At 30.9% G+C, this 57671-nt stretch carries 48 protein-coding genes and 5 tRNA genes; 10 read left to right on the forward strand and 43 right to left on the reverse strand.

Annotated elements, in window-relative coordinates:
• A partial coding sequence (locus tag KO494_RS08680) for an Ig-like domain-containing protein (protein WP_252730360.1) occupies positions 1–2748 on the reverse strand: 2748 nt, incomplete at its 3' end.
• 638 nt (positions 2749–3386) lie between these two features.
• On the opposite strand from KO494_RS08680, the gene KO494_RS08685 reads away from it, so the two are divergent.
• Together KO494_RS08685 and KO494_RS08690 are read left to right on the forward strand one after the other, a co-directional pair.
• Entirely contained in the window at positions 3387–4976 is a 1590-nt protein-coding gene (locus tag KO494_RS08685) for a peptide chain release factor 3 (RefSeq protein ID WP_215967217.1), read from the forward strand.
• Positions 4977–5244: 268 nt separating this feature from the next.
• Entirely contained in the window at positions 5245–6864 is a 1620-nt protein-coding gene (locus KO494_RS08690) for an aryl-sulfate sulfotransferase (protein ID WP_215967218.1), read from the forward strand.
• 123 nt (positions 6865–6987) lie between these two features.
• On the opposite strand, the gene KO494_RS08695 is transcribed toward KO494_RS08690, so the two are convergent.
• The 25 genes from KO494_RS08695 to KO494_RS08815 form a co-directional block, all read right to left on the reverse strand.
• Positions 6988–7302 carry a DUF3467 domain-containing protein gene (locus KO494_RS08695; protein ID WP_215967219.1) on the reverse strand — a complete coding sequence of 105 codons (315 nt, stop codon included), beginning with the start codon at positions 7300–7302 and terminating at the stop codon, positions 6988–6990.
• Positions 7303–7458: 156 nt separating this feature from the next.
• The gene (gene rpoC, locus KO494_RS08700; protein WP_215967220.1) at positions 7459–11760 is read right to left on the reverse strand and encodes a DNA-directed RNA polymerase subunit beta'; all 4302 of its coding nucleotides are present in this window, start codon (positions 11758–11760) and stop codon (positions 7459–7461) included.
• Positions 11761–11842: 82 nt separating this feature from the next.
• Complete coding sequence (rpoB, locus tag KO494_RS08705; RefSeq protein ID WP_215967221.1) at positions 11843–15655, reverse strand: DNA-directed RNA polymerase subunit beta; 3813 nt, start codon at positions 15653–15655, stop codon at positions 11843–11845.
• Between the two features lie 124 nt (positions 15656–15779).
• On the reverse strand, positions 15780–16154 hold the full coding sequence (gene rplL, locus KO494_RS08710; protein ID WP_215967222.1) for a 50S ribosomal protein L7/L12: 375 nt from the start codon (positions 16152–16154) through the stop codon (positions 15780–15782).
• A 63-nt stretch (positions 16155–16217) separates the two neighbouring features.
• Positions 16218–16739 carry a 50S ribosomal protein L10 gene (gene rplJ, locus KO494_RS08715; protein ID WP_215967223.1) on the reverse strand — a complete coding sequence of 174 codons (522 nt, stop codon included), beginning with the start codon at positions 16737–16739 and terminating at the stop codon, positions 16218–16220.
• A 19-nt stretch (positions 16740–16758) separates the two neighbouring features.
• Complete coding sequence (gene rplA / locus KO494_RS08720; RefSeq protein WP_215967224.1) at positions 16759–17448, reverse strand: 50S ribosomal protein L1; 690 nt, start codon at positions 17446–17448, stop codon at positions 16759–16761.
• A gap of 19 nt (positions 17449–17467) precedes the next feature.
• Entirely contained in the window at positions 17468–17905 is a 438-nt protein-coding gene (gene rplK / locus KO494_RS08725) for a 50S ribosomal protein L11 (protein WP_215967225.1), read from the reverse strand.
• Positions 17906–17974: 69 nt separating this feature from the next.
• Positions 17975–18529: a transcription termination/antitermination protein NusG gene (gene nusG, locus KO494_RS08730; RefSeq protein ID WP_215967226.1), complete on the reverse strand. Its 555-nt coding sequence runs from the start codon at positions 18527–18529 to the stop codon at positions 17975–17977.
• An 11-nt stretch (positions 18530–18540) separates the two neighbouring features.
• The gene (secE, locus tag KO494_RS08735; RefSeq protein WP_055443119.1) at positions 18541–18738 is read right to left on the reverse strand and encodes a preprotein translocase subunit SecE; all 198 of its coding nucleotides are present in this window, start codon (positions 18736–18738) and stop codon (positions 18541–18543) included.
• 17 nt (positions 18739–18755) lie between these two features.
• Positions 18756–18828: transfer RNA gene (locus tag KO494_RS08740), tRNA-Trp, on the reverse strand.
• A gap of 63 nt (positions 18829–18891) precedes the next feature.
• Positions 18892–20079, reverse strand: coding sequence for an elongation factor Tu (tuf, locus tag KO494_RS08745; protein ID WP_215967227.1), 1188 nt, complete (start codon positions 20077–20079; stop codon positions 18892–18894).
• A 60-nt stretch (positions 20080–20139) separates the two neighbouring features.
• A tRNA-Thr gene (locus KO494_RS08750) sits at positions 20140–20211 on the reverse strand.
• Between the two features lie 10 nt (positions 20212–20221).
• Positions 20222–20294: transfer RNA gene (locus tag KO494_RS08755), tRNA-Gly, on the reverse strand.
• A 69-nt stretch (positions 20295–20363) separates the two neighbouring features.
• Positions 20364–20445, reverse strand: a tRNA-Tyr gene (locus KO494_RS08760).
• A 33-nt stretch (positions 20446–20478) separates the two neighbouring features.
• Positions 20479–20552 (reverse strand) — tRNA-Thr (locus tag KO494_RS08765).
• 117 nt (positions 20553–20669) lie between these two features.
• Entirely contained in the window at positions 20670–20972 is a 303-nt protein-coding gene (gene hpf / locus KO494_RS08770; protein WP_215967228.1) for a ribosome hibernation-promoting factor, HPF/YfiA family, read from the reverse strand.
• Positions 20973–21007: 35 nt separating this feature from the next.
• Positions 21008–21898, reverse strand: coding sequence for a tyrosine-type recombinase/integrase (locus KO494_RS08775; protein ID WP_215967229.1), 891 nt, complete (start codon positions 21896–21898; stop codon positions 21008–21010).
• A 123-nt stretch (positions 21899–22021) separates the two neighbouring features.
• Complete coding sequence (rpsU, locus tag KO494_RS08780; RefSeq protein ID WP_215967230.1) at positions 22022–22216, reverse strand: 30S ribosomal protein S21; 195 nt, start codon at positions 22214–22216, stop codon at positions 22022–22024.
• Between the two features lie 145 nt (positions 22217–22361).
• On the reverse strand, positions 22362–23786 hold the full coding sequence (locus KO494_RS08785) for a carboxypeptidase-like regulatory domain-containing protein (RefSeq protein WP_215967231.1): 1425 nt from the start codon (positions 23784–23786) through the stop codon (positions 22362–22364).
• Positions 23787–24214: 428 nt separating this feature from the next.
• Entirely contained in the window at positions 24215–25384 is a 1170-nt protein-coding gene (locus KO494_RS08790) for an acyl-CoA dehydrogenase family protein (protein ID WP_215967232.1), read from the reverse strand.
• Between the two features lie 24 nt (positions 25385–25408).
• Positions 25409–26293 carry a ComEA family DNA-binding protein gene (locus KO494_RS08795; protein ID WP_215967233.1) on the reverse strand — a complete coding sequence of 295 codons (885 nt, stop codon included), beginning with the start codon at positions 26291–26293 and terminating at the stop codon, positions 25409–25411.
• Positions 26294–26305: 12 nt separating this feature from the next.
• Positions 26306–27922, reverse strand: a complete 1617-nt coding sequence (locus KO494_RS08800; RefSeq protein WP_215967234.1) for a sodium:alanine symporter family protein — start codon at positions 27920–27922, stop codon at positions 26306–26308.
• 90 nt (positions 27923–28012) lie between these two features.
• Positions 28013–29038, reverse strand: a complete 1026-nt coding sequence (locus KO494_RS08805) for a TrkA family potassium uptake protein (protein WP_215967235.1) — start codon at positions 29036–29038, stop codon at positions 28013–28015.
• 3 nt (positions 29039–29041) lie between these two features.
• Positions 29042–29269, reverse strand: a complete 228-nt coding sequence (locus KO494_RS08810) for a PspC domain-containing protein (protein ID WP_215967236.1) — start codon at positions 29267–29269, stop codon at positions 29042–29044.
• 90 nt (positions 29270–29359) lie between these two features.
• Positions 29360–30637: a DUF2851 family protein gene (locus tag KO494_RS08815; protein ID WP_215967237.1), complete on the reverse strand. Its 1278-nt coding sequence runs from the start codon at positions 30635–30637 to the stop codon at positions 29360–29362.
• Positions 30638–30909: 272 nt separating this feature from the next.
• On the opposite strand from KO494_RS08815, the gene KO494_RS08820 reads away from it, so the two are divergent.
• Together KO494_RS08820 and KO494_RS08825 are read left to right on the forward strand one after the other, a co-directional pair.
• Positions 30910–31629, forward strand: coding sequence for a 3-ketoacyl-ACP reductase (locus tag KO494_RS08820; RefSeq protein ID WP_215967238.1), 720 nt, complete (start codon positions 30910–30912; stop codon positions 31627–31629).
• A 57-nt stretch (positions 31630–31686) separates the two neighbouring features.
• Positions 31687–32364, forward strand: coding sequence for a T9SS type A sorting domain-containing protein (locus tag KO494_RS08825; protein ID WP_215967239.1), 678 nt, complete (start codon positions 31687–31689; stop codon positions 32362–32364).
• A 120-nt stretch (positions 32365–32484) separates the two neighbouring features.
• Here KO494_RS08825 and KO494_RS08830 read toward each other — a convergent pair whose 3' ends face one another.
• Together KO494_RS08830 and KO494_RS08835 are read right to left on the reverse strand one after the other, a co-directional pair.
• Entirely contained in the window at positions 32485–33465 is a 981-nt protein-coding gene (locus tag KO494_RS08830) for a PLP-dependent cysteine synthase family protein (protein WP_215967240.1), read from the reverse strand.
• Positions 33466–33631: 166 nt separating this feature from the next.
• Entirely contained in the window at positions 33632–34867 is a 1236-nt protein-coding gene (locus KO494_RS08835) for an ABC transporter permease (protein WP_215967241.1), read from the reverse strand.
• A gap of 8 nt (positions 34868–34875) precedes the next feature.
• On the opposite strand from KO494_RS08835, the gene KO494_RS08840 reads away from it, so the two are divergent.
• Positions 34876–36156, forward strand: a complete 1281-nt coding sequence (locus KO494_RS08840; RefSeq protein ID WP_215967242.1) for an exo-beta-N-acetylmuramidase NamZ domain-containing protein — start codon at positions 34876–34878, stop codon at positions 36154–36156.
• 67 nt (positions 36157–36223) lie between these two features.
• On the opposite strand, the gene KO494_RS08845 is transcribed toward KO494_RS08840, so the two are convergent.
• The 3 genes from KO494_RS08845 to KO494_RS08855 all read right to left on the reverse strand — a co-directional run bounded on the left by KO494_RS08845 (position 36224) and on the right by KO494_RS08855 (position 38792).
• Entirely contained in the window at positions 36224–37114 is an 891-nt protein-coding gene (locus tag KO494_RS08845; RefSeq protein WP_215967243.1) for a hypothetical protein, read from the reverse strand.
• A gap of 259 nt (positions 37115–37373) precedes the next feature.
• Positions 37374–38207 (reverse strand): glycerophosphodiester phosphodiesterase family protein, encoded by an 834-nt coding sequence (locus KO494_RS08850; RefSeq protein ID WP_215967244.1) that lies wholly within the window; start codon positions 38205–38207, stop codon positions 37374–37376.
• Between the two features lie 90 nt (positions 38208–38297).
• Entirely contained in the window at positions 38298–38792 is a 495-nt protein-coding gene (locus KO494_RS08855) for a YkgJ family cysteine cluster protein (RefSeq protein WP_215967245.1), read from the reverse strand.
• Positions 38793–38916: 124 nt separating this feature from the next.
• Here KO494_RS08855 and KO494_RS08860 point away from each other — a divergent pair, with 124 nt between their 5' ends.
• Positions 38917–39618: a bifunctional 2-polyprenyl-6-hydroxyphenol methylase/3-demethylubiquinol 3-O-methyltransferase UbiG gene (locus KO494_RS08860; protein WP_215967246.1), complete on the forward strand. Its 702-nt coding sequence runs from the start codon at positions 38917–38919 to the stop codon at positions 39616–39618.
• Here the strand turns inward: KO494_RS08860 and KO494_RS08865 are convergent.
• From KO494_RS08865 to KO494_RS08885, 5 genes are all read right to left on the reverse strand, one after another.
• Positions 39608–40330, reverse strand: a complete 723-nt coding sequence (locus KO494_RS08865; RefSeq protein WP_215967247.1) for a hypothetical protein — start codon at positions 40328–40330, stop codon at positions 39608–39610. The genes KO494_RS08860 and KO494_RS08865 overlap by 11 nt on opposite strands.
• Positions 40331–40335: 5 nt before the next feature.
• Positions 40336–40866: a DUF2059 domain-containing protein gene (locus KO494_RS08870; protein ID WP_215967248.1), complete on the reverse strand. Its 531-nt coding sequence runs from the start codon at positions 40864–40866 to the stop codon at positions 40336–40338.
• Positions 40867–40906: 40 nt separating this feature from the next.
• Positions 40907–41341 carry a hypothetical protein gene (locus tag KO494_RS08875; RefSeq protein WP_215967249.1) on the reverse strand — a complete coding sequence of 145 codons (435 nt, stop codon included), beginning with the start codon at positions 41339–41341 and terminating at the stop codon, positions 40907–40909.
• Between the two features lie 166 nt (positions 41342–41507).
• A complete protein-coding gene (locus KO494_RS08880; RefSeq protein WP_215967250.1) occupies positions 41508–43235 on the reverse strand; it encodes a TonB-dependent receptor in 1728 nt (575 codons plus the stop codon).
• Between the two features lie 58 nt (positions 43236–43293).
• Positions 43294–46314 carry a tetratricopeptide repeat protein gene (locus KO494_RS08885; protein WP_215967251.1) on the reverse strand — a complete coding sequence of 1007 codons (3021 nt, stop codon included), beginning with the start codon at positions 46312–46314 and terminating at the stop codon, positions 43294–43296.
• 231 nt (positions 46315–46545) lie between these two features.
• Here KO494_RS08885 and KO494_RS08890 point away from each other — a divergent pair, with 231 nt between their 5' ends.
• Positions 46546–47229 carry a cell division ATP-binding protein FtsE gene (locus KO494_RS08890; RefSeq protein WP_215967252.1) on the forward strand — a complete coding sequence of 228 codons (684 nt, stop codon included), beginning with the start codon at positions 46546–46548 and terminating at the stop codon, positions 47227–47229.
• Here the strand turns inward: KO494_RS08890 and KO494_RS08895 are convergent.
• Entirely contained in the window at positions 47226–48860 is a 1635-nt protein-coding gene (locus tag KO494_RS08895; protein ID WP_215967253.1) for a right-handed parallel beta-helix repeat-containing protein, read from the reverse strand. The two genes, KO494_RS08890 and KO494_RS08895, sit on opposite strands and share 4 nt — an antisense overlap.
• An 83-nt stretch (positions 48861–48943) precedes the next feature.
• On the opposite strand from KO494_RS08895, the gene KO494_RS08900 reads away from it, so the two are divergent.
• Positions 48944–49834: a glycosyltransferase family 2 protein gene (locus KO494_RS08900; RefSeq protein WP_215967254.1), complete on the forward strand. Its 891-nt coding sequence runs from the start codon at positions 48944–48946 to the stop codon at positions 49832–49834.
• Positions 49835–49837: 3 nt separating this feature from the next.
• A complete protein-coding gene (locus KO494_RS08905) occupies positions 49838–50776 on the forward strand; it encodes a glycosyltransferase family 2 protein (RefSeq protein ID WP_215967255.1) in 939 nt (312 codons plus the stop codon).
• Here the strand turns inward: KO494_RS08905 and KO494_RS08910 are convergent.
• The gene (locus KO494_RS08910; RefSeq protein WP_215967256.1) at positions 50759–51169 is read right to left on the reverse strand and encodes an FdtA/QdtA family cupin domain-containing protein; all 411 of its coding nucleotides are present in this window, start codon (positions 51167–51169) and stop codon (positions 50759–50761) included. The genes KO494_RS08905 and KO494_RS08910 overlap by 18 nt on opposite strands.
• Positions 51159–52274 (reverse strand): glycosyltransferase, encoded by a 1116-nt coding sequence (locus KO494_RS08915; protein ID WP_215967257.1) that lies wholly within the window; start codon positions 52272–52274, stop codon positions 51159–51161. The genes KO494_RS08910 and KO494_RS08915 overlap by 11 nt, the downstream gene beginning before the upstream one ends.
• Positions 52275–52305: 31 nt before the next feature.
• On the opposite strand from KO494_RS08915, the gene KO494_RS08920 reads away from it, so the two are divergent.
• Positions 52306–53448, forward strand: a complete 1143-nt coding sequence (locus KO494_RS08920; RefSeq protein WP_215967258.1) for a glycosyltransferase — start codon at positions 52306–52308, stop codon at positions 53446–53448.
• On the opposite strand, the gene KO494_RS08925 is transcribed toward KO494_RS08920, so the two are convergent.
• From KO494_RS08925 to KO494_RS08940, 4 genes are all read right to left on the reverse strand, one after another.
• A complete protein-coding gene (locus tag KO494_RS08925; RefSeq protein ID WP_215967259.1) occupies positions 53438–54268 on the reverse strand; it encodes a phytanoyl-CoA dioxygenase family protein in 831 nt (276 codons plus the stop codon). The genes KO494_RS08920 and KO494_RS08925 overlap by 11 nt on opposite strands.
• Positions 54269–54274: 6 nt before the next feature.
• Complete coding sequence (locus KO494_RS08930; protein WP_215967260.1) at positions 54275–55591, reverse strand: O-antigen translocase; 1317 nt, start codon at positions 55589–55591, stop codon at positions 54275–54277.
• An 82-nt stretch (positions 55592–55673) separates the two neighbouring features.
• Complete coding sequence (locus KO494_RS08935; protein ID WP_215967261.1) at positions 55674–56774, reverse strand: DegT/DnrJ/EryC1/StrS aminotransferase family protein; 1101 nt, start codon at positions 56772–56774, stop codon at positions 55674–55676.
• On the reverse strand, positions 56771–57637 hold the full coding sequence (locus KO494_RS08940) for a GNAT family N-acetyltransferase (protein WP_215967262.1): 867 nt from the start codon (positions 57635–57637) through the stop codon (positions 56771–56773). The genes KO494_RS08935 and KO494_RS08940 overlap by 4 nt, the downstream gene beginning before the upstream one ends.
• Positions 57638–57671 lie beyond the last annotated feature (34 nt).

Genomic DNA, 57671 nt, shown 5'->3' on the forward strand with positions numbered 1-57671 from the left:
TAAACCTGTGATATCACCTACACACGAATTAACTGTTGCATCTACAGAACTACCTACAGATTGACCATTAGTTGTATCTACATTATTAGGTACTCCAGTTGACGGATCTATGGCTCCATCTAGTGTACCATCGGCATTTACATTTGCTATTACAATATTATCACCTCCTTCTACGGCATCAAAACAACCATCATTATCGGAGTCTACATCTAAAGAGTCTGGAATACCATCTCCATCTGTGTCTGTACAAACAGGTATAAAATTAATATTATTTTCATTATTCATTGAAAATTTACCATCATCAGCAGAAGAAAAACCAAAAGCACCATTAGCGTTATGTCCTACAAAACCATAATTTTGTTGGTAAGAATCAAAATAAATGGATTGATGCCCCCCAACCCCTACTCTAATAGGGTTTCTGTCATTAGCATCTATTCCTCCTGAAGCATTAATATCTGTATACGCCCCATTCCCTGTTCCTGTGTAATATGAAGCAATTTGGGCAAAATCTTGTGGATTGTCACTAGCATCAGAAAGCTCTTCATTGTCATTTGTTCCCCACATATAAATTTCTTGCAAACCGGCATTTTTAACTATTGCTGCAGCTCCTGGGTAATATGCACTATATGAATTACCTGCAATAAATATTACATTGGTTAAATTACCTCCTCCATTTACTTCTACATTTACCCAATTTTTTCTTTCTGAAGTACTATTATCACCTAATTGTCCATCAGAATTCTCTCCTAAAGAATATACTAATCCGTCTGAACCTAACACAAAATAACTGGAGTCCTCATAAGCAGTCATTTCAATTTGTACCACACTAACAGAACCAGAAAAAGCTGCTGGTTTAGTCATTACAGTTGCAAAATCTATATCATCTTCATTACTCCCATCCCCTAAATAACAATTAGGTCCCCATGTATACCAATCACCACTAGAAGTTATTGCAAAAGCACCTTCATGCGATATTTCTAAATCTGTTACTCCAGATAAAATACCGGAAGAAGTTCTAACTCTATACCAACCATTGGCATCGGCACTAAAACCATCATTTCCTCTTATGCTGCTCCCTTGAGGTACAGAACCTTTAGTATAAATTTCACCTGCCGCATTAATTAAAGCTAGTATTCCTACACCAGAAGTCATTTCTACAAAATCAGAACCTGTTGTTCCCACTGGAAGTGGTGTATCTTGCCAACCATTACTTGAAGTAGACAACACATCGTTTGTATCTCCCCAAACATATAAATTTGTTGTTGTCAATAGTACAAACTGTGAATTACTTCCGTTGGAACCACCAGTAAGTTTAATATTAGTACCACTATATGTAGGCCAATTGGAATTTCCACTAATAGCACCTGATATTGGTCCTCCCGAAACTAATTCTGAAAATTCATTAATATCAGAAGAAGAACTATTTGAAGGATTTGCATCTTCCCCTGTTAACCAAATTCTATTAAATGGAGCATTTATAATATTTGAATGATATAAAGGCACAAAAAAATCTTCTCGAATTGTATAATCGGGACAACCTTCATCCGCATCTAATATACCATCATTATCATCATCTAAATCGCAACTATCTGAAACTCCATCATTATCATTATCTGGATTTCCTGAAGCATAAGCATCACAAGGGTCCACTACTACCACTACTGCTACAGTTACAGTTACAGTTAAAGTTCCTACATTAGATGTTGTTCCTGTATCATCTTCTACAGTAAAATCGACAATTGCATTACCTGAAAAGCCGGCAACTGGTGTAAAAATTACATTTCCAGTATTATCAATCACATAAGTTCCTTCACCAGGTATCGTTAAATCTCTACCAGGTTCCCCAAAATTTGTAGCATCATTTGGATCTACAAGGAAAATTGTTGTTGCATCTATGTTATTTTCAGGATCAGAAGCTCCTGACAATAAATCTATGGAAGAAGTAGGTGTATTATGGGCAGTACTTCCTGTTTGATCTTGAACTACTGGTGGCCCATTCACCTCCACAACATAAGGGTTCAAGAAAACTACTTCTCCTAAAAAGCTTATTGAAATATTTCTTGTATTTAAAGGATCATCATTATCTCTACCTAATGTAAAATCTACTACATTAACATTAGTATAATTAACTTTTACAATAGATCTAGTATTTAATGTACTAACTCCAGCGTCCGTTATATTAGCACTTGTAAAACGAATTGAATTAGGTATTACTCCTGCTGAAGCCGTAATTATTGTTTGTGGCTGTGATGTTCCTGCTAATTCATAACTATCTGGAACTATAACTTCTGCCCATTCTTCAGCATCTAAATCTATAATTTCTAAAGTATATGAATCTAAAGAATAAGCTACAGCATCATCTATGTTAGTATCTGCTGAACCTGCAATAATAAACTCTATTCTCCAACGCACAGCTTCACCAGGAGTATCATAAGTTATGACAGGTTCAAATCTGTTTTGCACAAACTGAGTATCATCTACCCCTTCAACAACAGGTGTTCCTGTAAAAGAAACAATTCTTAAAACTGCATCTACATCAAAATCAGCTCCATTACCTGCAGTAACTACGTCTTCAATTAAATATACAGCACCTGGTTGGTTAGCTGTACCATCAATTAAAAACTGAGAATTAGGAAAAATTGGATAAGATTGTGCACTTACATTTATAATGCTAAAAAGCAATAAAAAGAAAAATAAAAAATCCTTGAATTTAATTAAGCAAATCGAGAATCGAGTAACGTTTTTCATATTATTGATGGTAAAGTTATTTTATACTAAAAGTATTATATATAAATATTTTGCAATGCAAGGCATTACAAGTCATAGTTAAATTTATTTTAAAAAAAAATAACACAAAATGCATTGTATGCACTGTATGTATTATGATTTAATACTATTCATTCTCTTAGAGAGAAAAAAAAATCTTATTTACAGTTTTCTCCTAATTTTTTATTAAAAACAAAAGTATCATAACAATCTATTAAACAAAGAAAAACAGTTAAATAATTCATTTTATTCGATTAATTGAAAAAATAAACGGTTAAAAACATATTGTACAATTTTTCCTATTATTTTTTAAAAATTCATGAATTTAAAAAGTCTAATTCATAAATAAAAAAAAATTAATTGTTTATATACATTAATTTACTTATAAAACATGCCTTTTCAACAACTAAACGTTAAACACATTATAATCAATAATTTAAAACAACTACCAAATGTAACAAAAAAAAAAAAAACAATTAAAACAAACTTTTTAGTATCATAGACTAAATAAGTAACCTCTTAATGTTTTAAAAATTATAATGATATAATTTTACACGATATAATCTTTAGGATTTTTAACATACAAATGCAAAAGCTATATTTGCTAAAATTAATTTTTAATGAAATTTATAGACGAAATAAATCGCAGGAGAACTTTTGGTATTATATCACATCCAGATGCTGGAAAGACAACACTTACAGAAAAACTATTACTATTTGGTGGTGCAATACAAGAAGCTGGAGCAGTAAAGAGTAATAAAATAAAAAAAGGAGCTACAAGTGATTTCATGGAGATTGAAAGACAACGTGGAATATCTGTAGCTACGTCTGTTTTAGCTTTTGAATATAACGGAACTAAAATTAATATTTTAGATACTCCTGGACATAAAGATTTTGCCGAAGATACTTTTAGAACTTTAACTGCTGTAGATAGTGTTATTGTTGTTATTGATGTAGCTAAAGGTGTTGAGGAACAAACCGAAAAATTGGTAGAAGTATGCCGTATGCGTGACATACCAATGATTGTTTTTATTAACAAAATGGATCGTGAAGGTAAAGACGCCTTTGAATTATTAGATGAAATAGAACAAAAATTAGGACTACATGTAACCCCTTTAAGTTTTCCTATAGGAATGGGCTATGACTTTAAAGGAATATATAACATTTGGGAAAAAAACATTAATCTATTTAGTGGTGATAGCAGAAAAAATATAGAAGAAACTATAGAAATTTCTGATTTAAACTCTAATGAATTAAACAAATTAGTAGGAGATAAAGCTGCTGAAACCCTAAGAGAAGAAATAGAATTAGTAGAAGGTATTTACCCTACATTTGATAACAAAAAATATTTAGAAGGAAAGTTACAGCCTGTATTTTTTGGTTCTGCATTAAATAGTTTTGGAGTAAGAGAATTACTAGATTGTTTTGTTGAAATTGCTCCTAAACCTAGACCTAAACAAAGCGAAGAACGTTTAGTTAGATCTGATGAAGAAAACTTTACAGGTTTTGTCTTTAAAATACATGCTAATATGGATCCTAACCACAGAAACAGGTTAGCTTTTATAAAAATAGTATCTGGTTCTTTTAAAAGAAACACTCCTTATTTACATGTTAGGCACAATAAAAAAGTTAAATTTTCAAGTCCAAATGCTTTTTTTGCTGAAAAAAAGGAAATTGTAGATGTTTCTTACCCTGGAGATATTGTTGGTTTACAAGACACTGGGACTTTTAAAATTGGAGATACTTTAACCGAAGGAGAAATACTAAATTATAAAGGAGTTCCTAGTTTTTCACCAGAACACTTTAGATACATTAATAATGCAGATCCTTTAAAATCTAAACAATTAAACAAAGGTATTGACCAATTAATGGATGAAGGTGTTGCTCAATTATTTACTTTAGAACTTAACGGAAGAAAGGTAATTGGTACTGTAGGAGCATTACAATATGAAGTAATACAATACCGATTAGAACACGAATATGGAGCAAAATGTACCTATGAAAACTTAAATGTTTTTAAAGCTTGCTGGATAGAAACCGATGACACAAAAAGTGAAGAATACAAAGATTTTTTAAGAGTAAAACAACGCTTTTTAGCCAAAGACAAAACAAATCAACTAGTATTTTTAGCAGATTCATCGTTTTCTTTACAAATGACGCAACAAAAGTATCCAAGTATAAAATTTCACTTTATTAGTGAATTTAAATAACTTTTTTTTATTTTAAAGCTTTTTAACAACATATCTAAACCTTGAAAAGGTTTAGATATGCATTTTAACAATAAAGCCTTTATGCCTTTTTAAAATAAGCCGTTTTTTAAATACGAATAAATTGCTTTTATATAAAAACATATTGCTATAAATTATACTTATACTTAATGTGACTTTAAAAAAAATTGATGGTTTCCTATTTATTTTTATTTTTTAAAATATATCCATCTGCTTTTTGGAGCTATATACATTTTAACTTTAAAAAATTATGAAAATCAAATTATCCTTTTTTATTTTAATATTTATTTTTAATAATAATCTTTTTAGTCAAAACACAATAGGATTATTAGAAAACACAAACCAAGCATATGATGGTTACACGCTTTTCACACCAGAAGAAAGCAATTCGGTTTTTCTTGTAGATAATTGTGGTAGAAGTATAAAAACATGGACATTTAGTGATACTCCAAAATTTACCTGTTATTTACTAGAAAATGGGAATCTTTTAAGAGTTGGTGCATCAAGAGTAGAAATACGAGATTGGGATGATAACCTAGTATGGAGTTACAACTTACTTGTTAGCAATGGCTTAACTCAGCATCATGATATTGAACCACTTCCAAACGGAAACATTTTATATTTAGTAAAAGAAACCCTAACCGAAGCAGAACAAATAGCACTAGGAAAAAACCCTGCTCTTTTAAATGGTCCTTTAAGTTCTGAAAAAATTATTGAAATAGAACCTGTTGGCACTGATGCTATAAATATTGTTTGGGAGTGGAGATTTGCAGATCATTTAATTCAAGACTTTGATGCTTCAAAAAGTAATTATGGTACAGTAAGTACCAATCCGCAATTAGTAGATTTTAACTATACAGATGCTAATATTGACCATTCTAATTGGTTGCATTTAAACAGTATTGATTATAACCCACAATTAGATCATATCCTTTTTTCTTCACGTACGCTTAGTGAAATATATATTATTGACCATAGTACTACAACAGCAGAAGCTGCAAGCCATAGTGGAGGAAACCAAAATAAAGGAGGTGATTTTTTATGGAGATGGGGAAACCCACAAGTATACAGGCAAGGTACAGCTGATCACCAAAAGTTACATGCACAACACGATGCAAAATGGATAAGCCAAAATTATGTAAATGAAAATAAAATAACAGTATTTAACAACAATAGTGATGGCACAAATACCTTTAGTTCTATACATATTGTATCACCTTCTCTTGATATAAATAATAACTATGAAATAGAAAACAACACATTTTTACCTGAAAATTACTATTGGTCCTGGAGTGGTGAAATACTAGAAGAAACCGTCTTTCAAGAAAAGAAAAGCGGAGTACATGCTTTAGAAAACGGAAATCTACTTTTATGTGAAACTAAAAAAGGGAGACTTTCTGAAATAACACTTACTGGAGATATTGTATGGATATACAGAAATCCTGTAGGAGAAACAACTTTTAATCAATTTGCTACAAATGTTGAAATATTTGAAGGAAACAGTATTTTTAGAGGTGAAAAATACCATAAATCGTATGCCGCTTTTACAGGAAGAGATTTAACTCCTGGTAACATTCTTGAAAACATTAATAGTATTTCTGAAACTTGCGCTACACTTTCTGTTACTAATGCAGAAGCAATAGATAATACAATAATTTTTAACAATCCTGTTGTAGACCAAACACTATACTTTTATAAGCCTCTAGAAACTACTAAGGTTAAGGTTTATAATAATTTAGGGCAATCTGTTTACACGAAGGCTTCATTTAGCGGAAACGAGCTAAAATTACCCTATTTAAAACAAGGGCTTTATTTTATTGAATTTATAAAACAAGGCACGAAACAAATAGAAAAAATAATTATAAAATAACAAAAAGCGCAAAACTTAAGTTTTGCGCTTTTTTATTCTTTATAACTCCTAATTAATGTTGTGTACTATGATATGTTTAAAGCTACTTAAAGAACTCAACACTAACTATTATTACAGAATCAATTATGCTTCACCTGTTGGCCCGAAATTAAGAGGTATTGGAGGTTGTTCATAATCTTTAATTTCACCATGCATACTTTCAAATTTAGCAACATTATCATGTAAAGCCTTCATTAATCGTTTTGCATGTTGCGGTGTTAATATAATTCTAGATTTCACCTTGCTTTTAGGTGTTCCAGGCATTATACTAACAAAATCTACAACAAATTCAGATACAGAATGATTAATAATTGCTAGGTTAGAATAGGTTCCTTCTGCAATTTTTTCGTCTAATTCTATATTAATCTGCCCTGGTTTTTTATTTTTCTCTCCTGCCATTGTTACCTTGTTTACGCTTCCGTAAAAAACGGAAAACTTATTATTAATTATAATTTTAAATAAAAAGTCCTGTTTAAAAAACAGGACTTTTTGTTATTATATTAAAACTTTCGTTTCAAATTAAGTGATTACTGCCTGCGCAGAAAGGAAAACTATTTAATTATAGTTAACCTCCTGTTTTGCTTTCATCATTTGGTCAAATTCTTCTTTAGAACCTACAATAATGTTGTCATAGTTACGCATTCCTGTTCCTGCCGGAATTCTGTGTCCTACAATTACATTTTCTTTAAGTCCTTCTAAAGTATCTACTTTACCAGCTACAGCAGCCTCATTTAATACCTTAGTAGTTTCCTGGAAAGAAGCTGCAGATATAAATGATTTTGTTTGTAATGATGCTCTTGTAATACCTTGTAAGATTGGAGTAGCAGTTGCTGGTTTTGCATCTCTAGCTTCTACTAATGCCTTATCTTCTCTTCTTAAGATAGAATTTTCATCTCTTAATTGACGAGGTGAAACAATCTGTCCTTCTTTTAAAGTAGCAGAATCTCCAGCATTTTCAACAACTTTCATTCCAAAAATTTCATCATTTTCTTCAATAAAATCTGCTTTATGAACTAGTTGATCTTCTAAGAAGATGGTATCCCCAGAATCTATAATTTTAACTTTACGCATCATTTGTCTTACAACAACCTCAAAGTGCTTATCGTTAATTTTTACACCTTGTAAACGGTATACTTCTTGAACTTCATTAACTAAGTATTGTTGTACAGCAGAAGGTCCTTTAATATTAAGAATATCATTAGGAGTAATAGAACCATCAGATAAAGGCATACCAGCTTTTACAAAATCATTTTCTTGAACAAGAATTTGATTAGATAATTTAACTAGATATTTTTTAATATCTCCTAATTTAGATTCTACAATAATCTCACGATTACCTCTTTTAATTTTTCCAAAAGAAACAACACCATCAATAGCACTTACAACAGCTGGATTAGAAGGGTTACGTGCTTCAAACAATTCTGTTACACGAGGTAAACCTCCAGTAATATCCCCTGCTTTTGCAGATTTACGTGGTATTTTAACTAATACCTTACCAACTTTAATTTTCTCTCCATCATCAATCATAATGTGAGCTCCAACTGGTAAGTTATATGAACGTATTACTTCTCCTTTACTATCTTCTACAAGAAGTGTAGGAATAAGCTTTTTATTTCTAGATTCTGAAATTACTTTTTCTTGGAAACCTGTTTGCTCATCTATTTCTACTTGGTATGTAACACCTTGTTCAATATTTTCATATCGTACTTTTCCAGAAAATTCTGAAATAATTACACCATTATATGGATCCCATTGACAAACAACATCTCCTTTAGTTAATTTATCTCCGTTTTTAACGTAAACAAAAGAACCATAAGGTATATTATTAGTACTTAAAGTAATTCCTGTTTTCTTATCAACTAGTTTAAGTTCTGATGTACGAGAGATTACAACATCTACCGAGTTACCTTCGCTATCTTCTCCTTTTACTGTTTTAAGATCTTCAATTTCTGCAACACCATCAAACTTAACAATAAGTTTATTTTCTTCAGAAATGTTACCTGCAATACCTCCTACGTGGAAAGTACGTAATGTTAACTGTGTTCCAGGTTCTCCAATAGATTGTGCTGCCACAACTCCTACTGCTTCACCACGTTGCACCATTTTACCTGTTGCAAGGTTTCTACCATAACATTTAGCGCAAATACCTTTTTTAGCTTCACAACTTAATGGTGAACGAGCATCTACTTTATCAATTGGAGAGTTACCTATTGCTTTTGCAATTTCATCAGTAATTAACTCATTAGCACCAACTAATAATTCATCTGTTAATGGGTTGTAAATATCGTTTAATGAAATACGACCTACAATTCTTTCTTCTAAAGTTTCAACTATTTCATCGTTTTTCTTTAAAGGCTCAATTTCTACACCTCTTAAAGTACCACAATCAACAGTGTTAACAATTACATCTTGAGACACATCTACCAGACGACGAGTTAAGTAACCTGCATCGGCAGTTTTAAGTGCTGTATCGGCAAGACCTTTACGCGCTCCGTGTGTTGATATAAAGTATTCTAAAATGGAAAGACCTTCTTTAAAGTTAGAAAGAATCGGGTTTTCAATAATTTCCCCTCCTCCTGCATTCGATTTTTTAGGTTTTGCCATTAATCCACGCATACCTGTAAGCTGACGAATCTGTTCTTTAGATCCACGAGCTCCAGAATCAAGCATCATATATACCGAGTTAAATCCTTGTTGATCTTCACGAATACGTTTCATTGACAATTCTGTCAATTCTGCATTGGTAGACGTCCAGATATCAATAACTTGGTTATAACGTTCGTTGTTGGTAATAAGTCCCATGTTATAGTTACCCATAATACCATCAACTTTTAGGTTAGCCGAATCAATCATTCCTTGTTTTTCTGGCGGAATAATAATATCTCCTAAACTAAAAGATAACCCTCCTTTAAATGCGTAATTATATCCTAAACTTTTTATTTCATCTAAGAATGCTGCTGTTTCAGGAACAGAAGTTACTTTTAAAATATCACCAATAATATTTCTTAATGATTTTTTAGTAAGTACTTCATTAATATAACCTGCTGCTGCTGGCACTTTTTTATTAAAGATTACACGACCAACGGTAGTTTCTATAATTTGTGGTACAAGTTTACCTTCTTCATTAAAATCTAATGTTCTTACTTTAATAGAAGCATTTAAGTCTATACGTTTTTCATTGTATGCTATAGTAACTTCTTCATCAGAATAGAATGTTAAACCTTCACCTTTTACTTTAACGTCTTTAGTAGAAGTTCTTAACTTGGTCATGTAGTAAAGACCAAGTACCATATCTTGTGATGGTACAGTAACTGGCGAACCATTTGCAGGATTTAAGATATTATGAGATGCCAACATTAATAATTGACATTCTAAAATAGCTTCTGGTCCTAAAGGTAAGTGAACAGCCATCTGGTCACCATCAAAATCGGCATTAAATGCAGTAGTTACTAAAGGGTGTAATTGAATTGCTTTTCCTTCAATTAATTTTGGTTGAAAAGCTTGAATACCTAGTCTGTGAAGCGTAGGAGCACGATTTAAAAGTACTGGATGTCCTTTTAAAACGTTTTCTAAAATATCCCAAACTACAGGTTCTCTTTTGTCTATAATTTTCTTTGCAGATTTTACTGTTTTTACAATACCTCTTTCAATTAATTTTCTAATTACAAAAGGTTTGTAAAGCTCAGCTGCCATATTTTTTGGCAATCCACATTCAAATAATTTTAATTCTGGTCCTACAACAATTACAGAACGAGCAGAATAATCAACACGTTTACCAAGTAAGTTTTGACGAAAACGTCCTTGCTTACCTTTAAGGGAATCTGATAAAGATTTTAAAGGTCTGTTAGAATCTGTTTTTACTGCAGATGATTTACGTGTGTTATCAAATAATGAATCTACAGATTCTTGTAACATACGTTTTTCATTACGTAAGATAACTTCTGGTGCTTTTATTTCAACTAATCTTTTAAGACGATTGTTTCTAATAATTACACGACGATATAAATCATTTAAATCTGAAGTTGCAAAACGTCCACCATCTAAAGGCACTAAAGGTCTTAATTCTGGCGGAATAATTGGCACAACTTTCATAATCATCCATTCTGGACGATTTTCTCTATTTTCGTTAGATTCACGTAAAGCTTCAACTACTTGTAAACGTTTTAAAGCTTCTGTTTTACGTTGTTTAGACGTTTCAGTATTTGCTTTATGACGTAACTCATAAGAAAGTGTTTCTAAATCTATTCTAGCTAATAATTCGATTAAACATTCAGCTCCCATTTTAGCTAGGAACTTGTTTGGATCTGTATCTTCTAGGTATTGGTTATCTTGTGGAAGTGTTTCTAGAATGTTTAAATATTCTTCTTCTGTTAAGAAATCCATTTTTTGTAATGGTTCACCTTCGGCATTTTTAGCAATACCTGGTTGAATTACTACGTAACGTTCGTAGTAAATAATCATATCTAATTTCTTAGATGGTAAACCTAAAAGGTAACCTATTTTGTTTGGTAAAGAACGGAAATACCAAATATGTGCAACAGGCACCACTAAATTAATGTGTCCTACTCTATCACGACGTACTTTCTTTTCTGTTACTTCTACACCACAACGATCACATACAATACCTTTGTATCTGATACGTTTATATTTACCACAAGCACATTCGTAATCCTTTACAGGACCAAAAATTCGCTCACAGAATAAACCGTCACGTTCTGGTTTATGTGTACGATAATTTATAGTTTCTGGCTTTAATACTTCACCTCTAGATTCTGCTAAAATAGATTCTGGTGATGCTAAACCAATGGAGATTTTATTAAATCTCTTTACTGTGTTCTTATCTTGTTTTCTTGCCATTTCTTTTAGTATTCAGTCTCAGTCTCAGTATTTAGTTTGTTATATAATACAAACTAAATACTGCGACTGCATACTATTTTTATTATTCCTCTAATCTAATGTCTAATCCTAAACCTTTTAATTCATGCATTAATACATTGAATGACTCAGGTAGTCCTGGATCTGGCATTGGTTCACCTTTTACGATTGCTTCGTAAGTTTTAGCTCTACCAATTACATCATCAGATTTAACTGTCAATATTTCTCGTAATGTAGCTGATGCTCCATATGCTTCAAGAGCCCAAACTTCCATTTCTCCAAAACGTTGACCACCAAATTGAGCTTTACCACCAAGAGGTTGTTGTGTAATAAGAGAGTATGGTCCTATAGAACGAGCGTGCATTTTATCATCAACCATATGTCCTAATTTCAACATATAAATTACTCCTACTGTTGCTGGTTGATCAAAACGATCTCCTGTACCACCATCATATAAATATGTATGTCCAAATCTTGGAATTCCTGCTTCATCAGTAAATCCGTTAATTTGCTCTAGGGTAGCACCATCAAAAATAGGCGTAGCATATGTACGATCTAATTTTTGTCCAGCCCAACCTAATACAGTTTCATAAATCTGACCAATGTTCATACGAGAAGGTACACCAAGTGGATTTAATACAATATCAACTGGAGTTCCATCTTCAAGAAATGGCATATCTTCTTGACGTACAATACGAGCAACAATACCTTTGTTACCATGTCGTCCTGCCATTTTATCACCAACTTTAAGTTTACGTTTTTTAGCAATATAAACTTTAGCTAATTTAATAATTCCTGCTGGTAATTCATCTCCTACAGAGATAGTAAACTTTTCACGTCTTAAAGAACCTTGTAAATCGTTTTCTTTAATTTTATAGTTATGAATTAAGTCTGCTATTAAACTATTTGTCTTTTCATCTGTAGTCCAAGTACCTGAAGTTAAGTGCGTATAATCATCTACAGCATTTAACATTTTAAGTGTAAATTTCTTTCCTTTAGGAAGTACTTCTTCACCTAAATCATTAAAGATACCTTGTGCTGTTTTACCATTTACAAGTGTAAATAACTTATCTACTAATACACTTTGTAAATCGCTAAACTTAGTATGATATAATGCTTCTAATTGCGCGATATCTTCTTTATCTTGAGCACGTTTACGTTTATCTTTTATAGCTCTTGAAAATAACTTCTTATTAATTACAACACCATGTAATGAAGGTGAAGCTTTTAAAGAAGCATCTTTTACATCTCCTGCTTTATCACCAAAGATTGCACGTAATAATTTTTCTTCTGGAGTTGGATCAGATTCCCCTTTTGGTGTAATTTTACCAATAAGGATATCACCAGGTTTTACTTCTGCACCAACACGAATCATTCCGTTTTCATCAAGATCTTTAGTTGCTTCTTCAGATACGTTAGGGATATCATTAGTTAACTCTTCATTACCTAATTTTGTATCTCTAACTTCTAAAGAATATTCATCTATATGTATAGATGTAAAGATGTCTTCACGTACTACTTTTTCTGAGATTACAATAGCATCCTCAAAGTTATACCCTTTCCAAGGCATAAAGGCTACTTTCATATTTCTACCTAAAGCAAGCTCTCCTTTTTGTGTAGCATATCCTTCACTTAAAACTTGTCCTTTTACAACTTTGTCTCCTTTTTTAACAATAGGTTTCAAGTTTATAGAAGTACCTTGATTCGTTTTTCTAAACTTAGTTAATGGATATCTTTTTGTATCTGAATCAAAACTTACTTTTGCTTCATCATCAGTACGATCGTATTTTATTACAATTTCTAAAGAATCTACATATTGTACAACTCCACTTCCTTCTGCATTAATAAGTACACGAGAATCTGAAGCCACTTGACGTTCTAGACCAGTTCCTACAATAGGAGCTTGCGGACGTAATAATGGTACAGCTTGACGCATCATGTTAGATCCCATCAAGGCTCTATTTGCATCATCATGCTCTAAGAATGGAATTAATGAAGCTGAAATGGAAGATATTTGATTAGGAGCTACATCTGTATAGTGTAACTCTTTAGGATCAATTACAGGGAAGTCACCTTCCATTCTTGCAATTACCTTATCATGTAAAATCTTTCCTGCATCATCAACTTTTACTGTTGCTTGTGCTATTAACTTATCTTCTTCTTCTTCTGCGCTTAAATAAGTTGGTTTACTATTTATGTCTACAACACCATCTGTTACTTTTCTATATGGTGTTTCAATGAATCCCATAGAATTCACTTTAGCAAATACTGAAAGAGAAGATATTAAACCAATATTTGGTCCCTCTGGTGTTTCAATAGGACAAAGTCTTCCGTAGTGCGTATAGTGAACATCACGTACTTCAAACCCTGCTCTTTCACGAGATAAACCTCCTGGTCCTAATGCTGAAAGACGACGTTTGTGCGTAATCTCTGCAAGAGGATTGGTTTGGTCCATAAATTGTGATAACTGGTTGGTACCAAAGAAAGAATTAATTACAGACGATAAAGTCTTTGCATTAATTAAATCTATAGGTGTAAATACTTCGTTATCACGAACGTTCATACGCTCACGTATTGTACGTGCCATACGTGCTAAACCAACACCAAATTGTTGTGATAATTGCTCACCAACTGTACGTACACGACGGTTTGATAAGTGATCAATATCATCAATCTCTGCTTTAGAGTTGATAAGCTCTATTAAATATTTTATAATAGTTATAATATCTTCTTTGGTAAGCACTTGCTTATCCATACCAATATCTAACTGTAATTTTTTGTTCATTCTATAACGACCTACTTCTCCTAAAGAGTAACGTTGGTCACTAAAGAATAATTTATCTATAATACCACGTGCAGTTTCTTCATCTGGCGGTTCTGCATTACGTAGTTGTCTATAAATATGTTCAACAGCTTCTTTTTCTGAATTTGTTGGATCTTTTTGAAGTGTATTATGAATGATAGCATAATCTCCTTGTTCTGCACTTTCTTTATGTAAAAGAATAGTTTTAACATTGGCCTCAAGAATTTCTTCAATATTATCTTTATCTAGAATAGTATCACGATCTAATACTATTTCATTACGCTCAATAGATACTACTTCTCCTGTATCTTCATCTACGAAATCTTCATGCCATGTATTAAGTACACGTGCAGCAAGTTTTCTTCCAAGAATTTTTTTAAGACCAGATTTTGATACTTTAACTTCTTCTGCTAAATCAAAAATTTCTAGAATATCTTTATCACGCTCAAACCCTATTGCTCTAAATAAAGTAGTTACAGGTAATTTTTTCTTTCTATCAATGTAAGCATACATTACCTGATTAATATCTGTTGCGAACTCAATCCAAGAACCTTTAAATGGTATTACTCTTGCTGAGTATAATTTAGTACCATTTGCATGGAACGATTGCCCAAAAAACACACCTGGTGAACGGTGTAATTGAGAAACTACAACACGTTCTGCACCGTTAATACAGAAAGTACCAGAAGGTGTCATGTAAGGTATAGTACCTAAGTACACATCTTGAACAATGGTCTCGAAATCCTCATGTTCAGGGTCTGTACAATATAACTTTAACCTTGCTTTTAATGGTACACTATATGTAAGTCCTCTTTCGATACATTCTTCAATAGAGTATCTAGGCGGATCTATGAAGTAATCTAAAAATTCTAATACAAATTGATTACGTGTGTCTGTTATTGGGAAGTTTTCTAGAAAGGTATTATATAGACCTTCGTCTCCTCTTTCTTCAGATTTTGTTTCTAACTGGAAAAAATCCTGAAAGGATTTTATTTGAATATCCATAAAATCTGGATACTCCGTTCTATTTACAATAGATGAGAAATTTAATCTTTCAGCTTTATTTGCTAACATCAATGGACGGAATTTTGATTAAAAAAAATATATAACGTATACGTCATGTTTATATACGCAAAATGGTCTAGGTCTTAGAACGTGTGTTCTAGACCTAAACCTTTATGTTGTTTGCTTGTTAAGCTTACTTAAGCTCAACCTCTGCTCCAGCTTCTTCTAATGAAGATTTTAAGCCTTCAGCTTCGTCTTTAGAAACTCCTTCTTTGATTGCACTTGGTGCATCATCAACTAATCCTTTAGCTTCTTTTAAACCTAAACCAGTTAATTCTTTAACTAATTTTACAACTGCTAATTTAGAACCACCAGCAGCTTTTAATATTACGTCGAATTCAGTTTGCTCTTCAGCAGCGTCTCCACCAGCTGCAGGACCAGCAGCAACTGCTACAGCTGCAGCAGCAGGCTCAATACCATACTCGTCTTTTAATATAGTTGCTAATTCATTAACTTCTTTCACTGTTAAGTTAACTAATTGTTCTGCGAAATCTTTTAATTCTGCCATTTTTCTATCGTTTTAATAATTTTGTAATTTAATATATAATTGTAAAAGTGCGTACTTTTTGAATTATCCCTCTTTTTGAGATAATGTTTTTAAGATACCTGAAAGTTTTCCTCCACTCGATTGAAGCGCTGAAACAACGTTTTTAGCTGGAGATTGTAATAATCCAATGATATCTCCAATTAATTCTTCTTTCGACTTGATGTCTACTAACATATCTAATTGCTCGTCACCAATGTAAATAGCTTCTTCAATAAAAGCACCTTTTAATAAAGGCTTTTCTGATTTTTTTCTAAAAGCTTTAATTACTTTAGCAGGAGCGTTTCCTGTTTCAGAATACATCACTGATGTATTTCCTTTTAAAACTGTTGGAAGGTCACCAAATTCTCTATCTGATGCTTCCATTGCTTTTTCAAGTAATGTGTTCTTAACAACTGCCAACTGTACGTTTGCTTTAAAACAAGCACGACGTAAATTTGATGTTGCATCTGCATTTAATCCAGAAATATCTGCTAAATAGATATTTGCATTATCAGCTAATTGCGCAGTTAATTCTTTAATTACTTGTGATTTTTCTTCTCTTGTCATAATAAAAGTTTTTAACTAATTAACCAATTTTAGGATCTATAGCAATACTAGGGCTCATTGTAGAAGACATAAATATGCTTTTTACATAAACACCTTTAGCTGCTGTTGGTTTAAGTTTCATTAAAGTTGTTAATAATTCATTTGCATTACCTTCAATTTTATCAGCACTAAAAGATGCTTTTCCAATTGCAGCATGTACAATTCCAGTTTTATCTACTTTAAAGTCGATTTTACCAGCTTTAACTTCTGTCACGGCTTTTGCAATGTCCATTGTTACTGTACCTGTTTTTGGGTTAGGCATTAAACCACGAGGACCTAATACACGTCCTAAAGGACCTAATTTACCCATAACACTAGGCATAGTAATAATTACGTCAACGTCAGTCCAACCACTCTTGATTTTATCAAGGTATTCATCTAATCCAACGTAATCTGCTCCAGCTTCTTTAGCTTCTGCTTCTTTATCTGGAGTTACTAATGCTAAAACTTTTACGTCTTTACCTGTACCATGAGGAAGAGATACAACACCTCTTACCATTTGGTTAGCTTTTCTTGGATCTACTCCTAAGCGAACAGCTAAATCTACAGATGCGTCAAATTTTGCATTAGATATTTCTTTTATTAATGCAGATGCTTCAGTAATAGAATAAATTTTTCCTTTTTCTATTTTTGCTAAAGCCTCTTTTTTCTTTTTTGTTAATCTTGCCATTTTAAATTTCTTTTATAGATTAATTTGGCGCGTTTCCAGTCACGGTTATACCCATTGACCTTGCGGTTCCAGCTACCATCTTCATTGCAGATTCAATTGTAAATGCATTTAAATCTACCATTTTGTCTTCTGCGATAGTTTTCACTTGATCCCAAGAAACTTTAGCTACTTTTTTTCGGTTTGGTTCTCCTGAACCCTTCTTGATTTTTGCCGCTTCTAATAATTGTACTGCAGCTGGTGGTGTTTTGATTACAAATTCAAATGATTTGTCTTTGTAAACAGAAATTGCCACAGGTAAAACTTTACCTGGTTTATCTTGTGTTCTTGCATTAAACTGCTTACAGAACTCCATGATATTAACTCCAGCAGCACCTAGAGCGGGTCCAACCGGTGGCGACGGATTCGCTGCACCTCCCCTTACTTGTAACTTAACTACTTTGTCTAACTCTTTTGCCATTTTAAATAATTTAGTCGATGTTTACTTTTATTGGAAGCAAAAGAAACATCTATCTTTATGTAACAATTATTATACTTTTTCTACTTGCATATAACTTAATTCTAATGGTGTTTTTCTTCCAAAAATCTTAACCATTACTTCAAGTTTACGTTTTTCTTCATTTATTTTTTCGATACTACCATCAAAACCATTAAATGGTCCGTCTATAACTTTAACCGTTTCACCAACTGTATAAGGTATAGCAACATTAACATCTGTATCTACTTCTAATTCATCAACCTTACCTAACATTCTATTAACTTCAGATTGTCTTAAAGGCACAGGTTCTCCTCCTTTTGTTTCTCCTAAAAAACCTATAACATTGGTTACAGATTTTATAATATGAGGAATTTCACCACTTAAATTAGCCTGAACCATAATGTATCCTGGAAAGTAAACTTTTTCTTTACTTATCTTTTTACCATTACGTATTTGAATCACTTTTTCTGTAGGAACTAGTACTTGATCTACATAATCTTGTAAACCTAAACGAGCTATTTCATTCTCGATATAGGCTTTGATTTTGTTTTCTTGACCACTTACAGCTCTAACAACATACCACTTTTTCTCAATTCCTTCAGACATAAATCTTAAAATTATCCGTTTATTAAATTAAAATAATACCCAATAACTTTACTAAAAACTGTATCTATTCCCCAAATTGCTAATGAGAAAATAATAGAAAACACAGCTACAAGAATAGTTAAACTTTGTGTTTCTGCCCATGTAGGCCAGCTCACATTGTTTTTCAATTCTTCAAATGATTCTTTTATATAATTTACAATTCCTGCCATTATAATTTTTGTATTTGCACGGGTTGAGAGACTCGAACTCCCGACACCTGGTTTTGGAGACCAGTGCTCTACCAACTGAGCTAAACCCGTAAATATAAGTCAAGGCGTTCCGCCAAAACGGAACACCTTAACTTTTTATTTATAAACTATTAATTAGTCTAAAATCTCAGTTACTTGACCTGCTCCAACTGTTCTTCCTCCTTCACGAATAGCGAAACGAAGACCAACATTCATTGCAATTGGTTGAATTAACTCAACAGTAATAGTTAAGTTATCACCAGGCATAACCATTTCAACTCCATCAGGAAGCGCAATGTTTCCAGTTACATCTGTTGTACGTACGTAGAACTGTGGACGGTAGTTGTTATGAAATGGAGTGTGACGTCCACCTTCTTCTTTTTTAAGGATATAAACCTCTGCTTTAAATTTAGAGTGTGGTGTTACAGAACCTGGTTTTGTAATTACCATACCTCTAGATATTTGAGATTTCTCAATACCTCTTAATAAGATACCAGCGTTATCTCCAGCTTCACCTCTATCTAATATTTGACGGAACATTTCGATACCTGTAATAGTAGATGTTAATTTCTCAGCACCCATACCAATGATTTCAACAGGATCTCCTGTATTAGCGATACCAGTCTCAATACGACCAGTTGCTACAGTACCACGACCTGTAATTGAAAATACATCTTCAATTGGCATTAAGAAGTCTTTATCTACCTCACGAGTAGGCTCTTGAATCCAAGCATCAACTTGCGCCATTAATTCTAACACAGTATCTACCCATTTTTGCTCACCATTAAGTGCTCCTAAAGCAGATCCAGATACAACAGGTCCATTATCACCATCATATTCGTAGAAGTTTAATAAATCTCTAACTTCCATGTCTACTAATTCTAAAAGCTCTTCATCGTCAACCATATCTACTTTGTTTAAGAAAACAACGATACGAGGAATTCCTACTTGACGTCCTAATAAGATGTGCTCACGAGTTTGTGGCATAGGTCCATCTGTAGCAGCTACAACTAAAATTGCACCATCCATTTGAGCAGCACCAGTAACCATGTTCTTTACATAATCGGCGTGACCTGGACAATCTACGTGTGCATAGTGACGATTTTCAGTTTGATATTCTACGTGAGAAGTATTAATTGTTATACCTCTTTCTTTTTCTTCAGGTGCGTTATCAATTTGATCAAATGATCTTGCTTCTGAAAAACCTGCATCAGCTAATACTTTAGTAATAGCAGCAGTTAAAGTTGTTTTACCGTGATCTACGTGTCCAATAGTACCAATATTTAAGTGTGGTTTTGAACGATCGAAAGTTGCCTTTGCCATGTTTAATTTATTTTAATCTTATTTATATTATTGTTCAATTATTCTTTGATTGCTTTAAAGAGCCAATGACGGGAATTGAACCCGTGACCTCTTCCTTACCAAGGAAACGCTCTACCCCTGAGCTACACCGGCTAAATATTAGAGCGAGAGACCGGGTTCGAACCGGCGACATTCAGCTTGGAAGGCTGACGCTCTACCAACTGAGCTACTCTCGCAATTATTTAAAATTCTAAACATTTACAATTACACTTCTTAAAACCACATACTGGCTTAGTAATAAAAAGTGGGGAGAGCAGGATTCGAACCTGCGAAGTTAAAAACAACAGAGTTACAGTCTGTCCTCGTTGGCCGCTTGAGTATCTCCCCAATTATAAATATTTCACTCTATTAAAGAACTTGAGCCGATGGAGGGACTCGAACCCACGACCTGCTGATTACAAATCAGCTGCTCTAGCCAGCTGAGCTACATCGGCTTTTTTTTCATGCCACAATGGCTATAAAAAAAGCCCGCTATTTCTAACGGACTGCAAATGTATATATTTATTTAATTATTCAAAACATTTTTTAAATATTTTTTTTAATTATTTTTATCAAGAGTAAGATCTTAACTTTTCTTTTCGCTTTTTTAACTGTCTTTCTAAGGAAGCAATTGCTATATCTGCTCCTTCTTCAAAAGACTTACATTGTTTTTTTACAACAAAACTATCTCCAGGAACACTTACTCGTGCTTCAAATATTTTATTTTCTTTATCGCTTGTATTTTCAACTTTTAAATAAACATCTGATTTTATTATTTTATCATAAAAGGTATCTAACTTATCCATTCGTTTCTGAATAAAGTCTAATAATTTTTGATCTGCATTGAAGTTGACGGATTGCGTGTTTACTTTCATACTTCTAATTTATTATTGGTTAAACAATTATGCCGTTATTTTTTACTTCTTGGATGTGTGTTTAAATACACTTTTTTTAATTCTGCTATACTATTATGCGTATAAACTTGTGTTGCAGCTAAACTAGTATGGCCAAGTAATTCTTTAACGGCATTTAGGTCTGCACCTTGATTTAGTAAATGAGTTGCAAATGAGTGTCTTAGTATATGCGGACTCTTTTTTACCTTAGTAGATGCTAAACTAAAATACTCATTTATTATTCGGTAAACAAGTGTTTCATAAATTTTAACTCCTTTTTGTGTTAAAAACAAATAGTCTTTATCGGTTATTTCTTCTAGTTGATTTCTTACTGCTTTATATTTTTTTATAGTACCTAATACAGATTGTAATAATGGTACATATCTTTCTTTATTACGTTTACCTAATACTTTTAATGTATTATTTGAAACATCTATATCTTTTAGTTTTAACTCTACTAATTCTATTCTTCTTATTCCTGTAGAATAAAACAGCTCTATTATTAACTTATTTCTAATACCATTAAAGTCTTCTTGAAAATTAAGTTCATCTAAAACGATAGCTATTTCTGTTTCTGAAAATGGTACTTGTATTTTTTTACTTGTTTTTAACGCTCTGTGTTTTGCTAACGGATTACTTTCTATTTCCTTTATTTTAAGCAAAAACCTATAATAAGTATTTAACGCTGAAACTTTTCGATTTATACTTCTATTTGAAATTTTATTTTCAACCATAGAAACTATCCAACTTCTTATTTGCGAGTAGTTAGCAGCCTCTATACCTTCTTGTTTAAATTGCGCTGCATTGAATATTAAGAAGTCTGACAAGTCTTTTTTATAAGCCCTTATAGTTAGCTTAGAATAGTTTTTTTCTAACAGAAGATAGTCTAGAAAGGATGTAAATGGCATTGATTTATTTATTGTTTGTTGCTAGCTAAATGTACTAAAGTTTTATTGGATTTAATTTTAAAGCCAAAAAAAATCCTATTAACTAGTAGCTAATAGGATTTTATATGGTGTATTTATAAAATATTAAATATTTTCTAAATCTCTTAAACCTTGTACATATTGTGCTTTTTGCACTTGTGCTCTACGTGCTATAGAAGGTTTTGTAAATTGCTTACGTTCTTGCAGTTGATTTTTAACTGTAGTCTTAATAAACTTTCGCTTATAACGTTTTAACGCTCTTTCTATATTTTCTCCTTCGTTTACTGGAATTCTTAACATAGTTCTTAACCTCCTCTCTTTTAGATTTTTTAAGGCTGCAAATATAGTCAGGAATTTAAGATTTAAAAACAAAAATTAATATTTTTACTTTTCTTTTTATTTTGCGATCTAAATTAGTGTTATCATTAATTAAAAGTAGTTTGTATTATTGCTCAAACAAAGATGCTTTTCTACTAAGATCTAGAATAAGTTGCTCATCTTCTTCACTTTCTAATAAGACATTGTAACTTTTCCAAAACTCATTATTATAAGGCTTTGGTGCAAAGATATCTGGATCCCATTTTTGGTTTTGCATTGTTGCAATTTCATCTTTATTTAAAATAATTTCTGAGAATAAAATTTCTTGTACTGTATAGTAATAACGTTCTTCTTTATTGTAGCGCGCTTCTTCTTCTTTTGATATTTTTGAAGTTGGTTTTAATCCTACATTTACCAATTTAGGTGTTTCATAATAGATATAGTTTGGGTACATTTTATCTTGATACTCGATATAGGTTATCACTAATTTATGATTGGTTTGTGTATCAAAAAGTCTTTTGCTTCTAACCTTTTGAGCATCTGAAGCAGCAACTAAATTATACTCTACTTTTTTAATAGCATAGTTATCATAGTAAATATACAACCAGCCCTCTGCCTTATAACCCTCATTAAATATACCTTTAGTATCTAGGCCTACAAACTCTTTTGCTCCTTCAATTTTAATTTTATACAGTTTACGTTCATTATCGACAAGAATAGTATCTAATTTAAATTGATGTGTATTTAAAATATCATCACCAAACAAAGCTTTTGAATTATTTGCATTGCGAAGTAAATTTAGTTTTCCTTGAAAAAGATTTTCTAATCCGTTTACTCTAGTATCATTCCATTTAATAGCTTTTACTAATTGATCTTTAGTTACAGACCTTCTACTAATGTCTTTAGGTTTTAATTTTTTATTTGAGTTTTGATTTTTATAAGCAGCATAAGAAAATATGCTATCTACATCACGAAGGTCATAACTCTTTCTTACTTGGTCTACATTAATTTTTAAATGCTCTGTACTACTAGATACAAAGCCAGAATCATAAACAGTTATAGCACTTTCAATTAGCCATTTAAACTCATTTTTATTTCGCTCTTTATGTCTTAAAAACCCTTTTTGAATGTACGAGGAGTCTGGCAGATTACGTTCTAATTTTTCAATGGCTTTTACTACAATTTCATTACCTGTTTTTGGTCTTGCTTCTGCTATTAAAACTACTTCATCTAGTGATGCTTGCTCTTCGGATAAAAAGATTGCTACTTCAGCATTAAAATCTTGTATAGGTGTTTTAAAGGTAGAATACCCAATAGAAGAAATGACTAGCGTATCATTTTCATGTTTTTTAGGTACTTGCAATACAAAATTACCATCTATATTAGTCACTGTACCAATGGTTGTATTTTTAATATACACACTAGCACTAGCAATAGGAAAAGAGTCTAATGTATCTAGAACGGTATTTTTAAGTTCGGTTTGTGCATAACTTGTAAATCCTAAAAAAAGTAATATTACAACAGCTAGTTGTTTTTTGTTTTTTAATTGCATAGTATAAGTTTAATAAATCTAGAACTGTTTTGATAGATTAACGATTTTGAATAGAAATTAGTATTTAATTTATAAGCATCAACCTGCTAAGATTTGGATTAAAGAAAAAACATTTTAATATTAAACCCTAAATTTTTATACCATTTTCGTTAAAATGCGAATCAATTAATTTACCAATAATTGTATTTCTTTTTAAAAAATGATTTTGGCGATCCTCTTTTTAATGATTATCGCCAAAATTTGAATTATTTTATTTGGCAGCTAGTTAATACTCTTTCTTATCGATTACCATTTTGGCGATAATTTAATTTTATCATTTTCGCCAAAATAGTAATTAAATTATTTTGCAGCTGGTTTATACTCTTTCTTATCAATTACCATTTTGGCGATAATTTAATTTTATCATTTTCGCCAAAATAGCAATTAAATTATTTTGCAGCTGGTTTATACTCTTTCTTATCAATTACCATTTTGGCGATAATTTCTCTAAGAATTTCACTTGTGCCACCACCAATTGGTCCTAGTCTGCTATCACGCAAAAGTCGTGCCATTGGATATTCTTCCATATAACCATAACCTCCTAAAAATTGCACACATTGGTAAGCAACTTCATCTGCCATTTTTGTAGATTTTAATTTAGAGATAGTTGCTTCTTTTACCACATATTCTCCATTATTTAATCTAGATGCTACCATATAGTTATATTCTCTACACATTTCCATATCTGCATAAAGGTCTACAAAGCTATGACGCAATGCTTGAAACTTATTAATTGTTTTACCAAAAGCCATACGTTCACTCATATACTGTCTTGCATACTCTAAAGCATATTCTGCACGAGCATGTGCATTAATACCCATGATTAATCGCTCTAAAGCAAAATGTTGCATAATATAAGGGAAACCTTTTCCTTCTTCTCCCATTAAATTACTTGCTGGAATAGTTACATTATCAAAAGCTATTTCTGCTGTATCACTTGCTCTCCAACCTAATTTATCTAGTTTGGTAGCAGATATTCCTGGCGTATCTCTATCCATAATAAAAATACTCATACCGTTATGTCCTGCATCTACATCTGTTTTAGCAGCTACTACTAAGTAGTCACTATACACACCGTTTGTAATAAATGTTTTAGAACCGTTTATTACATAAGAGTCTCCTTTTTTAACAGCTGTAGTACGCATTGCTGCAACATCAGACCCTCCAAAAGGCTCGGTTATACAAAGACAACCTATTTTTTCACCAGTAATACTTGCTGTTAAATATTTTTCTTTTATTTCATGGCTTCCTTCTTTATTAACATGTGTCATCGCTAAATAAGTATGTGCCCAAATATTTGCTGCAAAACCACCAGAGTTTATTTTTTGTAATTCTTCTAATAAAATTACGGTATAAAATAAATCTAAGTTTAATCCTCCATATTCTTCAGGGTATGCTAAACCAAAGAAGCCCATTTCTCCAAATTTTTTCCAAATAAAGCGTTCTACAGTTCCTGTTTTTTCCCATTTATCTATATGTGGTACAACTTCTTTTTTTAAGAAATCTTGTAAACTTTGTCTAAATAATTGATGCTCTTCTGTGAAGTACATATTGCTCATAATTCTTAAGGAATTTATTATATTCTAGTTAATAGCCAAATATAATTTAATTATATCAATTTTATAAACAGGAAAGCCTTTTACTTTTGTTAATTCATCAACAGAATTAAAACCTTCACGTAAAGTTCTTTGTTCTAAAATTTCATGTGCAACCTCATAATCTATGTAAGGCACTGTTACTAATTCCTCTCTTGTTGCTGTATTTAAATATATTTTAGTTACTGCTTTAGGTGTTTTTACAGTAAACGTATTTGTGAGCCGTTTAATAACTTCTGGTTTTAAACCATATACTTCCTGTAACTCTGCATCTGCAATAAAACCTTGTTGTTTGTTTCTATAGGTTATTATTCTTTCAGAAAGAGTTTTACCTATACCATTCACTTTTTGCAATTGACTAGCCGAAGCAATGTTTAAATCTATTTTTTGTGAAAAGGTTTTGGTTGTATTCGAGTAGTTTTGGGTGCTATAGTTTACCTTAGGTTTAGTAACCCATTCTGGGAATTTAAAAAAAGGAGAAATTGTATTTAAAAGCGAATCGGAAACCTTTGTAACTTGCTGAAACTGTTTGGTAGAATTAACCCATTGATTTTGTTTTCTGAATTCTAACAATCTATCAATTTCTTGACTAGACATACCTAAAGAGAAGCCTTTATAATCTGAAATATAGTTTGGATTAAAAGGATATATTTTTGGCTTACGTTTTTCTATTGCTACTTTACGAAGCGAATCTACTTCTTTTTTAAACGCTTTTAACAAGTTTTGATCAACGATATCTTCTTGATATGAGTTTGTAAATACTTTGGGTATAACAAAAGCATATACACATTGTAGTGTAACAATTATGGTTAATAACAGAAAAATCCCATTTCTCTGTTTGTTTGTAAACTGGAAATGGGATTTTAAATTCATAGTATATGTTTTTTACATTTTTTCAACGAGATCATCTGCTCCCTCTTCTATAGCTTCTTCTTTTTTATTAATGGCATTCATGTATTTTTTCAATTCTTTTCTAATTACTGGTGATAACATTATTACACCAATAATATTTGGCACAACCATGGCAAAAATCATAGCATCAGAAAAATCGATAACAGCACCTAAACTAATAGAAGCACCTACCACTACAAATATTAAAAATAAGAATTTATATACTAAATCTGTAATTTTTCCTTTACCAAATAAAAACACCCATCCTTGCATACCGTAATAAGACCAAGAAATCATAGTACTAAAAGCAAATAAAATAACAGCAATAGTTAATACTATTGAAAAATGAGGAATAACAGTATCAAAGGCCGTTGCAGTGAGCTCTACACCTTCAGTAGCTTTTACACCATACTCCATAAACCCTCCGTCAAAATTAGTAATCACAATTACTAAAGCAGTCATAGTACAAATTACTACAGTATCTACAAAAGGTTCTAGTAAAGCAACAATACCTTCTGAAGCTGGATACTTAGTACGTACTGCAGCATGTGCAATTGCAGCAGAACCCACACCTGCTTCATTAGAGAATGCTCCACGACGTATACCTTGAATCATAACACCAATTACACCTCCTAAACCAGCTAAAGGTGTAAATGCGCCACTAACAATAGCAGCAAAGGCATCATCAATAAGTGTAAAGTTTGCAAATAATATAATAAGTGCAGCTAACACATAAATACCAGCCATGAAAGGCACTATTTTTTCGGTAACAGAGGCAATTCTTTTAATACCACCAATAATAACAATAGCAACTAAAACAGCCATTCCTAAACCAAAATACAATCCTGCATTTTCTCCTGTTAAACCAAATAGTTTAGTAAACTGTGCTGCTGCCTGGTTGGCTTGAAACATGTTTCCACCACCAAAAGAACCTCCAATAACAAAGATAGCAAATAAGACCGCTAATACTTTACCTAAGCCTCCTGCTCCTTTTTCTTTTAATCCTTTAGTTAAGTAATACATTGGTCCACCATAAACGGTACCATCTTCACCTACATCTCTATATTTTACACCTAAAGTACATTCTGCAAATTTAGAAGCCATTCCTAAAAGACCTGCAATAATCATCCAGAATGTAGCTCCTGGACCACCAATAGACAATGCTACAGCAACACCTGCAATATTACCCAATCCTACGGTTGCAGATAAGGCCGCTGTTAAAGCTTGAAAGTGCGAAACTTCGCCATCTGCGCCTTCATTTTTAATGGTTTCAAAAACATCACCACCTGGTGTTTGATCTCCATAAAGTGTATCTACTCCATGTTTTTCAATATCTTCATACTTCCCCTTAACTACCTGTAAAGCAGTTGTAAACCCTGTAAAATTGATGAATTTAAAATAGATAGTAAAAAATAATGCTCCTCCAATTAAAACTATTAACACCCAAGGAATTTGAAAATTTTCTGAGAAAGGTATTTCATAAAAAATAGCATTTACAAACCAACCTGTATAATCTTTGAAAATGGCATCTATTTTTTCTGAAGTACTCTCTTGAGCAAAGTTTATAAATGGTAAAATGAATGTAAAAATAGAAAGAAGATATTTCTTCATAATATGTATTAGTTAGTTAAATTTTGAATTAAGTTAGCAATATGCTAAAAATAAATGGTTTTTTAAAGCTTATGTTGTTAAAATAGGTGACTAATGTAAGTTGTAAATAGTATTTAATTCTTTAATTTGTTCTGGTCTACCAAGTACAATCACCTTAGCATTAGCCTCTAATTTGCGTTCTGCTTCAGGATTTACAATATATTCTCCTGCACTATTTTTGTACCCAATTACATTACAACCCGTTTTTTTTCTTAGGTCTAGGTCTTTTATGGTTTTTATACTTGTATTGGTATCGTATAATTTTTCAACAGCAATTTCTTCAATATTAATATTAGAGCTACCTACAATATTTAAGTTATCTATAAATTCTATTAAATCTGGCACAACTACTAAAGATGCCATGTGATCACCACCAATTCTGTCTGGAAGAATTACGTTATTAGCACCTGCAAATTTTAGTTTTTTATAGGATGTTTCTTCTGATGCTCTACTAATTATACGTAGTGTTGTGTTAATTTGTCTAGCAGAAAGCACAACAAATAAATTATCGGCATCATTAGGTAAGGCAGAAATTAGTGTTTCGGCTCTATCTATACCTGCTTCTAATAAAATTTCATCTTCATTTGCATTTCCTAAAACAAAAGGGACTTGATCGGTTTCAAATTTATCTATAACCTCTTTATCTTTTTCAATTACAACAAATGGTTTATTATAAGCAAGCAATTTTTTAGCAGCTTGTTTTCCGTTTCTTCCATAACCACAAATAATTATATGATTTGTAAGTGCATCTATGGTTTTTTGCATCTTTTTTTGTTTTAATTCTTCTAAATTATTTCTGCTTAAAATATATTCTGTAATTACAGTTAAAGCGTAACCAACAATTATTATACTGGTTAAAATTAATAACATTGTAAATATCTTGGAGGCAGGATCTAACGGATACACTTCACCAAAACCAACAGTTGTAATGGTAATAACTGTCATATACAAGGCATCAATCCAGGAATATTGTGATACATATTTAAATCCTAATACACCTATAAATAGCAACAATACTAATAGCGTTACTGCTGTGTAAATTCTAGACCTAAAAAATTTTACAAAATTATTAATCATACATTATAGGTCAAAAACCGAAGTTCGTTTTGTATATACTATATCTTTTATTTTCATCCAGAAAGCTAAGAATAAATATAAAGCAAAACCAAAACCTAAAGTTACAAATGTTAAATATATAAATGAAGTTCTTACCACTTTTGCACGCATACCCAATCTATCAGCAATACGCTGGCATACATAGTAACCGTGTTTTTGAAAATATAAAAGAATGCGATAGAAAATGTTCATGACTGCAATTTACTTAATTACTACCAATTTTATTAATAAAAAAATTAAATTCGAAAAAACGAAACCTAAAACCTAATATTTTAAATTTCTTTACACAACGCTAGTTAATAATACATTACCAATAGCACATTGCAAACATTTATTTTTTTCACAATATTGGGTTTTTAGTTGCAGTAATGCTTGACTCTGCATGGCAGATGTTGCTACAGGATGAAGTTCTTGAAACTTAGTAACAATACTATTTTTTTCGGAAGAAATTTGATTAATAATACGAATAATAACATCATCTATATCTTTGCCTTGCTGTTTGGCATAGCTAAATTTTATAGGCACTATGGTATTAATAATAAGCAAATCTATAAAAGCTTTAGTTATTCTTTTTTTAGATTCTTTACTGGTTTTACCAAAAGTAAAATGAGTTTGCCAATAGGCTGAAGTACCAACAGCAAACAAAGCATAAATTTCTTCTATATTTTTTGCGTTTATTATTTTTGAAAACAAATTGGTTTGTGCACTATATAAATTTGCTAATTGCGAAATACGTATGGTAGGAAAATTAGGAGGTCGTAATCTAAAAAACTGTAAAGGAGTTACTGCTTGATTAGATAAACCAAACTTTTGTTTTAAAAACAAGTATTCTTTTTTAAGCGCTAAGTAATATAAGTCTTGCTTATCTAGGTTTAACAAATCTGCCTGACCAAAAAACAAGGCTTCTAAACTACGCTGTTTACTTTGTAGTTTTTGAACCACAGTAAAATCTATAGAACTAGCAAAACTTAAAAAAGCATCTCCATTTACTTTTAGCCCAAAGCTTTTAGCTAGCATCTTAAAAAGAACTGCTTCCCAATTGTTTTTGCTAGTTTGTAATAATTGTGCAATGTCTGCAGATTTTCGTTCTAAGCGCTCAAAATACAAACGCTCTAACCAATTATTTACAACAAAATCATCTACTGTTGCAAAATCATTTTCACAGTTAATCCATTTTTGTTTTTTACGAAATAGTTTTTGGTAGTTTTGCAGAGCAGTTTTATCTACAATATCTTTAAGTACTAAGGTAGCAATTACAGTATTGTCTTTTCTATGTATTTCTGTATCATGCTCCCAAACCACGTGTAGTATCACATTATCATAATTTGCGTCTTGTTCATGACCATGTAAAAACCAATCGCTAGATTTTATATGTATTTCTACATTACCAGCCCAAAGCTGGTCTGTTATTTTAATTTGTGCATTAAAAAAGTCTGGTCCTGTATTATGGTTATGCATACCAACTTGCAAAACAAAAACAGGTTCTTGAGCTGTTGTTTTTAAATTGCTTAGCGCAAACTTTTTGTATTTCCAGATATAATGTAAAAAGTCTTCTTGCATGTAACTAATTTACATAATGCTATTTACATAACAAAAAAAACAAGGTTAAGTACAAACAATTTGTTGTATTGCTATTTTATAAAAACCAATAGAACCGAAAAAACAAATGTTATTTAGGTTAACTCTATAAGATTGCTATTTTGTTTTACTCCGTTTAAGTATAGTTGAACATATTAATTTGCTGTTAAGAATTACATTTTATCTAGTTTATCAACCCATACATCGTTATTTTTGCAAAATAATCACAACATTTTTAACACAAAATTCAACCTATGAAAAACCTAAAAAACAAAAAAGCAATAATTACAGGAGGAGGAAGAGGACTTGGAAGAGCAACTGCAATAGCTTTTGCTAAAGAAGGAATTGACATTGCCATAACAGGAAGAACAGAAGCTGCTTTAATAGAAACTGTTGCAGAATTAAAAACGTTAGGTGTTGATGCCACTTACGCTGTTTTTGATGTTAGCAATTATGACGAAGTTAAAAAAGGAATTAAAACCATTATTGAAAAATTAAGTACTGTAGATATTTTAGTAAACAATGCAGGAATTGCTGCATTTGGTACTTTAAATGATATGGACGTACAACAATGGAGTCAAATTATACAAACCAACGTAATGGGTATGTACTATGTAACCAAAGAGGTTTTACCATACTTAATAGAAAAAAACAAAGGAGATATTTTTAATGTTTCTTCTACTGCTGGTTTATCAGGTAACGCTACTACCTCTGCGTATTCGGCTTCAAAATTTGCAGTTATTGGCATGTCTGAATCTTTAATGAAAGAAGTACGTAAAAACAACATTCGTGTTTGTACATTAACACCTAGTACTATTGCTTCAGATATGTCTATAGAGCTTGGTATTGCTAATAAAGATTCTGAAGATAGCGTATTACAGCCAGAAGATTTTGCAGAACTTATTGTTGCTGGATTAAAATTACCAAGAAGAGCTATGTTAAAAGGAGCGTCTTTATGGTCTACAAACCCTTAATTTATTTATTTAACATCGTTATTTTCTACAAATATTACTAATTAAAACTATATTTTTATGACAAAAAGTTACATTACATTTTTATTTTTTTTAGCAGCCATTTTTAATTTAAATGCGCAAATTACACTACATGGCTGTGAAACTGTTTTGTCTAATCAAGATTTTGTACTAAACAATACAGGAACTATTGATGACGGAGCAACTATACGTAACACTTTTGAAAGCACACCTAGTGATTTTTCACAAAGCTGTTCTGCTGGAGTTTGTGAACTTCGAATTATATGGAATACCTCAGCTTTTAGATGGGAAATTCAATTAGATAATGATGGCCCTTTAGGCACACCTGATTATGATACCGCTGTATTATATTACAATACAACTGCTTCTACACCAAACCCTCCTGACTTAACCTTAGGAACATGGGTTGACGCTAATAGCTTTTGCGGAGGCAATGGATCTCTTACTCTAACAGGAGATGTACAAAGTTCAACTTTAAGTATTAACACCTTTGATTTACAAAGTAAAATAAAATTATACCCAAACCCATCTATTAATTATTTACAAGTATCTGGTTTAACAAAAACAGAGTACTATAGATTATTTAATGTTTTAGGTGCTGAAGTAAATAATGGCAGAGTTTCTAATAATGGTAAAATAGATACAAGCAACCTAACAAATGGATTATACTTTTTAAAATTTGAAAACGGAAACACCTTTAAATTTATAAAAGAATAGCATTTACTTAAAACTTATTTTCTTAAAAAAAACCTCCTAAAATTTAGGAGGTTTTTTATTTCTTTTGATACAGCTATGTCTTTGCGTTATGTACAATAGGCATTTTATTTCTTGTAATTACTATTCTATATAACCCATTTTTTTCATCCAATCGTTGTTGTACATTTTACCAACATAACGACTACCATGATCGTGAAAAAGAACCACAACAACATCGTCTTTTTTAAACTTGTCTTTTAATTGTAATAATCCTTTTATTGCTGCTCCTGCGCTATTACCTAAAAACATACCTTCTTCTAAAGCTAGTTTTTGCGTGTACACTGCTGCATCTTTATCGGTTACTTTAGTAAAACCATCAATAAGAGAGAAGTCTACATTTTTTGGTAAGATATCTTCGCCAATACCTTCGGTTACGTAAGGGTAGATTTCATTCTCGTCAAAAATTCCTGTTTCATGGTATTTTTTAAACACAGAACCATAAGTATCAATTCCCCATACTTTAACATTAGGGTTTTGCTCTTTAAGGTATTTACTTATTCCAGAAATAGTTCCTCCTGTTCCTACACCAACAACAAAGTGTGTTACCTTACCATCTGTTTGTTTCCAGATTTCTGGACCTGTACTTTGGTAATGCGCTTTTGCGTTACTTGGGTTATCATATTGGTTTACATACCAGGAGTTTGGTGTTTCTTCTCCTAAACGTTTAGAAACTGAATAATACGATCTTGGGTCTGTTGGCTCTACATCTGTAGGGCAAACAATTACCTCTGCACCATGTGCTCTTAATACATCACATTTTTCTTTAGATTGTTTATCGCTAATTACAAAAATACATTTGTATCCTTTTACAATTGCGGCAAGCGCTAATCCTAAGCCTGTATTTCCTGATGTACCTTCAATAATAGTTCCTCCTGGTTTTAATCTTCCGTCTGCTTCTGCATCTTCAATCATGGTTAAAGCCATTCTATCTTTTGCAGAGTTTCCTGGGTTAAAGGTTTCGTATTTTGCAAGTACCAAACAAGGTAAATCTTCTGTAATTTTATTTAGTTTTACTAGTGGTGTGTTACCAATAGTTTCTAATATATTTTTTGCGTATTCCATTTCTTATTTTTCTGATGCAAAAATAGTAAAAGGGAATAGTTTTATGTTAAATGTTAGCTTTTATTTTGCGTTAGGGATTGAGCAATTGTTGGAGCTCCTTGAAAAGAGCGACTTGTGAAAGCGCGGTACTGCGAAGCTTAAGCGTAGCAGTAAACGCCATAATTAGTTACTCAAAACGAATTGCTTTTACTGGCGAAATTTTGGTTATAATGTAAGATGGTATTAGTAGCATGAGTAAACAGAGAATGAATGTGCCAATGTTTAGCGCTAAAATATAGCCTAAATTAATATAAACTGGTACTTCGCTTACATGATATACATTTGGGTCTAGCGGAAAAAGTTTACCGTATTTTTGTGCTAATAATAAGGTTAAACCTATGAGATTTCCCCAGAACAAGCCTTTTAAAATAATATAGCCTGCATTGTATAAAAACATTTTTCTAATGCTCCAGTTATTGCTTCCTAATGCTTTAAAAATACCAATCATTTTGGTGCGTTCTAGAATTAAAACTAGTAATGCAGTTATCATATTTATTCCTGCTACAAGAATCATAATACCTATAATACCATAGGTGTTTTTATCGAAAATGCCAATCCACTCAAAAATAGAAGCGTGTTTTTGTTCTACAGTTACTGCATTTAATAAGGAAGGTGTGTTTTGAAATACTGCAACATATTTTTCTTGCAATTGGTTGTAGTCTTCTAATAAAACCTCAAAACTTCCTACCTGATCTGGCTCCCACTTATTAAGTCTTTGAATGTGGCGAATATCTCCAAGCACATAGGTTTCATCAAATTCTTTAAGTCCAGAATTATAAATACCTACAATAGAATAGCGTATTTGTGTTGGTAAGGCGTTTGGGTCTTCCTTTTTAAAGAAAGTTGCAAATTTATCGCCTAACTTAAACTGCATACGTTTTGCTAAATCTTCAGAAATTAGCACGTCTTGGTTTCGTTCTTTAGTGTAATCTGGTAATCTACCTTCTATTAAAAACTCTTTAAAATAATCCCAATTATAATCTGCTCCTACTCCTTTTACAATAATAGCCTCAAAATCGGTTTCCGTTCTTATAATTCCGAATTTTGACGCTACAGCTTGTATGTTTTTTATACCATCTACATTTTTAAAAACGGGATAAAAATCTTGTTTGGTAGAAATTGGTTTATCACTTTCTTGTGAGTTATTAGTACCAAAACTAGAAATAATGATATGCCCATTAAATGCAGAAACTTTATCTCTAATTTTTTGTTGCAAACCAATACCTGTAGCAACAGCAATCATCATTACTATTATACCAATAGCAATTGCAGCGATTCCAATTTTTATTATTGGTGCCGAAACGCTACTTTTATACGCTTTACTACTAATAATGCGTTTAGCTATAAAAAACTCGAAATTCAAACTAGATTATGCGATTTAATGTTTTCAAAAATACAGTTTTATTATTTGTTTTTGTATTAATTTCTTGCGGAAGTAAGGCAAAATCTGAAGCAGCAACTTCTAATACAGGTGTTATCTCTAAAAACGAGATGCTTCAACCAGCGCAGCATGACAGCATACAACAAAATGATAAAGAATTAATTATTGGTGCAAACCAAACAGAAGCCTATTTACCTTTATTAAACGGAAAGCGTGTTGGTATTGTTGCCAATCAGACTTCTGTTATTTTTAAAGCTACAAAAAACAACAGTTACACCCATCTTGTAGATTCTTTAGTAAGATTAAAAGTAGATGTTAAAAAGGTTTTTGCTCCAGAACATGGTTTTAGAGGAACTGCTGACGCAGGAGAATTGGTTAAAGATGGTGTAGATACCAAAACCGGTTTACCTATAGTTTCGCTTTATGGTAAAAACAAAAAACCTTCTGCTACACAATTACAAGGTCTAGATATTGTAATTTTTGACATTCAAGATGTTGGTGCTCGTTTTTACACTTATATTTCTTCTTTACATTATGTTATGGAAGCCTGTGCTGAAGCGAATATTCCTGTGCTAATTTTAGATAGACCAAATCCTAATGGTCATTATATTGATGGACCTATTTTAGAAATGGAACACAAAAGTTTTGTTGGTATGCATCCTGTTCCTGTGGTTCACGGAATGACTATTGGTGAATATGCTAAAATGATTAATGGTGAAAAATGGTTAGAAAACGGTGTACAATGCAATATTACAGTTATTACTATGCAAAACTACACACACAAAACTAGTTATAATTTACCTATAAAACCTTCGCCAAACTTGCCAAATGCAAAATCCATAAACTTATACCCTAGTTTATGTTTTTTTGAAGGTACGAATGTAAGTGCTGGAAGAGGAACAGATAAACAGTTTCAAATTTTTGGAAGTCCTTTTTTAGACACCAAAATGTTTCATTTTAATTATACTTTTATTCCTAAGCCTAATGCAGGTTCTAAATACCCAAAGCACGAAAACAAAGTTTGTTATGGTATGGATTTAAGCATGAGTAAAAATTTAAGTAGATTAGACTTAAATTATATTATTGAAGCATACCAAGCTACAGCAAATAAAGATGCCTTTTTTAATACCTTTTTCACCAAACTTGCAGGAACAAAAGCACTACAAAAGCAAATAGAAACAAGGCACACTGCTTATGAGATTAAAAAAACATGGGTTAGAGGTTTAGCGGCTTATGATACTATGCGACAAGCCTATTTATTATATAAATAAAAAACCTTCAGAAGCTTTCTAAAGGTTTTAAATATTGCAAATTAAATTTGCTTATTGACTAATTTTACTAGTTATACGGTTCTCCGTTTGGTCTTAAGTTTTGAGCTCTATACTCTGCACGAGATTGCACTACATAACGCCCTCCTCTTCCATTTGTAAGGTTATAGCTTTTATATACCGTAGAGTCTAAGCTAGGTTTTTTAGTTTCAGTAACTCTAGTATCTCTTGCTGGTTTAGTTTTTACTACCTTTTCTTCTTTTACTATTTTTTCTGGTTTTATATATTCTTTTTTTGGTTTAGGAGTACTCGTTGCAACTCTTGTTTTTGCTTTAGGTGCAACTTCTTTTTTAACTTTTGCCTTCTTAACTTTTTCCTTTTTTACTTTAACAGGCTTTTCTTTTTTTTCTTTCACTATAGGTTCTTTTTTAGCAACCTCAGCAACTAAAGCCTCTTCTTTTTTAATTATTGGTTCTTCCTCTTTTATTACAGGTTTTTCTTCAATAACTTCTGGTTCTGGAGTAACCTCTGCAATTAATTCTTCTTCTAATATAGTATCTTCAATTGGTAAAAGTCTAGAAATTCTAAAAACTATCGTTTTTTGGTATTGGTATATATCATCACTCTTTTCAATTTGAAAAGCAGCAATTGTATATTCACCTACAGGAACAGAAGCTAACGGTATACTCGTTTTTTTCTTTCCTCTTTCTACTTCAAAAACTTTAGATTCATATGTACCTATAAACTCTACTTTATACAAGTTAAAGTCACTACTTAAATGTAATGTGTCTCCTGCTTTGTTTAAATTATGCTGTAAACTGTTAGCTTCAGAATTTATATTTTTTGCAATTGTAGAATATACTGTGTTTTGACCAAATGATACACTTGTTACCATCAAGATCATACAAAAACATAGTATCGTAACTTTCCCCTCTTTCATTACGTTGTTAATTTTAATCATTTTATTGAATTTTGATAATAGCTATTAATCAAATTTCTATTCAAAGATTACATTAATTTACAAAAAAAAGGTGCTTTATTTGGTGTTTATCAAGAATATTCGTTGAATACCAAAAATCACAGATAAAATGTTATTCCACTGAAACAAAAGATTTTAATTTCCTGAAAATGAATAAAAACGTACAAACCTACTTGGTATTGAAAACCTAATTTTAAATTTGTTACACTTTAATTTATAGAACTAAATTTTGTTTAATGTATTACTGATTTTGCTGTAAAATCTGCAATAATACATCTGGAAAATCAGTAATAATTCCGTCAACAGAACACTGTATCATTTCTTGCATATTAGCAGCTGAATTTACGGTCCAAGGAATTACTTTAAATCCTTGTTTTTGATATTTTTGCGTGGTTTTTTTATCTAATAATTTAAAATACGGACTTATAATCTCTGGCTTGTAGCTTAACTTGTGTAACTTTTTAGAAATACGTTGGTCTTTGTCTACCAAAATAGCAACTTTCATTTCTGGAGCTTGTTTTTTTATTTCTTCTAAAACGCGCAAATCAAATGATTGTAAATTACACCTTTCAAATACTTGGTTTTCTTTTATGGCTTTTAATACTAAAGCCACAAACTCTTTAGGTTTAGGTGTAAAAACAGCATCATATTTACGCTTTGCTTTTATTTCAATATTATACTTTATAATATTACTTAAAGCATTAGCTGCTACAAAAACTTCTTTTAAAGAAGGCTTATACGTTTTTATTTTTTCTTGGTTTGGGTATCTTTTATGCAACTTGGTTCCACAATCAAAAGCTTTAATTTCTTCATGGCTTAGCGTATAAAGATTGTACTTTTTATCGTCTTCTTTAGGAATTTCATTACCATTTCTGTCTAAACAATAAGTTCTACTCATAAAAGGTTCATGAGAAACGATGACTTTGTTATCTTTAGAAATAACCACATCTAACTCTAAAGTATGCACACCTAAAGCAATTGCTTTTTTAAAAGCTGGCAGTGTATTTTCAGGCATTAGGCCTCTACAACCTCTGTGTCCTTGAATACCTATATTTTGATTTGTATTACAGTTCATAATAAAATATTTACCAAAATTTGATTCCTTTTTTCTTAATTTATTTAGAATCTAGCTTGCTTTATTAAATACAAAACCAACATAGTTACTTTACAATTTTATTCTACGTTTCATTTCTTCTACAATATTAAAAGCAGCAGGACAGATAGCAACATTTTTAATTGTAAGATTAGAAATCTGTTGAAACTTTTTTCTATCAGTATGTGGAAACTCTCTACATGCTTTGGGCCTCACATCATAAATAGAGCAATAGTTATCTGCACCTAAAAAAGTACAAGGTACCGATTGTAAAACGTAATCATTATCTTCATCTACACGCAAGTAGTTTGCAATAAACTGCTGTGGTTTTTGCTTAAAATGCTTAGCAATTCTATCTACATCTTTATCTGTAAATAAAGGGCCTGTAGTTTTACAACAATTAGCACAAGTTAAACAGTCTGTACGCTCAAATTCTTCTGCATGCAAATCTTGCATGATATAATCTAAATTTTTTGGAGCCTTCTTTTTTAGCTTTGTAAAAAAGGTTTTATTCTCCTTATGCTTATCTTTGGCCAACTTTGGGAGTTGTTTTAAAAATTCTTCCATCAAACAAAAGTACTATTTTTTGAAACACTTTGTCTGCGCTTAGTGTATCAATAATAACAAATAACAACAGATTACTACGACAACATTTAAGATGTTTGGCGTAATATCTAGCAATGACAATTTTATGGAAAAAGATTTATTTGGGAAAGCTTTATTAGACTACCAAAACGGAAATTATACAGAAGACATTAGTACTGCAACTAATATTAGTGATGAAGATGCATTACCTATTCCGTATCTTTTTAGAGGCTATACTGAAATGCCTAAACTAGAACAAAAAGCACTACAAGTTTCTAGCGGAAAAATTTTAGATGTTGGCGCTGGAGCAGGAAGCCATAGTTTGTATTTGCAGGAAAAAGGTTTTGAGGTGAAAGCAATTGATATATCTGAAGGAGCTATAGAAGTTTGTAAAAAAAGAGGTATTAAAAAAGCAGAAGTAAAAGATGTTTTAAACGAAACAGACACCTTTGATACTATTTTATTACTTATGAATGGTACCGGAATTTTTCAAGAACTACAACAGGTAGCAACCTATTTAAAGCATTTAAAAAGCATCTTAAATACAGGAGGGCAAATTTTAATAGATTCTAGTGACATTAAATATATGTACGAAGATGAAGATGGTGGATTTTGGATGGATACTACAGCAAATTACTATGGCGAATTAGATTATTTTTTAAGCTATAAAGGAGAAAATGAAAAACCAATGAAATGGTTGTATTTAGATTTTAATACATTACTTACTGCATGCACCTCTGTTGGTTTACAATGCAAATTAGTGCAAGAAGGTGAACATTTTGATTATTTAGCAAAGCTTACGCTTTAGTTTTCCATACTACAATGGTGAGTTTAAAATCTGCGCTTTTTAATTTAGATTTTAATCTACCATAATTTTGTATTTTAAACTGGTTATTATAATAACTTAAAACTTTTTCATCTAAAGTTGCCTCTAAACTCTTTACTGTCTTTACAGCTTTTAAAATTACAGTATTCTCTTGATAATTTAATACGTACAAACCGTAATCATTATCAAACGCATATCTTTTAGAACGAGTGTAATCAGACGTGAAAAAGGCAGAATTAATTTCTAAAACATTATTAAAATTTAATATTTCTTTATGTGTTTGCATTAGCCCTTTAACAATTCTTATTTTATCTAGTTCCTCATTATATCTTTCTTTTTTAAAGGATACAGAAGGATTACAAGCAGAAATAGATAGTTTTCCATCTTGTGCATCTGTAATATAAAAAAGCCATTCTGAATTCTTTTTTGGATTAGGAACAGGGCAACCGTTAAGCGATTTAGAGAACCATATAACATTTGTATTTATATGGTTATTAAAATTTTCTATAACCGTCACCTTTACTTTTTTTGCTCTTGAAGTATTTTCATGATACTCTAAAACCTGAACAATTTTTGCTTTAAAAACATAATCAAAACCATTTAGCCTACTAGAAACCGTACCATAACTACAAGAACAAGCATAAGTTGCAAAAGAAAATAAAACTGTAAATAAAGAAATTAATTTTAATTTCATTACCTCTAAAGGTTAAAGCCTTTTTCACTTAATTTATCTACAATATCTCTGTAAAAACCACTACTCCACATTTCCGATATTTTGCTCATAGCGTCGTTCATAGAATCTTGAGACCCTGTAATTTTTTGCCCTGTATCACTGCGGTAAAATTCCGTTAAAGCTACCTTATCTCCTTCTGTTAGTTCACTAGCATCTTTAAACATATTTTGCCCTGCTTTAGTAGCATATAAAGCGTTCATATTTTTTACATCTTCATGCGTAAAATGCCCACGATATGCAGAAACTACCATTTGACTTAACTCTTCTAGAGATTCTGTTTTAAGACCTTTTAATTCTACCCAAACAGATTCGGGAACATTTTGTGATGCATACTGCTCTTGTAACATGGTAAACATTTGGTCTACTACGTTTTCATAATACGCATAAGTACCATTACTTTTAATACATTGTTTTACGTCTTCACTATAAGCATCTACTTGAGCAAAAGTGGTTACAGATACAATTAAGGCTAATACTAGTGTATATATTTTTTTCATATTTTAAGAATAGTTCGTTTTATTTATACTAACAGCGCAATTATTGTGCCACGCCATTAATAAAGGTTTGTTGTACTTTAATATTAGGAATTTCTTTTTCTTTCCAATCTTTTTGGTCGCAACCACGACCAATAATAAAAGACATGTTTCTTTTATCTTGAAAATCTTTAACGCGTTTTACAACTTCTTCAAAACTAGTTGTACCAACCAAGTTTACAAGTTGCTTAGATAAATCCTGGAACAATAGTTTGCCTTTAGCATCTATATTTTTTTTTGCTTCAAACTTGGTATTGATATCAGTTGCGCTTCCTACTGCTACAAATTTTCCTTCTTTTATGGCAAAAGCTTCTGCGTTTTCAAAGTTAGCATTAACAGTGTACACTTTTGCGTTAGTCATAATAGTGTCTACTTGTTGTTTTTCATAATTACCAAAGAAAATTAGTGATACAATTAAAAAAGAGAATATACTTTTCATGACTATAGTGTTTATTCTCAATACAATTCAACTTAAAAAAAGAAGGAATCTAAGTGACAATATTATGTAAAAATAATAAAAGCGTTCTAAACAGAACGCTTTTATTTTAAAACCCTTTTGAGTTTGGCTTTTAGATCTTGCATCTAGTGTAGTAGGACACTTTGGGTTAAAAATCAAATTTATAGGTTGCTCCTGCTAAAAATTGAAAGCCTTGAACAGGATAGTTTTGCCATCTTTTATATTCTTGATTAGCAATATTATTTGCTTTTGCAAATACCGAAAGCCTATCATTAATATGATAACCAGCATGCGCATTTGCATCAAAATAACTTTTTAAAGTAGCTGTTTGATATGCTAACAAAGGAAACGTAGTTACAATCTCTTGGTCTTTTCTTTCGCCTACAAAAAACAGATTTGCTCCTGCAAACCATTGTTTGTTTATTTGATAGTCTAAAAACAGATTTGCTTTCAAATTTGGAAGATTCCATGCTTCTGCTTCATCATCAACATTGTAAGCAAAGTATTCTGCTTTTATACCTAAGGTAAAATTTCTGTTTATATCAGCGTTTATTTCTCCTGAAACTGTAAAGGTAGAAACATCATCATATACTAAGCCAAAGGAGTTTCCGTTCATATAGTTTTCATCTCCTGATGCATCTAGATTGTTTTTAAACATTGCTTTATCACTTTCTGCAATATATTTTCCTTTAATATTATAACTAATGCCATTAGACACCATTCCTTTTAAACCTACAAAAACATTGTATTTCTGGTCTGTTGGTGTAATAAATAAAGTTGGCGATACAAAAGGGTTTTCTTGCGTAAAATCATAATACGTATTTTGTATTAAATCGCCTTGAATACCTCCATAAGCAATTAAAATTTCGTCTACCATTCTATACGATGCTTTAATGTTTGGATAGATAAAAAACTTGCTATCCCCATATTCTGTATCGTTTAAATAAAATAAAGAAACTCCCAAATCTAGGGTTAAATCGTCTTGTACTAATTGGTAAGTAGGCGACAGTCCTACATTAAAATTACCATAATTTAATGTTTCGTCTGTAAAATAATTTCTTTCAAACTTTCCGCCTAAATAGTCTACTCTAAGTCCTATATTAAAGTCTAAATCCTGAATGGTCAAATCGCCATTAGTTTGCAATAAAAACCTGTTTTCACCAGAGCTATTATTATCACTAAACCTTCTAAACAAAACGTTTGCATCCTTGATATAAGAATCTGTAAAAGTAATATCTCCACCAAGGTTAAAACCATAAAATGTATGATCTACATCTCCTATATCATCTGCATCTTCTTGATTAAATAAATGTTGTGGTAAACCATACCAATTGTATTTTTGATGCAAAAAACCACCTTCAATATTCCAGGAAAGATCACGTTCATTTCTAGCATAATTAGCACTTACTTTAGTATCTGAAAAATTATCATCTAAAAGCACATCACTAATTCCGCCTTGTGATGAGTGGTGACTAATATAACCACCAACACTTTCGGTTCTACTAATAGCTTGATTTAAATACACTTCACCTAAAATAGTGGTATACATTCCTGCTGCTAATGTGGCATAATTATCATATAGTTTTGCAGGTTCTTCTTTGTCTATAACTGCAGCTTTACCTTTTGCTGGTGTAAATGTAGAAGCTACAGGAAAAGAGAAAATATTGTATTTTATTTCCTTTTTGGCAGCAGTAGTTTCATCATTTAAAGAAGGAATTTCTTTTACCTTAAAAGCATCAGAAACTGTAGGTGTATATGGCTTTACTACTTGAATAACCTCTGTGCTTAAGGTATCTTGATCTCTTTCTTGAGAAAACCCTAAAGTAGATACAATTGTTAAAAAGAATACTAAAATTTTATTTTTTTGCTTTCGCATATTAGATTATTTACGATTGTTGATTAACGTTTTTTTATTACTCACAGATTACTACTTTTTAATCTTCTGGAACAATAGACGCATTGGTTTTTGCCTGCTCTGCTTTTATTTTACTTAGTTCGGTTTGCGCTTCTGCAACTACATCTTCAAATGTTGCAAAATTTTTGATAACACTTTCTAAAATATAAGTTGCTTGAAAAGCATCTTCTAAAGCGTAATAGTTTTTTGCCATAAGCACCAAACCTTTTGCGCTATAGTATTTATACCCAGAATAATCTTTTGCTAAATGTTGAATAGTAGTATTTGAAGCAGCATAACTAGCTTCTTTATTTTTAAAATATGCATTGTAAAACAAAGCTTCTGCTGCTGTTTCTCCTGTTGCTGTAAGCGCTACTTCTGCATAGGCGGATTTTGCTTTAGCTTCGTCTCCTGTTTGCATTGCTGAACGTGCTATAATTACATGAGCATCGCTTTTAATTTTATTATCTAAACTATTTTGCAACAGCACTTTTTCGGCATAAGCAACAGCTTGGTTATAGTTTTCTAATTCATAATTGGCTTTCATTAAATTAGATTGTGCAAATACTGCATTTTGCGGAAAACTAGCCACTGTTTCTAATGTAGTTAGCACAGGAATGGCATCTTGCCAGCTTTTACTTTCTGTATAAATTTGAGCTAAACGCAACAATGCTTCTTCTGTAAATTCACTTTGTGAAGCTTGCGTAACATATTTAAAATGTGGCATTGCTGTTTCTTTTAAATCTTTCTTAAAATACAATTGTGCCAAGTAAAAATGCGATTGTAAAGCATGTAACCCATTAGGAAACTCATTTAAATAACTATTAAACTGTTTGATGGCATTATCTGTATCATTATCTAAGTATTTTTTTTCTGCTGCTTCATAGGATGTATTATCTAAATCTGCATTAGTAACCTCTATATAGTCTAATGTTTGCACCCAAGAAGCATACTCATCTACTCTTCCTAAATCAATATAAATTAAACGTGCCGTTGCAACTGCCTGGTTTGCCTCTGCAGTATTAGGGAAATCTGCTGCAACTTTTTTAAACTTACTTAAAGCAGGATTATTTTCGCTGGCATTATAATACACTAATCCTTGACGAAGCAATGTTTTTGGCACAAATAAACTGTTTTTATACTCGTTATTTAACCGATCATAGGTTTGCATTGCTTGGTTTGTATTTCCTGCTTTTACATACGAATTACCTAGAGCGTACATGGCATCGTCTCTTAATTTTGATGTTTGGTATTGGTTAATAAAGTCTTCTAACTCTGAAATTTTTGTAGCATCATTTCCAGCATAACCAGCACTTAAAGCTTTTTGAAAAAAAGCATAATCGGTTTCTATTTCGCCAATTTGAATAGCTTTATCATAGGCTTGAATAGCTTCATTGTATTGACTAGAAACAAAATAACTATCTGCTAAACGTAAGTACGCATCATTTAATCTTATTTTATCATTGTTAGTTTTTGCTATAAATTGATTAAAATACAGTATTGCTTGCGAGTAGTTTTTCTGTTTAAAATACGTGTATGCAATATTGTAATCTAAGTTGGTGATTTCTGGCGTTTCTAATGTGGAGGTTTGCTGCTCAAATTGTTTAAAACCAACTAAAGCATCTTCAAAATTAGAAAGATTAAAATCGGTTTCTGCTTTCCAAAAAGTTGCTCTTGCTGTGTACTTGGCATCCTGTGGTTCTTTTAAAGATTTATCAAAAAGAGATTCTGCATCTTGAAACTTATTATCATTGTATAATTCAATTCCTCTATAAAAAGTTACTTTTTGGTATGCTACTTTATTTTCAAAGCTCTTTTTTCCTTCTAAAAGTTTTAAAGCTTCTTTGTAGTTTTTTGAGGTAATATAAGAGTCTATTAACAAGGTTTCAATTTCTTCTTGATAGGCTGTATCTGGATACGTATCTAGATACTTAGCAAGCACTTGCGGAACCGATTGATACGCATTACCAATTTCATAACTAATTTTTGCATAATTTAACCAAGCATCTTCTTGAATTTTTAAATCGTAATCCATTTCTGAAGCATTTTTAAATGCATTTAAAGCTTCTTGTTTTTTATCAACATTCACATAACTTTCTCCTAAGTGATAGTATGCATTTTGTGCTACGCTATTATTACCACCAATAATTTTATTGAACTCGTTTATTGCTTTTTCGTAGTCTTTTTGTTTGTAGTACGCATAACCCAACTGGTAATAATCGGTGTTATTCCATTTTCCTTTGGTTCCTTGATATTGGGTTAAAAACGGAATTGCTTCGGCATATTTTTCTAAATTAAAATAGCTTTCGCCAATAATTTTATTTAGCTGAGACACTTCTGTTTTGTCACTATTTGGCAATTGCTCTTTGGCTAATTCTATAGCTTCTTGAAACTTACCAAGCTTAAAATGCAAATCTGCTTGATAGTAGGAAAGCTTCTCTTTGTATTTTTCTTCTTCTCCTACTTGATCAAAATATTGGTTTGCTTTATCATAATCATCACTTTCATAAGCCATAAAACCAATATAATACTTTGCCTGAGAGCCATATTCTTGTGTGTTTTCTACACGATTTAAATATGTTTTTGCAGTTTTATAGTCTTTGGTTACAAAAGCTACATACCCATTATTAAAGTTAAATCTTTCTTGTTCGGTTCTTGCCAAACCACTTTCATCAACCTTATCATACCATTTTTTAGCATACGCATATTTTTGATTCCTAAAATAATAATCGGCTACATCTACATAGGCGGTATTGCGTTTGGTGCTTGTAGGATAATTTGCAACAAAATCTCCCATTAACTCATCTGCATTTTGCTGATTTAAACGCACTGCACAATTGGCTATATAAAAAGCACAATCGCTCTGTAAAACATCTGTTTTTGCAGTTTTTTTTATTTGATTAAATAAAGACTGTGCTGCTAAATATTGCTGATTATTATATAGCGACAAGGCTCTTTGGTACTCTACAAGATCACTTGTATATACAGCAGTTTCTTGCGCCAAAAGCTGAAAACTACAAATAATAGCTAAAAGGAATAAATGAAGATTTTTTCTAGTCATGGACTATTTTTTTTATTAAAGAATCAAAGATAAATCAATATGTAAATGATAACGTTAGAATTTTGTTATAATTATTCACTGAGTTATTAAAAAAATGAAGTAAAAATTAGAAAACGTTTGATGAAGACTAAATGAGTACTTACAAGTAGCTTTAAGAAAAATTTTTAATCATACCTTTTAACTTATAACTTTTTAATAATACATTTACAACTCTTAAAACTATGTAATTTTATGCCAAACCCTGTTTTACAATTAAAAGATGTTTCTATTTTTCAAGGAAACAACTTAGTACTTTCTGATGTTAATGTAGAAATCAATAAAGGAGACTTTGTATATTTAATAGGAAAAACGGGATCTGGAAAAAGTAGTTTTATGAAAACGCTTTATGGCGATTTAGCCTTAACAGAAGGAGAAGGGAATATTGTAGATTATGATTTACGAAAATTAAAAGAAAAAGACATCCCTTTTTTAAGAAGAAAACTAGGTGTTGTCTTTCAAGATTTTAAACTACTTACCGACAGAACTATTAACGATAATTTATTATTTGTTTTAAAAGCTACAGGCTGGAAAGACAAATCTAAAATGAAAACTAGAATAGAAGAAGTTCTTGACAAGGTTGCTATGAAAACTAAAGGTTTTAAATTTCCGCATGAACTTTCAGGAGGAGAGCAACAACGTGTTGCTATTGCTAGGGCTTTACTTAATAATCCGGAATTAATTCTTGCCGATGAGCCTACAGGAAATCTAGACCCTCAAACCAGCATTGAGGTTATGGAAGTTTTACAAGAAATAAACAAAAATGGCAATACTATTTTAATGGCTACACATGATTATGCTTTGCTACTAAAATACCCAAGCAAAACCTTAAAGTGTGATGAAAATCAAATTTTTGAAGTAGTACAACGCAAAGGCTAAAACAACCATGTAAAAAAACGCTTAAAAGCGCTTTCTTTTTTTTCTTCTTTTGCATCCTTAACATCTTTGGTACTATTTGAAGCTGTTTTTTTATTGGTATTAAATTCTACAATAAACACCCCAAAATTATTTAATGTTTTATTTTCTGAAGGGTTTACAGCTTGCATTGGCACTGTAATTTTAGCGTCTTCAGCTAGGCTTCCTGATTTTAAAACTGTGCTTAAATTTTCAACATCTGTAATGGTGTAAGTGCTTCCTTTTTCAATATGGTATTTTGAAAAATCGACAATAACATCTTGTGCTTCTTTATTAAAAAGCACTACTCTATAACTATTGGTTTTATATTCGCTTTTTGTTATATCTAACACGTTGTCTAGGTTAAATGCGCTAATATGCTTTTTTTGGCTATCTATATCGATGTTAAACTTTAATTTCCATTCCTTAAATGGATAGTTTGTTTTATGAATTCGGAAACCAGCAGTGTTTTTAGAGTAGTATGTATTATTAGAAAACTTCCAGTTTTTATTTTTCGCTAGATCTAAAACCGAGTTTGTAAAATTCATATAACCAGTATAAACAGTATTGTTTTTAAAAGTTATTGTTTTGGCATAAAGTATTCTTAATGCATTATTTCTTCCTAAAATAATATTGTTATCTACCAACACATTTTCTACGGGAGCTTTATGATAAAAGCCTATAGTTAGTGATGGTGCATCGCCATTTACTTCATTTTTTAAATAGTTTGTATTGTGGTATAAAATGTTATTGGTAACCTTAATGTTTTTTGCAATGTTGATGGCATTTCTATCATCTGAGGCTACAATAATATTATCTACAGTATAATTATTTGCAGGCAAACCACTATTAAAAATCACATTATTATCTAAGGTAATATTTTTAACATACTCAAAATTAGCATCTCTACCAGCAGACCAAACCTCAATACCTTTATAATAGTTATTAAAAATGATATTGTTTTTTATTACACGTTCTTCTTCGCTTTTATTCTGTACATAAAACCCCTCTCCTGCTCCTCTTCCTTTTTCGTTTATTACACCATTATTAAAGACAAAACATTCTGTTATCAAGCTTCCTCCTGCACTTTTCCAGGACCCAAAACCTAAACCAGGATTATTATAAATTTTAAGATTTATAAATTTACAATTCCTTCCGTCTAAATGATTAATACCTGCTATTCCTTTAAATTTATTTACTCTAAAATCTCTATTAAAATCACCTAACCAAGTAATTTCAAAATTTTTATAGATTACCTGTCCTCCTCTAATACCAAGTGTATGTTGCTCTTGAGAGTCAACATTTCCGTTTAAAATCACCCTATCGTTTAGATATGCGCTTACCGTAATATACTTATTAGGAGTTGTGCAGTTAAGCGAACTATTATATCTGCCATTATAAACACCTTCATGCAACCAAATGGTATCACCTCCTGAAACCACTTTGCTAGACTGCTTTAAAGCTGTTTGTAAATTCCACGGGGTTTGTAGAGAACCATTTCCTGAAGCTGTACCTGGAGTGTTTTTATGGTTTTCAGGAAACACATGAAACTCTTGTTGCGCAATGCTTAGCGTTACAAATAAAGCAGACAAAATAATAAGGAAAATTTTCTTCATAATAACAAAATTACAATTACTATACCAATAGCAAACAGAATAGATAATTTATTGTTAGTTTTGAATAAATCTAAAAAGCATTCATGCTCTCTATTTTAATACCAACATACAATTACAACATAAGCGCACTTGTAAATGAAGTGTACTGTCAAATAAAAAAACTTGATGTTTCTTTTGAAATTTTATGTTATGACGATGGCTCTACAGATATAAACATTATCAATGCCAATAAAGAAATAAATAAACTTGAAAACACAAAATACGTTTTACTTGAAAAAAATATTGGTAGAAGTGCTATACGAAACCGTTTAGCTAAAGACGCAAAGTCTGAATGGTTACTGTTTTTAGATGCAGATGTACTACCTAAAGACAATAATTTTATATCTACCTATTTTAAGTCTATTACCAAAACATCGCAAGTAATTTATGGAGGTATTTTATATGATGAAAACAAACCAGGAAACAACCACTTGTTACGTTGGGTATATGGTAGACAACGTGAAGCATTGCCAACAGCAGAAAGAAAAAAAAATATTTATTTAAGCTTTTTAACGCTTAATTTTTTAATAAAAAAAGAGGTTTTTAATCTGGTTACTTTTGATGAAAAAATACCTAATTTAAGGCATGAAGACACCTTATTTTCTTACCATTTAAAATTAAAAAAAATTAAAGTAGAACATATTAAAAATCCTACATATCACTTAGGCTTAGAGAAAAGTAGTATGTTTTTAAAAAAATCAATAGAATCTGTTGATGCTTTACATTTATTTTTAGAACAAAACCTAATACCAAAAAACTATACGCTAATTACAAGAGTTTTCTTTAAACTAAAAGGCTTAAAGCTGCATTATCTATTTGCTTTTATCTATAAAAACTTTAAAAGTAGTTTTGAAAAAAACTTACTTTCAAAAAAACCTTCGTTATACATTTTTGATTTATATAGATTAAGCTACCTTTGTTTTTTATACACCTAGTACATGCCATTTTTTTCTATTATAACTCCATTATACAATAAAGAAAATTTCATTGTTAAAACAGTACAAAGCGCTCTTAAACAAAACTTTAAAGACTTTGAACTTATTATAATTAATGATGGTTCTACAGACGCTAGTTTAGACCGTTTAAACACATTAACAGATTCTAGAATAAAGGTGTTTACCATTAAAAACCAAGGTGTTTCGTATGCAAGAAACTACGGAATTAAAAAAGCGAATGCAGACTATGTGGTTTTTTTAGATGCCGATGATTTATGGTTACCTAATCATTTAGAACAATTAAAAAAACTAGCAGAAGATTTTCCTGATTGTGGCTTATATGCAAATGCTTATGTAAAAAAAATGGGAGAAATTACTTTAGAATCGCATTATATAGATATTCCTAAAGCTTTTAATGGTATTGTTACCGATTATTTTAAATCTAGCTTATATAGCTGTATTGCATGGACTTCTGCAGTAATGGTACCTAAAAACATTTTACAAGATTGTAATGGTTTTGATGAAAACATTACGCTAGGAGCTGGTGAAGACACTAATTTATGGATTAAAATAGCATTGCATTACCCTGTAGCTTTTAATAGTAATGTAACAGCCATTTACAATTTACATGCAGAGAACAGAATATCTAATACCAATACCAATTTAAGAAATTTTATAAATCTTGATGTATATGAAGCAGCTGCAAAAAACAATGCTTCATTAAAAAAATATATAGATTTAAATAGGTTTTCTATTGCTTTACAATACAAACTTGCTGGTAATAAAAAGCAAATGCATTTTTTCTTAAAACATTTAAATAAAAATAATTTAAATGCAAAGCAGCGTTTTTTATTAGTCTGTAATAAAAGTGTTCTACTTTTTTTAATACAAATGCGAAATGTATTAAGAAAATTTCATATTAATTTAAGTCCTTTTAAATAACTCGAAATCTTTGTAATCACGTATATAATCGCTTTCGTCGTATTCTTTAGAAGCTAATACCAAGCATACAGATCCTGAAGAAAAATTATCTATTTCTCGCCAAATACCTGGAACAATTAACAAGCCTTTATTAGGTTTATTTAGCACAATTACTCGTTCGTTTTCACCATCTTTTAAATGCACCTCAAAGCTACCACTTAACGGAATTAAAAACTGGTATAAGTTTTTATGTGCATGACCTCCTCTGTAAGAATCACTTGGTACATCATATAAATAGTACACACGCTTAACAGCAAATGGTATGCAGTCTTTTTCTACTACAGCCAATTTACCACGTGTATCACTTACCGTTGGTACTTCTATAATTTTAACATCGTTTATGCTAGTTTTCATTTAAACTCTCTATTAATTTCTTCCAGTCTTTACTTATATTTTCTACAGAAAATTTTTCTACACTTTTTTGGGCATTTCCTTTACAACGTAGGTAAAGTGCTTTGTCAAATATAAAACTATTCATTGCTTTCGCTAATGCTTTGGTGTCATAATTTTTTACTAACAACCCATTTTCATTATTTACAATTACTTCTTTAGGTCCAGAGGTACAATCTACAGAAATCACAGGAGTTGCTAATGCTAAAGATTCTGGTATTACCATAGGAAACCCTTCATGTCTGCTAGTAAGCATAGTAAACATTGCTTTTTTAACGTAAGGATAAGGGTTTGTGGTAAAACCTTTAAAAATAACATCTTGCTCTAAGCCTAAGGTTTTTGTGTATTGCACTATTGTTGCATAATCTTCACCATTACCTAAAATTAACAATTTAATATTTTGTTTTGGTAATTCAGATTCTTTATACGAGTTTAATAGCAAAGTTAAATTTTTATGCTGATCATCTATTCTTCCGTAGAAAATAATATATTTTTCAAATTCATTTTCAAAACCACTAGTCGCTAAAGCCTTATTTTTTATCTCTTTAAAATCAAATGCATTGTAAATAGTATGCATTTTCTTTATTTGAAATTCCTTTTTAAACCGTTGACTTATCTCTTTTGAAACAGCTGTAAAAGTTTCATTTTTATACAAGAAAATATTTAGCCATTTGTAAGGTGTAAATGTTTTTTCCTGTACATAATTATGAAGCACATAAATAACAGGAATACTGTTGTACAAATATTTACTAAATACAAATTCTCTGTATGCTAAAACGCGATATCTATTATCGATAACACATTCAAAGTCATGTGCTTTTAGGTATTTTTTTAAGTTTTTAAACTTTTGAAGTTTAACCAAAAAAGAATTGCTTTTGCTTGTAAGCTCTCCTAAGTTATATAATGTTCCAGAATATTGGTATTCTACTTCAGGTAATATAGTTACCACATGCACCTCGTAACCTAAATCATACAAAATATTAGTAAGTGTTGCCGAAGATTTTTCTGCTCCACCTTTATCTAATGAAGAAGTAACTACACAAATCTTTTTTTTATTGTTATTTTGCAAGAGATTATATATTAGAAACCAAATATAGTAAATGAAAATCTTATTATTAGGAGAATACAATTCTTCACACTATACTTTAAAAGAAGGTTTACAAAAACTTGGGCACGAAGTACTGGTTGTAGGCCATGGAGATGGTTTTAAAAAAAGAAAAGTTGATATAGCTTACAAATTAAAATATACCGATGGTTTATTTGGCAAATTAAGAACCGTTTTATACAATATTTTTGGCTTTGATATTACTTCTTTTAGTGTGAGGAGACAATTTAACAGTTTTAAATCTCAATTAACAGGGTTTGATATTGTGCAATTAATTAATGAATCTTCTTTTGGCACTATACCTAAAATAGAAAAAGAACTTTTAGATTATATTTTTAAAAATAATAAAAGCGTTTTTTTACTTTCCTGTGGTACAGATTATGTTAGTGTAAAATATGCGCATGATAAAAAGTTTAGATATGATATACTTACACCATATTTTAATCATAAAGGCAACACAAAAGACTTTTGGCATGCTTTAATGTACTTAACTCCTCCTTTTAAAGAACTACATGAATATGTGTATAAAAACATAAAAGGTGTTCTTGCCAGCGATTTAGATTACCATATTCCTTTATTAGAAAATAAAAAATATTTAGGAATGATGCCAAACCCTATAAATTTAGATAAGCTAGATTATATAGATTTAAACGTAACTGAAAAAATTATAATTTTTCATGGCATTAATGAAAACAACTACTATAAAAAAGGAAATGATATTTTTGAAGATGCTCTAGCAATTGTAAAAGAAAAGCATGCCGATAAAATAGAAATTATTACAGTAAGAAGTTTGCCTTACGCAGAATACATAAAAGCTTTTGATAAAGCCCACATTTTACTAGATCAAGTATTTGCATATGATCAAGGTTTTAATGCATTGGAAGCTATGGCAAAAGGAAAAGTAGTATTTACTGGAGCTGAGCAAGAATGGTTAGATTATTACCAAATTGAAGAAGACACTATTGCTATTAACGCTTTACCTGATGCTAAAAAAATTGCTAAAAAACTAGAATGGCTCATCTTGCATCCTGAAAAAATCAAAGAAATATCAAGAAATGCTAGAGCTTTTATTGAAAAAGAACACCACTACATAGATGTAGCTAAAATGTATTTAGAAAAATGGCAATCTAAACTCTAGGAAAACGTAACTCTAAAGATACTCTTGTAATATCTTTATTATTATTCACTGCTGCTCCATGTATTAAAAAAGGTGTAAAAATTAAAGCTTCTCCTTGTTTAGGATTAGGTCTTATCATTTTAATACTGCCTTTATTGGTTTCTAGAATACAAGGCACATAATAAATGTTTCCGTTGATTTCTGCGCCTTTACTTTCTGTTCTTAATATTTCATTTTCTGGTATTAAATGACTTCCTGGAAAAACAGGTAATGATGCGTTTTCATTACAACCTACAATTGGCACCCAAACATTAATAATGTCTTCCCAATAGCTTAAATAACCATCTCTGTGTGGCGGATTAATATCTAATGAATTTGGCCTACTTATTCGTATTTGTATATGCGATTTTTGTAACTCTTCTACCCAAGATGTTAAAGTATATCCTAAAATATTTCCAAAACGCTCTGCCAATGCATCTATATTAAAATCAAAATCTTTGTTTTCTAGATTTCTGGTAATATCAATAACTTGATTATGTAGTTGGTCTGTATTAACAACTTGGTGGTATTTTTCTAAGGTAAAATCCTTTTCGTTAAAAGGAATATTATTGGCTTTAATAGCATTAACAATTTTTTGGGTTAATGATTTTTTTAAACGCTCAAATTCATCATTTATAAAAGCACTAACAACTTTATAACCTTGTTTTTCCCATGGCATTTTAGACAAAACACTATTTGTTTTATTATAAAGCAATTCTTCTTTTCCCCAGAAAAAATCTCCTTTAACCTTAAACGCATAAGGTGTGTTATCTAAATATATATTACACGTTTTTGTTTTCATTTTTTTTTATTCGTTAAATTCTTTATCACTATCGTCTGGTAAAACACCAAATAACGAAGAGCTAAAGATTAATAAAATTACAGCATAATAAATTACATAGTTTACAAAATGTGCAATTACGGCTCCTTTAACACCAAATAAATCTATAAAATAAATACTAGCTAAGTACATTAAAAGTACCGAGAAAGCTTCAGTAATAATATAATGCCAAAACATATTTTTTGCTAAAAACTGGTAAGAAATCACTATAGATAATACTTTTACAAAATCGCCTAATAATTGCCAAAAAAACAAATCTTCAACAGGTTTAAATTCTGCTGTAAAAACAATGGTAACAATATAAGATCTTAACAAATAGATAACGATTAAGCCAGTTGCAAAAACAGGAATTATCGTTTTATAAAACCCAAAAACTTCTTTTCTAAATTCTTTAACATTATCTATTTCAGACAAACGAGGCAAAATATATAAGGTTAACAAAGAACTTACAAACATTAAATAATATTTTGAAATTCTATTCATAGCTTCCCAAAAACCTGCTGCTTGGTGACTAACATTATCTATAATATAAGTACGAATTACAATTGCTACTATAGGCAAAACAATTGCCGAAAACAATGCCATTATAGAATAAGAACTTAATTTTTTAATAGAAGAAAATCTAACATTTTTTACCTTAATTAATGGTACTAGACTACGTTGGTTAGAAATACCAACTAATGTTATTAGTAAAATTAAAGACTCTACTATTACTATTGCTATAAGCGCTCCATCTATTTTATTTAACCAAATTAAAAGTACAGTTACAATAGCTCCTAAGGTTTGGCCTATAATGCTTATTATGAGTATTATTTTATATTTTGAAAAACCATTTAAAATAGAAAACAAAAACATATTTAACGTATAAAACGGTAAAGTAATAGCAAATATTTTTACTACATACGCATAGTCATTATATACAGGAAACAGATAATTATTAATGTTTTGTGCATTAAAATAGCAAAAAAAGGATACTAGAAAAGTAGAAATAAAACCTAAATAAAAAGCTGTAGATAAAGTTCTACTTAATTCTAAAGTTTTGTTTTTAAATTCTGCTATATATTTTACAACACCGTTATAAAGCCCAAGTATAGAAACAGATTGTGCAGAACGCAAAAAATCACGCATATTACCAATTAAAGCCATTCCTTCTGCACCAATAAAATATGCAATAGCTTTAGAGGTTAAAAAACCTGTAATTATTTTAGTTATTACTGCAACAGAATTTAGTGAAGCAACTTTAAATAAAACATTATTATTTATATACTTTAATAAACTTCTCATCTGTTTAAGTAAAATGTTTTTTTATGCACAGATTTTTCACAAAATTTATTTGTAACCCAAAAAGTAGCTGTTTTTTTTTCAATTAATATGTGTTAATAATTTGTATGATTTGGGTAATTTCCTGCGTTGTAATAACAGGACTAATAGGTAGGCTTACAATGTTTTTATGAATTAGCTCTGTTATTGGTAATTTTAAAGATTTAAAATCCTTTAATGCTTCTTGCTTATGAGGAGCAACGGGATAATGTATTAGTGTTTCTATTTCATGCGTGTTTAAATAATTAATAAAACCTGTTCTATCATCTACTAAGATAACAAAAAGATGAAAAACATGGTTCTTTGAGTTATTATAAAACGGAAGTGTTACTTTTTTATTCTTTATTTCTGAAATAAAACGTTTTGCTACTTCTCGACGTTTTGCATTGTCTTCATCTAATTTTTGAAGTTTAATATTTAAAAAAGCTGCTTGTATTTCGTCTAGTCTATTGTTAAAACCTACACTATCATGCATGTATTTTTTTGAAGAACCATAGTTTCTTAACTTCTTAATTACTTTAGCAAGAGCATCATTATTTGTAGTTATAGCTCCTCCATCTCCTAAAGCACCAAGATTTTTGGCTGGATAAAAACTAAATGCTGCTGCATCACCAAGGTTACCCGCTTTTTTATTGGTTTTATATATTGCTCCATGGGCTTGTGCTGCATCTTCAATAACTAATAAGTTATGCTTTTTTGCAAAGCTATTAATACTACTCATATCTGCTATTTGACCATACAAATGTACTGCTAGAATAGCTTTTGTTTTTGCTGTAATGTGTTTTTCAATTTCTGAAGTTGCAATATTGTAAGTGGTTAATTCTGGCTCTACAAAAACAGGTTTTAATCCTGCGTGAATTACTGCAAAAAAGCTAGCAATAAAAGTATTTGCAGGAACTATAATTTCATCGTTTTCTTTTAATACACCAAGTTCTTTATAGGCTTTAAAAATTAAAATTAAGGCATCTAAGCCATTACTTACACCAATACAATGCTTGGTGCCACAAAAATTAGCATAATTGGTTTCAAAAGCAGCAACTTGGTTTCCAAGAATATAATGACCAGAATTTAAAAATTGCTGAAACTGTTCATGAAACTGGGTTTCAAAACGAGCGTTAATTTTATGTAAGTCTAGAAATTTAATCATTTAAAAACTTGATTTAAATTGCTGTAAGAATTTGTGCTTATTTTATATGTTTTTTGAGGCATTAATTTCGCACCAAAACTCTCTTTCCAGTACGTTAATCCTAAATCTATTTTTAAGCTTTTATCTGTTGCAGAGCTTCCAAAACTAACATACTTTTTAGTTGCATATTTTTTAATAATATAATGGAAAAGATAATCTAAAGCTCCTGTTTCATCTCTTTCTTCATCTCCAGAACTATATTGAAAATGCGCTACGTTTTTAGTAATAAACATAACAACTCCAGCTTTTACAACCGAATTAATACTTGCCGAAAAGAATTTAATGTTTTCAGGAAAGTGTTGCATTAATTGTTTTATTTCTTTAATAGTATGTACAGGTTTTACTTGAAATTTAGTCTCTAGATTTACGGTTAAAATATCTTTCCAAAAATATTCTAATCCTTCGTTACCAATCGTAATTTGACTGTTTTCTGCTATTGTTATTGCTCTTTTTCTATTTCTATTTGGCTTGTAGTTTTGTAAATCATCTATAACATAATAACTGTTTAAAGCCTCTACTTCTGCCCTTAAAGCTGTTACCACATAATCAAATTCTGCGTGTAAATTATTATGATATATATAAGGCAATTCTTTTATATATAGCCATTTTACAGAATTGTTTTTTAAGAACTCTAATACTTGTTTAAATGCTAAAATATAATCTTGACTTCGCATTTTTTTTGAAACAATAAGTCCTCCATAACTTAAACCTTGATGTGAAAAAACATTTTCATTTGTGATATTTGCTGGCAAAACAGCTATTAACTTTTCATTTTTAAAAATCAATAAGGAATAATCTTCAAATCTATCTTGATGATATTCCATAAAATCTCTTTGAAATAAGAACGTAGCATTTTTA

This window comes from Lacinutrix sp. C3R15, from assembly GCF_018860825.1.
Lineage (GTDB): Bacteria > Bacteroidota > Bacteroidia > Flavobacteriales > Flavobacteriaceae > Oceanihabitans.

Excerpts from the sequence above, each read along its gene's own strand:
- KO494_RS08685 (WP_215967217.1), top strand. The coding sequence starts at position 3,387 with ATGAAATTTATAGACGAAATAAATCGCAGGAGAACTTTTGGTATTATA.
- KO494_RS08690 (WP_215967218.1), top strand. The coding sequence starts at position 5,245 with ATGAAAATCAAATTATCCTTTTTTATTTTAATATTTATTTTTAATAAT.
- KO494_RS08695 (WP_215967219.1), bottom strand. The coding sequence starts at position 7,302 with ATGGCAGGAGAGAAAAATAAAAAACCAGGGCAGATTAATATAGAATTA.
- rpoC (WP_215967220.1), bottom strand. The coding sequence starts at position 11,760 with ATGGCAAGAAAACAAGATAAGAACACAGTAAAGAGATTTAATAAAATC.
- rpoB (WP_215967221.1), bottom strand. The coding sequence starts at position 15,655 with ATGTTAGCAAATAAAGCTGAAAGATTAAATTTCTCATCTATTGTAAAT.
- rplL (WP_215967222.1), bottom strand. The coding sequence starts at position 16,154 with ATGGCAGAATTAAAAGATTTCGCAGAACAATTAGTTAACTTAACAGTG.
- rplJ (WP_215967223.1), bottom strand. The coding sequence starts at position 16,739 with ATGACAAGAGAAGAAAAATCACAAGTAATTAAAGAATTAACTGCGCAA.
- rplA (WP_215967224.1), bottom strand. The coding sequence starts at position 17,448 with ATGGCAAGATTAACAAAAAAGAAAAAAGAGGCTTTAGCAAAAATAGAA.
- rplK (WP_215967225.1), bottom strand. The coding sequence starts at position 17,905 with ATGGCAAAAGAGTTAGACAAAGTAGTTAAGTTACAAGTAAGGGGAGGT.
- nusG (WP_215967226.1), bottom strand. The coding sequence starts at position 18,529 with ATGTCTGAAGGAATTGAGAAAAAGTGGTATGTTGTTAGAGCTGTAAGT.
- secE (WP_055443119.1), bottom strand. The coding sequence starts at position 18,738 with ATGGCAGGAATTGTAAATTATATAAAAGAATCATTTGAAGAATTGAAA.
- tuf (WP_215967227.1), bottom strand. The coding sequence starts at position 20,079 with ATGGCAAAGGCAACTTTCGATCGTTCAAAACCACACTTAAATATTGGT.
- hpf (WP_215967228.1), bottom strand. The coding sequence starts at position 20,972 with ATGAAAGTAAACACGCAATCCGTCAACTTCAATGCAGATCAAAAATTA.
- KO494_RS08775 (WP_215967229.1), bottom strand. The coding sequence starts at position 21,898 with ATGCCATTTACATCCTTTCTAGACTATCTTCTGTTAGAAAAAAACTAT.
- rpsU (WP_215967230.1), bottom strand. The coding sequence starts at position 22,216 with ATGTTAAGAATTCCAGTAAACGAAGGAGAAAATATAGAAAGAGCGTTA.
- KO494_RS08785 (WP_215967231.1), bottom strand. The coding sequence starts at position 23,786 with ATGCAATTAAAAAACAAAAAACAACTAGCTGTTGTAATATTACTTTTT.
- KO494_RS08790 (WP_215967232.1), bottom strand. The coding sequence starts at position 25,384 with ATGAGCAATATGTACTTCACAGAAGAGCATCAATTATTTAGACAAAGT.
- KO494_RS08795 (WP_215967233.1), bottom strand. The coding sequence starts at position 26,293 with ATGAATTTAAAATCCCATTTCCAGTTTACAAACAAACAGAGAAATGGG.
- KO494_RS08800 (WP_215967234.1), bottom strand. The coding sequence starts at position 27,922 with ATGAAGAAATATCTTCTTTCTATTTTTACATTCATTTTACCATTTATA.
- KO494_RS08805 (WP_215967235.1), bottom strand. The coding sequence starts at position 29,038 with ATGATTAATAATTTTGTAAAATTTTTTAGGTCTAGAATTTACACAGCA.
- KO494_RS08810 (WP_215967236.1), bottom strand. The coding sequence starts at position 29,269 with ATGAACATTTTCTATCGCATTCTTTTATATTTTCAAAAACACGGTTAC.
- KO494_RS08815 (WP_215967237.1), bottom strand. The coding sequence starts at position 30,637 with ATGCAAGAAGACTTTTTACATTATATCTGGAAATACAAAAAGTTTGCG.
- KO494_RS08820 (WP_215967238.1), top strand. The coding sequence starts at position 30,910 with ATGAAAAACCTAAAAAACAAAAAAGCAATAATTACAGGAGGAGGAAGA.
- KO494_RS08825 (WP_215967239.1), top strand. The coding sequence starts at position 31,687 with ATGACAAAAAGTTACATTACATTTTTATTTTTTTTAGCAGCCATTTTT.
- KO494_RS08830 (WP_215967240.1), bottom strand. The coding sequence starts at position 33,465 with ATGGAATACGCAAAAAATATATTAGAAACTATTGGTAACACACCACTA.
- KO494_RS08840 (WP_215967242.1), top strand. The coding sequence starts at position 34,876 with ATGCGATTTAATGTTTTCAAAAATACAGTTTTATTATTTGTTTTTGTA.
- KO494_RS08845 (WP_215967243.1), bottom strand. The coding sequence starts at position 37,114 with ATGATTAAAATTAACAACGTAATGAAAGAGGGGAAAGTTACGATACTA.
- KO494_RS08850 (WP_215967244.1), bottom strand. The coding sequence starts at position 38,207 with ATGAACTGTAATACAAATCAAAATATAGGTATTCAAGGACACAGAGGT.
- KO494_RS08855 (WP_215967245.1), bottom strand. The coding sequence starts at position 38,792 with ATGGAAGAATTTTTAAAACAACTCCCAAAGTTGGCCAAAGATAAGCAT.
- KO494_RS08860 (WP_215967246.1), top strand. The coding sequence starts at position 38,917 with ATGGAAAAAGATTTATTTGGGAAAGCTTTATTAGACTACCAAAACGGA.
- KO494_RS08865 (WP_215967247.1), bottom strand. The coding sequence starts at position 40,330 with ATGAAATTAAAATTAATTTCTTTATTTACAGTTTTATTTTCTTTTGCA.
- KO494_RS08870 (WP_215967248.1), bottom strand. The coding sequence starts at position 40,866 with ATGAAAAAAATATATACACTAGTATTAGCCTTAATTGTATCTGTAACC.
- KO494_RS08875 (WP_215967249.1), bottom strand. The coding sequence starts at position 41,341 with ATGAAAAGTATATTCTCTTTTTTAATTGTATCACTAATTTTCTTTGGT.
- KO494_RS08880 (WP_215967250.1), bottom strand. The coding sequence starts at position 43,235 with ATGCGAAAGCAAAAAAATAAAATTTTAGTATTCTTTTTAACAATTGTA.
- KO494_RS08885 (WP_215967251.1), bottom strand. The coding sequence starts at position 46,314 with ATGACTAGAAAAAATCTTCATTTATTCCTTTTAGCTATTATTTGTAGT.
- KO494_RS08890 (WP_215967252.1), top strand. The coding sequence starts at position 46,546 with ATGCCAAACCCTGTTTTACAATTAAAAGATGTTTCTATTTTTCAAGGA.
- KO494_RS08895 (WP_215967253.1), bottom strand. The coding sequence starts at position 48,860 with ATGAAGAAAATTTTCCTTATTATTTTGTCTGCTTTATTTGTAACGCTA.
- KO494_RS08900 (WP_215967254.1), top strand. The coding sequence starts at position 48,944 with ATGCTCTCTATTTTAATACCAACATACAATTACAACATAAGCGCACTT.
- KO494_RS08905 (WP_215967255.1), top strand. The coding sequence starts at position 49,838 with ATGCCATTTTTTTCTATTATAACTCCATTATACAATAAAGAAAATTTC.
- KO494_RS08910 (WP_215967256.1), bottom strand. The coding sequence starts at position 51,169 with ATGAAAACTAGCATAAACGATGTTAAAATTATAGAAGTACCAACGGTA.
- KO494_RS08920 (WP_215967258.1), top strand. The coding sequence starts at position 52,306 with ATGAAAATCTTATTATTAGGAGAATACAATTCTTCACACTATACTTTA.
- KO494_RS08925 (WP_215967259.1), bottom strand. The coding sequence starts at position 54,268 with ATGAAAACAAAAACGTGTAATATATATTTAGATAACACACCTTATGCG.
- KO494_RS08930 (WP_215967260.1), bottom strand. The coding sequence starts at position 55,591 with ATGAGAAGTTTATTAAAGTATATAAATAATAATGTTTTATTTAAAGTT.
- KO494_RS08935 (WP_215967261.1), bottom strand. The coding sequence starts at position 56,774 with ATGATTAAATTTCTAGACTTACATAAAATTAACGCTCGTTTTGAAACC.
- KO494_RS08940 (WP_215967262.1), bottom strand. The coding sequence starts at position 57,637 with ATGGAATATCATCAAGATAGATTTGAAGATTATTCCTTATTGATTTTT.